General features: G+C 68.0%; 27 protein-coding genes and 1 tRNA gene (2 of these 28 running past the window's edge). 18 read left to right on the forward strand and 10 right to left on the reverse strand.

Annotated elements, in window-relative coordinates; translation table 11 throughout:
- The 8 genes from J7500_RS07335 to J7500_RS07370 all read left to right on the forward strand — a co-directional run.
- Positions 1-304, forward strand: the end of a protein-coding gene (locus tag J7500_RS07335; RefSeq protein ID WP_294060998.1) for a rhamnogalacturonan lyase. 1,586 nt of this gene lie to the left of the window's left edge; the window shows 304 of its 1,890 coding nt (coding positions 1,587-1,890); its start codon lies off the left edge, out of view; its stop codon occupies positions 302-304.
- 169 nt (positions 305-473) lie between these two features.
- Positions 474-1,646: a rhamnogalacturonan acetylesterase gene (locus J7500_RS07340; RefSeq protein WP_294060999.1), complete on the forward strand. Its 1,173-nt coding sequence runs from the start codon at positions 474-476 to the stop codon at positions 1,644-1,646.
- A gap of 112 nt (positions 1,647-1,758) precedes the next feature.
- A complete protein-coding gene (locus J7500_RS07345; RefSeq protein WP_294061000.1) occupies positions 1,759-3,213 on the forward strand; it encodes a glycoside hydrolase family 28 protein in 1,455 nt (484 codons plus the stop codon).
- Between the two features lie 74 nt (positions 3,214-3,287).
- Positions 3,288-3,605 (forward strand): L-rhamnose mutarotase, encoded by a 318-nt coding sequence (locus tag J7500_RS07350; RefSeq protein ID WP_294061001.1) that lies wholly within the window; start codon positions 3,288-3,290, stop codon positions 3,603-3,605.
- Positions 3,602-6,589 carry a beta-galactosidase gene (locus tag J7500_RS07355; protein ID WP_294061002.1) on the forward strand — a complete coding sequence of 996 codons (2,988 nt, stop codon included), beginning with the start codon at positions 3,602-3,604 and terminating at the stop codon, positions 6,587-6,589. Before J7500_RS07350 ends, J7500_RS07355 begins: the two co-directional genes overlap by 4 nt.
- Positions 6,586-7,536, forward strand: a complete 951-nt coding sequence (locus J7500_RS07360) for an alpha/beta hydrolase (RefSeq protein ID WP_294061003.1) — start codon at positions 6,586-6,588, stop codon at positions 7,534-7,536. The genes J7500_RS07355 and J7500_RS07360 overlap by 4 nt, the downstream gene beginning before the upstream one ends.
- Positions 7,537-7,568: 32 nt before the next feature.
- Positions 7,569-8,684, forward strand: coding sequence for a glycoside hydrolase family 88 protein (locus J7500_RS07365; RefSeq protein WP_294061004.1), 1,116 nt, complete (start codon positions 7,569-7,571; stop codon positions 8,682-8,684).
- Between the two features lie 155 nt (positions 8,685-8,839).
- A complete protein-coding gene (locus J7500_RS07370; protein ID WP_294061005.1) occupies positions 8,840-11,191 on the forward strand; it encodes a glycosyl hydrolase 115 family protein in 2,352 nt (783 codons plus the stop codon).
- A 137-nt stretch (positions 11,192-11,328) separates the two neighbouring features.
- On the opposite strand, the gene J7500_RS07375 is transcribed toward J7500_RS07370, so the two are convergent.
- A complete protein-coding gene (locus J7500_RS07375; RefSeq protein WP_294061006.1) occupies positions 11,329-13,695 on the reverse strand; it encodes a glycoside hydrolase family 2 TIM barrel-domain containing protein in 2,367 nt (788 codons plus the stop codon).
- Positions 13,692-15,005 carry an oligogalacturonate lyase family protein gene (locus J7500_RS07380; RefSeq protein WP_294061007.1) on the reverse strand — a complete coding sequence of 438 codons (1,314 nt, stop codon included), beginning with the start codon at positions 15,003-15,005 and terminating at the stop codon, positions 13,692-13,694. The genes J7500_RS07375 and J7500_RS07380 overlap by 4 nt, the downstream gene beginning before the upstream one ends.
- Before the next feature lie 104 nt (positions 15,006-15,109).
- Here J7500_RS07380 and J7500_RS07385 point away from each other — a divergent pair, with 104 nt between their 5' ends.
- From J7500_RS07385 to J7500_RS07400, 4 genes are read left to right on the forward strand one after another with little or no spacing between them, the layout of a single operon-like run.
- Complete coding sequence (locus J7500_RS07385) at positions 15,110-16,744, forward strand: MFS transporter (protein WP_294061009.1); 1,635 nt, start codon at positions 15,110-15,112, stop codon at positions 16,742-16,744.
- Positions 16,744-17,715 carry a glycoside hydrolase family 43 gene (locus J7500_RS07390; RefSeq protein ID WP_294061010.1) on the forward strand — a complete coding sequence of 324 codons (972 nt, stop codon included), beginning with the start codon at positions 16,744-16,746 and terminating at the stop codon, positions 17,713-17,715. Before J7500_RS07385 ends, J7500_RS07390 begins: the two co-directional genes overlap by 1 nt.
- A gap of 18 nt (positions 17,716-17,733) precedes the next feature.
- A complete protein-coding gene (gene galA / locus J7500_RS07395; protein WP_294061011.1) occupies positions 17,734-20,634 on the forward strand; it encodes a beta-galactosidase GalA in 2,901 nt (966 codons plus the stop codon).
- Positions 20,635-20,689: 55 nt separating this feature from the next.
- On the forward strand, positions 20,690-21,985 hold the full coding sequence (locus J7500_RS07400; RefSeq protein WP_294061125.1) for a sugar MFS transporter: 1,296 nt from the start codon (positions 20,690-20,692) through the stop codon (positions 21,983-21,985).
- Positions 21,986-21,988: 3 nt separating this feature from the next.
- Here the strand turns inward: J7500_RS07400 and J7500_RS07405 are convergent, their stop codons facing one another.
- The gene (locus tag J7500_RS07405; RefSeq protein WP_294061013.1) at positions 21,989-24,691 is read right to left on the reverse strand and encodes a Tat pathway signal sequence domain protein; all 2,703 of its coding nucleotides are present in this window, start codon (positions 24,689-24,691) and stop codon (positions 21,989-21,991) included.
- 14 nt (positions 24,692-24,705) lie between these two features.
- Entirely contained in the window at positions 24,706-25,362 is a 657-nt protein-coding gene (locus J7500_RS07410) for a DUF6250 domain-containing protein (protein WP_294061015.1), read from the reverse strand.
- Between the two features lie 134 nt (positions 25,363-25,496).
- Here J7500_RS07410 and J7500_RS07415 point away from each other — a divergent pair, with 134 nt between their 5' ends.
- Both J7500_RS07415 and J7500_RS07420 read left to right on the forward strand, forming a co-directional pair.
- Positions 25,497-26,861, forward strand: coding sequence for a glycoside hydrolase family 88 protein (locus J7500_RS07415; RefSeq protein WP_294061016.1), 1,365 nt, complete (start codon positions 25,497-25,499; stop codon positions 26,859-26,861).
- A gap of 70 nt (positions 26,862-26,931) precedes the next feature.
- Positions 26,932-27,543 carry an invasion associated locus B family protein gene (locus J7500_RS07420; RefSeq protein WP_294061017.1) on the forward strand — a complete coding sequence of 204 codons (612 nt, stop codon included), beginning with the start codon at positions 26,932-26,934 and terminating at the stop codon, positions 27,541-27,543.
- 66 nt (positions 27,544-27,609) lie between these two features.
- Here J7500_RS07420 and J7500_RS07425 read toward each other — a convergent pair whose 3' ends face one another.
- The 6 genes from J7500_RS07425 to J7500_RS07450 all read right to left on the reverse strand — a co-directional run bounded on the left by J7500_RS07425 (position 27,610) and on the right by J7500_RS07450 (position 53,602).
- On the reverse strand, positions 27,610-49,434 hold the full coding sequence (locus J7500_RS07425; protein WP_294061018.1) for a right-handed parallel beta-helix repeat-containing protein: 21,825 nt from the start codon (positions 49,432-49,434) through the stop codon (positions 27,610-27,612).
- Positions 49,435-50,147: 713 nt separating this feature from the next.
- The gene (locus J7500_RS07430; RefSeq protein ID WP_294061019.1) at positions 50,148-52,106 is read right to left on the reverse strand and encodes an ATP-binding protein; all 1,959 of its coding nucleotides are present in this window, start codon (positions 52,104-52,106) and stop codon (positions 50,148-50,150) included.
- Complete coding sequence (locus tag J7500_RS07435) at positions 52,081-52,392, reverse strand: hypothetical protein (protein WP_294061020.1); 312 nt, start codon at positions 52,390-52,392, stop codon at positions 52,081-52,083. The genes J7500_RS07430 and J7500_RS07435 overlap by 26 nt, the downstream gene beginning before the upstream one ends.
- Before the next feature lie 47 nt (positions 52,393-52,439).
- Entirely contained in the window at positions 52,440-53,033 is a 594-nt protein-coding gene (locus J7500_RS07440) for a DUF6538 domain-containing protein (RefSeq protein ID WP_294061021.1), read from the reverse strand.
- 91 nt (positions 53,034-53,124) lie between these two features.
- A tRNA-Ala gene (locus J7500_RS07445) sits at positions 53,125-53,200 on the reverse strand.
- 78 nt (positions 53,201-53,278) lie between these two features.
- Positions 53,279-53,602 carry a TIGR02300 family protein gene (locus J7500_RS07450; RefSeq protein WP_294061022.1) on the reverse strand — a complete coding sequence of 108 codons (324 nt, stop codon included), beginning with the start codon at positions 53,600-53,602 and terminating at the stop codon, positions 53,279-53,281.
- A 101-nt stretch (positions 53,603-53,703) separates the two neighbouring features.
- Here J7500_RS07450 and aroA point away from each other — a divergent pair, with 101 nt between their 5' ends.
- The 4 genes from aroA to rpsA form a co-directional block, all read left to right on the forward strand.
- The gene (gene aroA / locus J7500_RS07455) at positions 53,704-55,047 is read left to right on the forward strand and encodes a 3-phosphoshikimate 1-carboxyvinyltransferase (RefSeq protein WP_294061023.1); all 1,344 of its coding nucleotides are present in this window, start codon (positions 53,704-53,706) and stop codon (positions 55,045-55,047) included.
- Positions 55,044-55,700 carry a d(CMP) kinase gene (locus J7500_RS07460; protein ID WP_294061024.1) on the forward strand — a complete coding sequence of 219 codons (657 nt, stop codon included), beginning with the start codon at positions 55,044-55,046 and terminating at the stop codon, positions 55,698-55,700. The genes aroA and J7500_RS07460 overlap by 4 nt, the downstream gene beginning before the upstream one ends.
- Before the next feature lie 413 nt (positions 55,701-56,113).
- Positions 56,114-56,428, forward strand: a complete 315-nt coding sequence (locus J7500_RS07465) for a hypothetical protein (protein WP_294061026.1) — start codon at positions 56,114-56,116, stop codon at positions 56,426-56,428.
- Positions 56,429-56,748: 320 nt separating this feature from the next.
- Positions 56,749-57,671: the 5' portion of a 30S ribosomal protein S1 gene (gene rpsA, locus J7500_RS07470; RefSeq protein WP_294061027.1), read on the forward strand. 787 nt of this gene lie beyond the right edge of the window; 923 of the gene's 1,710 nt are visible here — the first part of the coding sequence; its start codon is at positions 56,749-56,751; its stop codon lies off the right edge, out of view.

Consider the following 57,671-nt stretch of genomic DNA (forward strand, 5'->3'; position numbering starts at 1 on the left):
GATCACCAAATGGGACTGGACCACGAGCACCGAGAAGCCGCTGCTCGATCCCGAGGGCGTGGTCTCCAACAACGGCACCAAGCAGAACCCCTCGCTCTCGGCCGATCTGCTCGGCGACTGGCGCGAGGAGCTGGTGGTGCCGACCGCCGACAGCCGCGAGTTGCGCATCTACGCCACGCCGATCCCGACGCAGGAGCGCATCGTCACGCTGATGCACGATCCCGTCTATCGGCTCGGCATCGCCTGGCAGAACACCGCGTACAACCAGCCGCCGCACACTTCCTATTTCCTGGGGGCGCGATGAACCGCTCAGCCACCACTCGCACCCATTTCGTCATCCCCGCGAAGGCGGGGACCCAGGAATCGCAAGCGACCCCCTTCGCGGCTCTGGGTCCCCGCCTTCGGGGGGATGACGGACACGTCCGGATGACCGAAGGTGATCGGCAATGCTGCTAGTCGCGTTGCAGATGGCGATGGCCCAGCCCCTTCACTTCGATCTGGCCCCGGACGCGAAGTCCGCTCCCGGCCGAATCGCGGTTCCGGCCGACAAGCCCTACGCGCCCGGCGGTTTCGGCTATGAGCCCGAGCGCCGCGGCGGCGAATTCCTCTTCTCCGCCACAGTGCCCGAGGGCAATTACCGCGTGACCGTGCGCCTGAGTGGGCGCACCACGATCAAAGCAGAATCCCGCCGGCTGATGCTCGCGGACGTCGCGACCCGCCCGGGCAAATATGTCACCGCGAGCTTCATCGTGAACGTGCGCACCGCTGCGCTCGCGCCGCCGCCGGCGAATGCACCGGGCGGCGTGGCCGTGCAGCTCAAGTCGCGCGAGGCGGGCAGCTACACCTGGGACGACAAGCTCACGCTCGAGTTCCTCGGCGATCCGCACGTCGCCTCGATCGACATCGAGCCCGTGGAGGTGCCGACCGTCTACCTCGCCGGCGATTCGACCGTGACCGACCAGCGCGCCGAGCCGGCGGCGAGCTGGGGGCAGATGCTCCCCGCCTTCTTCGCCTCCGATGTGGCAGTGGCGAACCATGCGGAATCGGGCGAGACGCTCAAGTCGTTCGTCACTGCGCATCGGCTCGACAAGCTGCTCTCGGGCATGAAGGCCGGCGACTGGCTGCTCATCCAGTTCGGGCACAACGACCAGAAGGAGCAGTGGCCGCAGACCTATTCGGACCCGAAGTTCGCCTACCCCGCCTGGCTGCGCGCCTTCATCGCCGAGGCGCGGCGGCGCGGCGCGCACCCGGTGCTCGTCACCAGCCCCGAGCGCCGCAACTTCGACCAGGGCCGCATCCGCCACACGCTCGCCGACTATGCCGAGGCGATGCGCAAGGTGGCGCGCGAGGATCGGGTGCCGCTGATCGACCTGCAGACCGACACGATCGCGCTTTACGAAGCGCTCGGCCCCGAGCGTTCGCCTTTGCTGTTCAACGACGGCGGCGCGGACAAGACGCACCACAACAACCCCGGCGCCTGGCTGCTCGCACGCGCGGTCGCGGCGGGGATCGCGGCGCAGGTGCCCGAGCTGGGGGCGCATCTGAAGCCGGAGTTCCGCAGCTTCGATCCCGCGCGTCCGGCGCTGGAGTCGCTTCATATCGCGCCCAGCATCGCTGCCAGCGACGTGCGGCCGGCGGGGAATTGATGGCCTTACCCCACTGCCGCGATCCCCGCGAAGGCGGGGACCCAAAGTTGCGAAGGACGCCGCGCGCGACCCTGAGTCCCCGCCTTTGCGGGGATGACCTAGGGGGCGTTTGATGCGCACCGGCAAGGTCTTCGACGTCCGCGATCACGGTGCCAGGGGCGACGGCGCCGCGCTCGATTCCCCCGCGATCAACGCCGCGATCCGTGCTGCAGAGGCTGCGGGCGGCGGCGTGGTGGTGCTGCCGCCGGGCCGCTATCTGAGCTTCTCGCTCCAGCTCCGCAGCAAGGTCACGCTCGCGGTCGAGGCCGGCGCCACGCTGGTCGCCGCGGAAAAGGGTCCTTTGGGCGCCTATGACCTGCCCGAGGAGCGCGGGCCCCAGCTCTACCAGGATTTCGGCCACAGCCATTGGCACAACAGCCTGATCTGGGCCGACGGCGCCGAGGATATTGCGATCATCGGCAAGGGCCGGATCGATGGACTGGGCCTGACGCGCAACGGCCCGGGCACGCCGTGGAGCAAGCAGGCGGGCGAGCGTCCGCTGTCGATGGCGGCGATGCCCGCGCACGACGTCGCGAAGCTCGAGCAGAGCCGCCAGGCGATGCTGGGCATGGGCAACAAGGCGATCGCACTCGCGCATTGCCGCCGCATCCGGATCGAGGGGCTGACGATCTTCAAGGGCGGCCATTTCGCGGTGCTCGCCAGCGAAGTCGACGATCTCGACCTGTTCGACCTGGTGATCGACACCAACCGCGATGGGCTCGACCTCGACTGCGTCCGCCGGGCGCGGGTCGAGCGCTGCCGCGTCAATTCGCCCAACGACGACGCGATCGTGCTCAAGACCAGCCTCGCGCTCGGCCGCCGCGCGGCGTGCGAGGATATCGAAGTGCGCGGCTGCATCGTCACCGGCTACGATCTCGGCACGATGCTCGACGGCACGCGCCAGCGCACCCAGCAGCTCGCCCCCGATCGCGACCGCGTCACCGGGCGGATCAAGCTGGGCACCGAGAGCAACGGCGACTTCCGCCGCCTCCGCATCTCCGATTGCCGCTTCGAGCGCAGCCGCGGGCTGGCGATCGAGAGTGTCGACGGCGGCACGATCGAGGATGTGCTGGCCGAGAATATTGTCATGGAGGAAGTGACCACTGCGCCGCTGTTCCTCCGCCTCGGCGCCCGGCTGCGTGGGCCCGAGGGCACAGGGGTGGGCGCGATCCGGGGCGTGGAGGTGCGCAGCCTGGTCGCGCGCGGGATCGATCCGCGCTTCGGCGCGATCCTCGCCGGATTGCCGGGCAAGCCGATCGAGGAGGTGCGGCTGCGCGACATAGACCTGGGCTTCGATGGCGGCTTCTCCGAACCCGTCCCCGCCGCACCCGCCGAGCTGGCCGATGCCTATCCCGAGCCGAGCATGTTCGGCCCCACGCCTGCCTGGGGCTTCTGGGCGCGGCACGTGGCGGGGCTCGAGGTCAACGGGCTGCGGCTGCGCCGCGAAACCCACGATCCCCGCCCGCCGGTGCTGCTCGACGATACGCGGGTGGCGCATGCCGAGCGCGCGGATTATTGGCCCGCTTAGGTTTGACGCGCCGCCCGCATTATACTACCAGATAGTGCATGATTATCCCATAAATTGGGACAATGGAGAGGGGCATGACGACCACCCACGCTTTCCGCATGCAGCTCAAGCCGGGCGTGATCGACGAGTACCGGGCCCGCCACGACGCGATCTGGCCCGAGCTCGCCGCGCTGCTGCACGACAGCGGCATCCGCGACTATTCGATCTTCCTCGATCCCGAGACGCTGTCGCTGTTCGCGGTGCTCAAGCTCACCGACGACAATGAGCGCGACGCGCTGCCCGGCCATCCGATCATGCGCAAATGGTGGGATTACATGGCGCCGCTGATGGAAGTGGAGCCCGACAACAAGCCGCGCGAATGGCCGCTCGAGCCTTTGTTCCACCTCGCATGATCCGCACCGCCCTCCTCGCCGCGACCATGCTGGTCGCCGCCCCCGCGCTCGCGCAGGAAGCCCGCCCGACGGCGAACTTCGACGCGCCGGTGAAGCACTTCGGCCGTGTCTCGTACGACTCGCGCTCGCTGATGATAGACGGCAAGCGCATGATCATCTGGTCGAGCGAGATGCACGCCTTCCGCCTGCCCTCGCCCGACCTGTGGCGCGACGTGCTGCAGAAGATGAAGGCGAGCGGGTTCAACACCGTCGCCTTCTATTTCGACTGGGGATTCCACAGCCCGAAGCGCGGCGTCTATGATTTCAGCGGCATCCGCGACATCGATCGGCTGCTGACGATGGCGGAGGAGGAAGGCCTTTACGTCATCACCCGCGCCGGGCCCTATGTGAACGCCGAGCTGACGCGCGGCGGCTTTCCGGGCTGGCTGGTCAACCAGCGCGTCCGCGCGCGCACCGACGATCCCGAATATCTCGCGGCCGCCGACGAATGGCTGACCCAGGTCAACGCGATCATTGCGCGCCACCAGATCAACGGGGACGGCAAGGGCCACAAGGGCAACGTCATCCTCCACCAGATCGAGAACGAGCTGTCGCTGACCACCCCGGCGCAGCGCCGGTACATGGATCACCTCTACGCCAAGGCGGGGGCGGACGGCATCAACGTGCCGATCTTCCACAACGACCAGGGGCGCAACGGCTATTGGGTGCCCAAGGGCGCGAACGTCGAGAAGACGGTCGAGGGCCCGAACGACCTCTACGCCTTCGACGGCTACCCCGGCGGGACCTGCACCGTGCAGGGCCAGCCCACCCGCGGGAGCGCGGCGCCCGACTGGGGCTATTACGGCCCCGGCGGCGCGCGCGGCGGCGCCTCGGCCTCGCCGAACACGCCGGGCTTCCTGGCCGAGTTCGGCGGCGGCTGGTTCGACTATTGGGGCTCGAACGGCGGATACGAGTGCAACGCGATCCAGCGCGGCCGCCGCTTCCAGCGGGTGTTCTACGGCACCAACCTCGCCAACGGCATCGGCATCCAGAGCTTCTACATGGGCTTCGGCGGCACGAGCTGGGGCTGGCTGCCGGCGCCGGTGGTGTTCACCAGCTATGATTACGGCGCCGCCTTCTCCGAGACGCGCGAGGTGCGCCCCAAGGCGGAGGAGCTCAAGCAACTCGCCGGGCTGATCCAGAGCGTCCCCGACCTTGCGGGCATGATCCCCGCGGGGCAGGTGCAGATCTCGACCGACAAGATCCAAGTCTATCACAACAAGAGCCCCGAGACCGGCGCGCGCTTCCTGCTCGTCACCCACAAGCCCTCGAACGGCCAGTCGAACGAGCGCTTCAGCGTCACCGCCGACCTGCCCGACGGCCGCTACACGCTGCCGCTCGAGCTCAACGGCTTCGACGCCAAGTGGCTCGTCGCGGGCGTCAACCTGGGCGGGCAGCGGCTGGTCTATTCGACTTCCGAGCTCCAGGCCGCGCTCCAGCAGGACGGGCGGGACCTGATGCTGGTCTATGGCCGCACGGGCGAGGCGGGAGAGACGGTGCTGCGCTACGCCAGCGAGCCCAAGGTGACCGTGCTCGAAGGCCACGTGACCTCCACCTTCAGCACCGTCGGCGACCTCAAGCTCAGCTACGCCCACAACGGCCTCGCCCGCGTCCATATCAGCGGTGGCGGGCGGCCCGACCTGCTGCTGCTAATCGGCGACGAGGACGAGGGCGCGAAGTTCTGGCGCATGGGCGACACGCTCGTCCGCGGCCCCGCGCTGGTGCGCAGCGCCACCGCCAAGGGGGGCACGCTCGCGCTCACCGGCGACACCCGCGCTGCCGAGCCGCTCGAGGCGTGGACCGGCGCGCGCAGCTTGACCTGGAACGGCGCCAGGGTCGCCGCGACGCGCAGCGCCAGCGGCAGCCTCGTGGCAAGCAAACCGCTCGCCGGCCCCGCCGAGGTGACGCTCCCCGCGCTCACCGGCTGGCGCATGGCCGAGGGCTCGCCCGAAGCCGCGCCCGCCTTCGACGACAGCGCCTGGCAGGCGATCGACAACCGCCCCTATGCCAGCATCACCGCGCGCGCCGACGGCCAGCCCAACATGCTGATGGACGCCTATGGCTTCCATGAAGGCGACGTCTGGTACCGCGGCCGCTTCACCGGCACGCCCGACGCGCAGCGCATCCGGCTGCATTACGGCGCGGGCGGATCGGGGATGATCCAGGTCTTCCTCGACGGTAAGCTCGTCGGCGAGCACGAGCTGCTCGGCGGGCTGCCGCGCCCGATCACCACTGCAGCCGCCGCGCTCGACCTGCCCGACGCCGCGCGCACCCCCGGCGAGCACGTCGTCTCGGTGATGCTGCGCAACAACGGCCACAATTGGGACCTCGACGCCGATGACTTCCACAAGGAGGCCCGTGGGCTCGTCTCAGTCTCGATCGAGCCGGTCGTCGGCCCCAGCTTCTCGGTTCCGATCGCGTGGAAGATCCAGGGCCGGGCCGGCGGCGAGGACATCGCCGATCCGGTGCGCGGCGTCGCCAACAACGGCGGCCAGTTCGGCGAGCGCCAGGGCTGGTATCTGCCGGGCTTCGACGATCGCGGCTGGAAACCGGCGAGCCTCCCCGCCAGCCAGGCGGCGCCGGGGACGAGCTGGTACCGCACCAGCTTTGACCTCGACGTGCCCAAGGGACAGGACGCGACGATCGGCCTCGCGTTCGGCGACACTGCCAAGCCGCGGTCGCCGGGCGCCTATCGCGTGCTGATCTTCGTCAACGGCTGGAACATGGGCCAGTTCATCGCCCATATCGGCCCGCAGCGCGTCTTCCCGATCCCCGAGGGGATCCTCAACCATCGCGGGCGCAACAGCATCGCGCTCGCCGTCACCTCGGACGGCGCGCCTGGCAATGGGCTGGAGGACGTGAGGCTCGTCACGCTGCGCAACGTCAAGGGCGGCCTGCCGGTGCACATGGTCCCGGCACCCGCGACGCCGGCGGAGCTCAAGTGACGATCAGCCGTCGCACCCTGCTGGCGGGATCGGTCGCCGCGGCAGTCGCAGCCCCGCTGCCGCTTCGCGCCCAGCCGATCGTCACCGAACGCCTGCCGCTCTGGCCGGGCCGAGCGCCGGGCGGCGAAGGCCTCGCCGTGCGCGACGAAGTGGTCAAACGCTCGCCCACCGGCCCGGCCGACGACATCGCGTGGCCGCATATCGCCACGCCGATGCTCAACGTCGTCCCCGCGGCGAGCCCCAACGGCGGCGCGATCCTGATGATCCCCGGCGGCGGCTATGCCCGTGTCGCGCTCGGGCGCGAGGGATCGTCGATCTCGCGCGCTTTCACCGCGCGCGGCTACACCGTGTTCGAGCTGCTCTATCGCCTTCCGCACGACGGCTGGGCCGCCGGCCCCGACGCGCCGCTGCAGGATGCGCAGCGCGCGATGCGGCTGATCCGCGCCGGCGCGACGAAGTGGAAGATCGATCCGACGCGCGTCGCTGCGATCGGCTTCTCCGCGGGCGGGCACCTCGCCGCGCGGCTGGCCAGCCGCTTCGCGCTCGACACTTACAAGCCCGTCGACGCCGCCGACCGGCAATCGCCGCGCCCCGTCGTCGCCGGCCTGTTCTTCCCGGTCATCACGATGCGCGACCCGCACGCGCACGGCCAGTCGCGCCGCGAGCTGCTGGGCAAGGATATGAGCGCCGAGCGGATCGCGCGCTTCTCCGCCGAAAGCGCCCTGCCCGCCGACATGCCGCCCAGCTTCGTCGCGCACGCCGCCGACGATCCGGTGGTGCCACCGGCGAACAGCCTCACCATGTTCGTCGCGCTCCAGGCGGCGAAGATCCCGTCCGAGCTGCACATCTTCGAGAAGGGCGGCCATGGCCTGCCGATGCAGGAAGATGGCGAGGAACACCCCTGGCCCACCCTGTTCGAGCGCTTCGCGCGCCGGCATGGGCTATAGACTTTCAACGACACATTCACGGAGTTCAGACCTTGGCCGCCCTCACCCACGACGTGCCCCGCAGCGAGATCACTTCGAAGATCGACCTGCTCATGGACAATCTCGTCAACATCAAGGACGAGACCGGCGAGTTCCTCCTCCATCTCGAGGACGGCCGCATCATCGACACCAAGGGCTGGGCCGGCTGGGAATGGACCCACGGCGTCGGGCTGTTCGGCATGTGGCGCTATTACGAGCAGACCGGCGACGACAAGGCGCTGCACATCATCAAGCAGTGGTTCGAGGATCGCTTCGCCGAGGGCACGCCGACCAAGAACATCAACACCGTCGCGCCGTTCATCACGCTTGCCTATCTCTACGAGCAGGAGCCGGACCCGCGCTACATCCCCTATCTCGACACCTGGTGCGAGTGGCTGATGGCCCCCGACGGCCTGCCCAAGACCGAGGAAGGCGGCTTCCAGCACATCGTCTACAATGACGAGAATCCCGGCGAGCTGTGGGACGACACCCTCATGATGTCGGTGCTGCCGCTCGCCAAGATCGGGCTGCTGTTGGGCCGCCCGCATTATGTCGAGGAGGCCAAGCGCCAGTTCCTCGTCCACATCAAGTATCTGTTCGACAAGAAGACCGGCCTCTGGTTCCACGGCTGGGACTTCAACGGCCGGCACAATTTCGCCGAGGCTTTGTGGGCGCGCGGCAATTGCTGGGTGACGATCGCGATCCCCGAGATCATCGAGATCCTCGACCTGCCGCAGGGCGATGCCTTCCGCACCTTCCTGATCGACACGCTCGCCGCGCAGGTGAAGACGCTCGCCGAGACGCAGGACCCTGAGACCGGGCTGTGGCACACGCTGATCGTCGATCCGACCTCGTACCTCGAGGCTTCGGCCACCGCGGGCTTCGCCTATGGCATCCTCAAAGCGGTGCGGAAGGGCTACCTCCCGCGCCATTACGAGCAGGTCGGAATCAAGGCAGTGAAGGGCGTTCTCGCCAACATCGACGAGACCGGCGAGCTCCAGCAGGTCAGCTTCGGCACCGCGATGGGCGACACGCTCCAGTTCTACAAGGACATCCGCCTGACCTCGATGCCCTATGGCCAGAGCCTCGCGATCTGCGCGCTCGGCGAGTTCCTGCGGACGTACATCTGATGCTGCGGGCGGCGCTGCTCCTCGGGCTCGCCGCCCTCTTGCTGGCGCCGGCTACCGCCTTTCCCCGTCATCCCCGCGAAGGCGGGGACCCAGAGCCCCGAGCGAATTCCTCCACAACTCTGGGTCCCCGCCTTCGCGGGGATGACGGAGGTTGGGTGGCCGACTGGATCGATACCAGTCCCTCTGCCTCTGGCCTCTCGCTCGCCGGGGCCAGCGTCGTCACCGCACCCGACGACCATCCGGTGGTCGGTATCGCCGCTGCGGACCTGCGCCGCGATCTCCAGACGGTCACCGACAAAACGAGCGGCGGAGACCCCATCTGGGCCGGCACGCTGGGCAAGAACCCCGCGATCGACCGCCTCGTGGCGTCGGGCAAGCTCGACGCCCGCAAGCTGAAGGGCGCGTGGGAAAGCTTCGTCATCGCCACGATCGAGCGGCCCACGCCGGGGGTGCCGCGCGCGCTGGTGATCGCCGGCAGCGACCGACGCGGCACCGCCTATGGCATCTACGAGCTCAGCCGCGCGATCGGCGTTTCGCCCTGGCATTGGTGGGCCGACGTCACGCCGCTCCGGCACCCCGCGCTCCACGTCCGCCCCGGCACGCACCGCTTCGGCCCGCCCTCGGTCAAATATCGCGGGATCTTCATCAACGACGAGGATTGGGGGCTCACCCCCTGGTCGGCCACCGTGTTCGAGGGCGGACGCGGCATGGGCCCCAAGACCTATGCCAAGGTGTTCGAGCTGCTGCTCCGGCTCAAGGCCAACACGCTGTGGCCGGCGATGCACAAGATCAGCCCGGCCTTCAACGCAGACCCCGAAAATGCCCGGCTGGCGGACCGCTACGCCATCGTCATGGGCTCCTCGCACGCCGAGCCGATGCTGCGGAACAATGTCGGCGAATGGACCGCCGACCCGCACGACTATGATTACGGCAAGAACCCGGAGGGCGTGCGCGCCTATTGGGAGGAACGTGCGCGCACCAACGGTAAGTACGAGAGCATCTGGACGCTCGGCATGCGCGGCATCCACGACAGCGGGATGCAGGGCGCCGGCGACATGCCGACGCGCAAGCGCTTCCTCGAGCGCATCTTCGCCGACCAGCGCGCGATGCTGGCGCGGCATATGTCGCCGCAGGTCGAGCGCGTGCCGCAGGTGTTCACGCCTTACAAGGAAGTGCTCGACATCTACCGCGCCGGGCTCGCCGTTCCGGATGACGTCACGCTCATGTGGCCCGACGACAATTTCGGCTACATCCGCCGCTTCCCCACGCCCGAGGAACGCAAGCGCGGCGGCGGCTCGGGCATCTATTACCACCTCTCCTATCTCGGCGCGCCGCTATCCTATCTGTGGCTTTCCACCACGCCGCCCGCGCTGGTGGGCGAGGAGATGGGTCGCGCCTGGGACCTGGGCGCGCGGCGAATGTGGATCGCCAATGTCGGCGACATCAAGCCCGCCGAGCTCGACATCGACTATTTCCTGTCGCTCGCCTGGGACGTGCCCGGCATCCGCGCGCTGGGCGTCGAGGGCTTCACGCGGCGCTGGGCCGCGGAGAATGTCGACGCCGCGCAGGCGGACGCGATCGCTGCGGTGCTCGCTGAACACCACCGGCTCAATTTCATCCGCCGGCCCGAGCATCTCCAATGGTGGCTGCCGGGGCAGAAGGCAAAGCAGAGCCCCTGGTCGATCGCCGAAGCCGACGCCCGGCTGGCCGAATTCGACCGCAACCTCGCTCGCCTCCGCGCGATCGCCGGACAGGTCCCGCAGGAACGCCGCGACGCCTTCTTCGAGCTGCTCGGCTATCCGGTCGAGGCTGCGGCCGAGGCCAATCGCCGCTTCTTCGCCGCCGAGGCGCACGACAAGCTGCGCGACGCCGATCTCCCCCGCGCACTCGCCCGCGGCGCCGAAGCCCGCGGCGCCGACGCGCGGATCGCGACGCTCACGCGCGACTATGACGCACTCGCGGGCGGCAAGTGGCGCGGCTTCATCGCCGTCGAGCCCGCCGACGGCCAGTGGAAGAGCTTCCGCCTGACACCGCCGATCCTCCCCGCCCCCGCGGCCACCCCGCCGGTCACCCCCGTCCTGACCGAGCCCGTCGCCGCGCCCGACGTGCTGCTCGACCTCGGCAAGGTCACGGGCAATTGGCGCAGGGTCACCGGCCTCGGCCGCAACGGCTTCGCGCTGGGTTCGCGCATCGACCGCCCGGTCGCCGGCGCGGCGACGCTCCCCCTGCCCGCCGGCAAGTGGCGTGCGATCGCCGACCTGATTCCCACCTATGCCGATTCCGACGGCGCGCCGCTGCGGCTCACGCTCGGCATCGACGGCAAGGCGTATCCGCTCTCGATTCCCCGCGAGACCGGCGACGCCGCCTGGGCACAAGCCGTGCTGGACAACCGGGTGTCGGCCGAGGTCCCTGCGACGCTAGCGGCAGGAACCCACCGCATCGAGCTGCGCGCGGAAACCGGCGGCGTGCTGGTCGAGGCGGTGCGCTTCGAGCCCGTCGCTCCCTAGCCTGACCGTCACCCCGGCCTTGTGCCGGGGCCCACCGGGACGCAAGTCATGGACAAGAGGCTCGAGCTTCTCCGGGGGCGCGCGGTGGGCCCCGGCACAAGGCCGGGGTGACGAAGGTAGCGTCAGGCCTTCCCCGTCTACCGCGCCACCACCGTCGCCGTGCCCGCCTTGAGCCCCGGCGCCGTCGCCCGCACGCGCACGGTGCCCGCCCCGCTCCCGCGCAGCATTACCAGCGCATGGCCGCCGTACACGGGCCGCTCGGGCTCACCGAACATGGTGTGTTCGGTCGGCGAGCCATTGTCATAGGCGGCGAGCTTCGCCGGCCCCTCGATCGCTATGCGGACGCGATCGGCGGCGCTGGGCACCACCACGCCCTTGGCGTCCACCACTTCGACCCGGACGAAGCCGAGATCGTCGAAGCCGCTGCCCATCGCGGGGGCCTCCGGGATCAGCCGGATCGCCGCCGGGGCACCCGCGGTACGCAGCTCGTCGCTGGCCAAGACCTTGCCCGCGGCATCCCGCGCCACCGCGCGGATCATGCCGGGCTCGAACGGCACGTCCCACCGCCGCGCACTATCGTCCGCGGGCCGCGGCTTGCTGCCCAGCGAGCGCCCGTTGAGCAGCAGCTCGACGCTGGCGGCGTTGCTGTAGACCTCGACTTTCTCGTCATGCGGCGCGCGGTTCTCGGGCGACCAGTCGCGCAGCGCGCCGGGGCCCTTCGGCTGGGGCATCGCCACCCCGACCATCGTCGGCAGCGCGCTGGTATCGACCTGCTCGTTGATCCGCCGCGCGATCTTGACCACCGGCGTCTCGGCCCACCAGCTCGCCCGCTCCCAGCCGATCGGCTTGACGAAATCGGTGCGGTCGACGAGCCCCGACGGATTGCCGATCACCGGCCACCCGGCGCGATCCGCCTCGCCGAGATAATCTACCCCGGTCCACAGGAACATGCCCGCATAGGCCGGATCGTCGCGGACGATCAGCCAGCTGTCGCGGTTCTTGCTGTTCTCGGTGCCGAGGATCTTGCGGGACGGCTTGTCGGCATGCGCCTTGGCCAGCTCCTTCTCGCGGTAATTCTGCCCGACCACGTCGAGCATGTCCGCCAGCCCGTTCTGGTAATCGCCGGTGGTGTTCGGCCGGAACAGGGCCATCGTCACGGGCCGTGTCGGATCCTCGGCGTGGAAGATCTTGGTCAGCCGCTCGATGATCGACTTGGCGACGAGCGGGTAGGGCGTGTCGTGGATCTCGTTGCCGATCGACCAGATCACCACGCTCGGATGATTGCGGTCGCGCCGGGCGAAGTCGCGCGCGTCGATCGACGACCAGTCGGTGAAGAACAGGTGATAGTCGTAGGGGTTCTTGGCGACCGTCCATTGATCGAACGCCTCGTCCATCACGATCAGGCCGAGCCGGTCGCACAGGTCGAGGAATTCGGGCGAGAAGGGATGATGCGCGGTGCGCACGGCGTTGACGCCAAGCTTCATCAGCCCGCGCAGCCGCCGCTCATACATCGCCAGCGGCACGGCCATGCCGAACGCGCCGCCATCGGCGTGGATCGCGACGCCCTTCAGCTTGATGTTGCGCCCGTTGAGCCAGAAGCCGCTCGCCGCCTCGAAGCGCGCGTCGCGAATGCCGAAGCGCTCGGTCTGGCGGTCGAGCACGGTGCCATCGGCGCCGGTGAGCGTCACTTCGGCGGTGTAGAGCGCCGGATCGCGCGGGTCCCAGAGCCGCGGGTTGACTACATGGAGGTCCGCCCGCAGTTCGGTCGTGTGCGTGCCGTCGAGCGCCGCCTCGCTGCCTTCGCCGCGTGCCACCACGCTGCCGTCGGGCGCGCGGATGACCACGGCGAGCTTGCCGCGGCCGGTGGCATCGGCCGCGTTGCGCACGCTGGCGACGATCGCGACTTCGGCGCCTGCGCGGCGGCTGGTCAGCGACGACCGGACCGCCACGCCCCAAGGCTCGAAATATTGATTGCCGCTGATCGCCAGCCGGGCATGGCGATAGATGCCACCGCCGGCATACCAGCGCGACGCCGGCTGCGCCGAAGTGTCGGCGCGCACCGCCAGCACATTGTCGCCCTCGGCCTTGAGGAACGGCGTCAGCTCGTAGCGCACGCTCGAATAGCCGTACGGCCGGTACCCGACATGCTGGCCGTTGATCCACACCCCGCCGCGATCCATCACCCCGTCGAGCTCGACGAACACGCGGCGCCCGCGCGCGTTCTCGGGCAGGCGGAAATGCTTGCGGTACCAGGCGACGCCAGTCGGCAGCCAGCCGCCCGATCCGGTCGCGCGCGCCTTCTCGTCGAATGGCCCGGCGATCGCCCAGTCGTGCGGCACGTCGACCTGCTTCCAGCCGCTGTCGTCGAGCCCCGGCGCCATCGCGTCGACCTGGTCGCCGACCAGCAGCCGCCAGTCCTTGTCGATCGACACGCGTTCGGTCGGCTGGGCCAGCGCCGGGAGCGCCCAGCAGGCGAGCGCGAGCGCCGCGGCGGCGCGGATCACTTGCCCGCTGCCCTGGCCAGTTCGACCGCGTAGATGTGGTTCTCACCCTCGAAGTTCGCGCGGAAGACGATCCACTTGCCGTCGGGCGTGAAGGTCATGTTGGGCTCGAGCCGATAGTCCTGCTTGCGCATGTCGACCAGCTTCTCGGCGTCGAAGCTGCCCGGCGCGATCAGGTTCTCCGCACCCGGCGCATGGATGCCTGCGACATCCGGGATGTCCTTGGGGTGGAACAGGTAGAGGTACTTCCCGTCGGGCGCGTGCGCGACCATCTCGCTGTCGCCGCCATCCCCCGAGAACAGCTTGAGGTCCGGCGACTGGTTATAGTGCACCGACCATTGGTTGCGCTCGACATTGTACCAGCGGCGCTTGCCCGTCGTCAGGTCGTAGCCGGCGAGCCAGAACACCTGTCCGCGCGGGGTCTGGAGGTCGTACCAGATCGTCTTGCCGTCGGGCGAGAAGAACTCGTGCCCCGCGATCTCCATGTTCATCGTGCGGCTGTGGATCAGCTTCTTTCCGGTCCCGTCGGCACGGATCGTCCAGATCCGGTCGACCTTGTGCCACGGCCCCTCGTGGCAATACATGATCTGCTGCGGGTCGGTCGGCGAGAACTGGATATGGTTGAGCCAGTCGGTCGAGGCGGTCACCACCTTGCGCGTGCCGGTCTTCACGTCGATCGTGAAGATCTCCATCGGAATCTTCGCCTCGAGCCGCTCGTTGAGCCGCACTTCCTTGGCGTCGGCGTAGGTCATCGGGCGGCCGTCGGGCCAGTTGGCGGCATATTGCGCCTGGCCGAACTTTGCATTGTCGGCGGGCTTGGCCCCCGGCTGGAGCGGCTTGTCGGTCTCCGCCCATTGGCCGAGCAGCAGCGTCTCGTCGGCATTGATCGAGCCGATGAAGCCTTCCTTGATCTCGGCGATGCGGCGCGACTTGCCGGTGTCGATATCGGCGGCGAAGATCGTCCAGGGCGCGCCCTCGCCCGCGCGCGTCTGGTAATAGGCCGTCCGCGTCTTGCGGCCGGTGAACAGCAGCACCAGCCCCTTGCCCTTGATCAGCGGCTTGACGTCCCACGTCTTGAGGTCGACCACCGAGATGCCGTCGGGGACCGAGATGACCATCTTGTCGCCCTGCGGCGTGTAGCTGTTCTGGTGGAAATAGAGGCTGGCCGAGCCGGGCTCGCGGCTGATCCGCACCACCTTGTGCCCGGTCAGCGGGTCGATCCACTCGGCCGCCGGCTCGGCACAAGCCGCCCCGGCGAACGCCAGCAACGCCGCAGTCGCAACTCCTTGGCAAAACGCGCGTGCCAGCCGCATCCTCTCTCTCCCGCCGACTTGATGTCGTTCCACATATCATGATAGCGGTTCAAAATATGGAGTAAAGAACAGGCCGAAGGCCTGTCGCCCCCGAGAGGAACCTTATGGCCGCCAGCGCCGCCGCGCCTGCCACCACCACGCATCGTGAGCCGCGCTGGTACAATTATTGGGGCTGGGGCTCCGGCGACATGCTGGGGGCCGGCGCGCAGGCCGTCGTCACCGGCTGGCTGCTCTATTTCTTCACCACCTTCTGCAACCTGTCGGCCGCGGAGGCGGGGCTGATCCTCGGCCTGCCCCGGCTGCTCGAGGCAATCACCTGCCCGCTGATCGGCTATGTGTCGGACAATCTGCGGCACACCTGGATCGGGCGGCGCATCGGGCGGCGCAAGGTCTTCCTGATCGCCACGATACCGCTGCTCCCCAGCTTCGCGCTGATCTTCGTCGCGGGCCAGACCTTCACTTATTATCTGCTGACCTTCATCTTCTTCGAGTTCGTCTACACGATGTTCCTCATCCCGTGGGAGACGCTCCCTGCGGAGATGACCAACGACTATCGCAAGAAGGCGCGGTTCGCCGGCGCGCGGATGATCGTCGCGCAGAGCTCCGCCATCCTCGCATCCTATCTGCCGACGCTGATCATCGCCACGCTGGGCGGCAAGGACTCGCCCAGCACCTTCCTGATCATGGGCGCGATCTTCGGCGCGATCTTCAGCCTGGTCGTGCTGCTGGTGACGATCTTCACCTGGGAACGCCCCTATACCGAAGCCGAAATGGAGATCTGCCCGGCGCCGCTCGACCTCAGGACCGCGCTGCTGATTCCGGTCGCGATGTTCCGCGATCTGTTCTCGACGCTGCGCATCCGCGCCTTCCGCCAGCATCTGTCGATCTATCTCGGCGGCTATATCTCGCAGGACATCTTCAACACCGCCTTCCCGATCTTCGTCGTCACGGTGATGATGGGCGCGACGCTGATCATCTCGCAGCTGCTGACGACCATGTACGTGGCGCAGCTCATCTCGGTGATGATCGCGATCAACATCGTGATCCGCACGGGGCCCGTCATCGCCTATCGCATCGCGATCAGCTTCTTCGGCGCCGGGCTGCTGCTGTTCCTCGCCTTCTATTTTCTCAGGCCGGCGGCCTTTGCCGCGGACTTGGGCGCGCTCCAGGGCAATATGCTTTCGGCGCTCAATCCCGCGTCCGCCAGTTTCAGTCCGGCGCTGATCTTCTGGCTGTTCGTGCCGATCCTGCTCGCCGGGCTCGGCCGCGGCACGCTCAATTTCGTGCCCTGGTCGATCTACAACTACCTGCCCGACGTCGACGAGGCCGTCACGGCCCAGCGGCGCGAGGGCATCTTTGCCGGAGTCATGACGCTGGTGCGCAAGCTCGCGCAGTCCGCGGCGATCATCTTGACGGGCTGGATCATCGACCTCGGCGGCTATGTCTCGCCCAAGGGAGGGCCCGCCGGCGCGGTGCAACAGACGCCGGAGGCGATCGCCACCATCACCTGGCTGCTCATCCTCGGCCCGATCCTGGTCATGCTCGCCGGCCTGATCGCTTCGTGGCGCTTCCGCCTCAACGCCCAGACGCACGACGTGCTGATGGCCGAGATCGATCATTTGCGCGCCGGAGGTACTGAGCCGACTTCGCCCGAAGCGCGCAGGGTCGTCGAGGACCTGTCGGGATGGAAGTACGACCAGCTCTGGGGCAACAACCCGGTGACCGGAGCCGCCCGCTGATGCTGCTCGCCGCGCTGGCGCTGCTCGCCCAGCCGGCCGTCGCCGATCCGGTCGCGCCGGTGCCGCTGTTCCGCGACCCGGTGCACGACGGCGCGGCGGACCCGTCGATCGTCCATGATCCGCAGCGCGGCGAATGGGTGATGTTCTACACCAATCGCCGCGCCGACCTGAAGCTGGCCGACCCCAGGGACGTCCGCTGGGTCCATGGCACCGCCATCGGCGTCGCGCGGTCCGGGGACGGCGCGCACTGGCGCTACTCGGGCACGGCCGCGATCCCCGAAAGCTGCACCGGCGCGACGCTCTGGGCGCCCGAGGTGCAACGCTTCGGCGACACCTGGCACATGTGGATCACCGTGGTGCCGGGCGTCTTCGCCGATTGGAACGCCCCGCGCTTCCTCGTCCACCTCACCAGCAGGGACCTCGAGCGCTGGGATTGCGGCGAGCGGCTCGATCTCGGATCGGACCGCGTCATCGACGCCAGCGTCGCCGCGCTCCCCGGCGGCGGCTATCGGCTCTGGTTCAACGACGAGCGGGCGAACAAGGCGATCAAATACGCCGACAGCCCCGACCTAAAGCGCTGGACCGTCCGCGGCGCCGTCACCGACACGCCGGGCGAAGGCCCCAAGGCGTTCCGCTGGCGCGGACGCTGGTGGCTGATCAGCGACGCGTGGAAAGGCCTGCTCGTCCAGCGATCGGACGACGGCGAACATTGGGCCGCGCAGCCCGGCCATCTGCTCGGCGAGCCCGGCACGCGCCCCACTGATCGCGCCAAGGCGCAGCATCCCGACGTGATCGTCTCGGGCGAGCGCGCATGGCTCGTCTACTTCGTCCACCAGTCGGGCGAGTCCGAGGCAGCCAAGGACCCGGCCTGGGGGCGGCGCAGCGTGCTCCAGATCGCCGAGCTGCACGAAGAGGACGGGCTGATCTCGGTCGACCGCACGGCACCTGTCGCGCTACGACTGCACAAATAGAAGCGAAGGGGGAGGAAGATGGACCGTCGGGCGTTTCTCGCGACAACGGCGCTGACCGGCGCGATCCCGGCCTTGGCGGGTCGTGCCGAGGCGGCACCTGCCTATGACGGCTCGGACCTGCCGATGCCCCCGCCGCGCGATACGCTCGGCACGGCCTATCCTCCGCAGGAGCCCGGACGGCTGTCGCTCGACAAGGGCTGGCGCTTCCACTTGGGCGACATTCCCATGCCCGAGATCAAGGGCCACCAGGCGAGCTACGAGAACGCCAAGGCCGGCGCCTCGCACGGCGCCGCCGCGATGAGTTTCGACGACAGCGACTGGCGCGAAGTCGACCTGCCGCACGACTGGGCGATCGAGGCGCCGGTCGATCCCGATGCCAACCTCGCCCAGGGCTACCGCCGCCGCGGCGTCGGCTGGTACCGCCGCACGATCCGGCTCGATCCGGCGCTCCAGGGCAAGTTCCTCGAGATCGACTTCGGCGCGATCGCCACCCAGGCGACGATCTGGGTCAACGGCACGATCGTCGACCGCAACTGGAGCGGCTACAACGGTGTCCATGTCGACCTGACGCCCTTCGCGCGCTTCGGCGACGAGCTCAACACCATCGCCATCCGAGTCGACGCCGATCCGATGGAGGGCTGGTGGTACGAAGGCGCGGGCATCTATCGCCACGTCTGGCTGGCGATCCGCGAGCCGGTGCACATCGTCACCGACGGCGTACATTGCGATCCGCGGCGCGCGGCTGATGGCAGCTGGACGGTGCCGGTCGAAGTCACCCTCAACAACATCGCGACCGAAAATCGCAACGTAATCGTCAAAACCGCGCTCGCCCGGCCGGAGGGCACGCGCGTCGTCGAGGAGAGCGCCGCGGTGGAAATCCGCCCGCTCGTCCCCGCCACCGCGCGCATGACGCTGTCGGTCCCCGATCCGCAGCTCTGGTCTCCCGATTCCCCGACGCTCTACCCGCTGTTCGTCCGGGTGTTCGACGGCGACAGGCTGCTCGACGAACGCCGCATCGACATCGGCTTCCGCTGGTTCCGTTTCGACGGCAAGACCGGCTTCCACCTCAACGGCCAGCCGCTCAAGATCAAGGGCACCTGCAACCACCAGGACCATGCCGGCGTCGGCACCGCCATCCCCGATGCGCTGTGGGACTGGCGCGTGCGGCGGCTCAAGGCGCTGGGCTCCAACGCGATCCGCATGTCGCACAACGCGCCGCCGGTCGAACTGCTCGACGCCTGCGACCGCCACGGCCTGCTGGTGATGGACGAGAACCGCCAGTTCAATCCCAGCCCCGATTACATGGAGCAGCTGACCTGGATGGTGCGGCGCGACCGCAACCGCCCGTCGGTCATCCTGTGGTCGGTGTTCAACGAAGAGCCGATGCAGGGCTCGCCCCAGGGCTATGAGATGGTCCGCCGCATGGCCGCGGCGGTGAAGGCGCTCGACGAGAGCCGCCCGGTCACCGCGGCGATGAACAACGGCATGTTCTCGCCGTCGAACGTCAGCCACGCCGTCGACGTGGTCGGCTTCAACTACCAGATCCCCCAGTACGACAAATATCACGCGGCCTTCCCCGACAAGCCGCTCACCAGCTCGGAAGACACCAGCGCCTTCTCGACCCGCGGCGAATGGGCGACCGACAAGAGCCGCAACATCATGACCAGCTACGACGACGAGGGCGCGCCCTGGGGCGCCACCCACGGCGACGCGTGGCGCGCGATCGCCGAACGGCCGTTCCTCGCCGGCGGGTTCGTCTGGACCGGCTTCGACTATCATGGCGAGCCGACGCCGTTCGAATGGCCGTCGACGTCCAGCTTCTTCGGCATCATGGACATCTGCGGCTTCCCCAAGCTCGCCTTCCACCAGCACCGCGCGCAATGGATCGACGACGCACCGGTGCTCGCGCTCCAGCCGCACTGGAACTGGGCGGGCAAGGAATGCCAGCCGATCCGCGTGGTGGCGCTCACCAATGCCGAGCGCGTGGTGCTGCTGCTGAATGGGAAGAAGGTCGGCGAGAGCGCGGTCGACCGGCTCCGGCAACCCGAATTTCAGGTGCCCTATGCGCCGGGCAAGCTCGAGGCGATCGCCTATCGCGGCGGGCGCGAAGTGGCGCGGGCGCAGGTCGAGACGACCGGGCCGGCGGTGGCGCTGCGGCTCACCCCCGATCGCCGCGTGATGCGGGGTGACGGCGAGGATGCGCAGCCCGTCACGTTGGACGCCGTCGACTCGAAGGGACGCCACGTTCCCACCGTCAACCTGCCCGCCAGCTTCGCAATCGAAGGCGGCGAGATCATCGGCCTCGGCAACGGCAACCCCAACGACCACGACCCCGAAAAGGGCAATGCCCGGAAACTGTTCAACGGGCTGGCGCAGGTGATCGTCCGCGCCGCGCCCGGACGCGGCAAGCTGCGGCTGCGCGCGACGGCGCCGGGGCTCAAGCCCGCCGCGCTGTCGGTCGACCGCGTCGCCGCCGAGCCTCGCGCGGCGGTCGCCAACACCCGGCCCGAGATGCTGCTGAGCTTCTGGGAACGCGCACCCTTCACCGCGGCGCGTCCGGATCCCAATGCACCGATCGCCGCCGGCGACCGCTATGCCACGATGCGCGGCCAGTCGGGCAGGCTCGAGGGGCCGTCCGATGCCGGCCGCTGGAACGCCTATCGGATGACCTTCACGCCCCAGGCGCGCGTGCGCCAGCGCGGCGGCGCCCTGGTCTTCACCGAGCTGGTCGGCAGCGCGGAGGTCTGGCTCGACGGCCGCAAGGTCGCCGAGAAGCGCGATCCCGCCCCCGCGCCGCTCGAAGTGCCACTGCCCGCCGGGAACGCCGAACGCACGCTCGTGGTGCTCGTCGAGGCCGAGCCGGGCAAGGCATCGGGCTTCGGCAAGCTCGTCGCCGTGCGGGAGGTGACGGCGCGATGATTTTCGGGCAGCGGTGGCGCGACCAGGGAGAGGACAAGACGTGGCGCTGACACCCATATCCACCGACGACGCGCTCGCCGTGGCGGCCCCCCGACCGGGCGCCGACTATCGCCCCGCGCTCGCGCTGCTCGCCACCCTCTTCTTCATGTGGGGGTTCATCACCGTCATCAACAACACGCTCCTCCCGCACCTGAAGAGCGTGTTCGAGCTCAACTATCTCCAGACGACGCTGATCGAATCGACCTGGTTCGTCGGCTATCTCGTCGCCTCGATCCCCGCGGCCAAGCTGATCGAGCGGATCGGCTATCAGAAGGCGCTGTCCGTCGGCCTCGCGGTGATGACCGCGGGCTCGCTGGGCATGATCCTCGCGGCGGCGCTGCCCTCCTATGGCGTGACGCTCGCGTCGCTCTTCACAGTCTCGTGCGGGATCGCGCTGCTCCAGGTCGCGGCGAACCCCTATGTCGCGGTGATCGGCCCGCCCAACACGGCCGAAGCGCGGCTGACGCTGGTCCAGGCGTTCAACACCACCGGCGATGTCCTCGCGATCGTCTTCGGCCGCTATCTGATCCTCGCGCGCACCACTGCCGGCACTTCGGCCGAGGGCACGCAGCTCACGCACGCCCAGCGCATGGCCGACGCGCAGGCGACGCAGCTTCCCTATCTGATCGTCGCGATCGTGCTGTTGGTGCTGACGGTGGTGATCGCGCGCGCCAAGCTGCCCGCGCTCGGCGCCGCCACGCGCCGCGCCGCCGCCGAGGAGCGCAAGCATCTGTCGCTGTGGCGCCACCGCAACCTGGTGCTCGGCTGCGTCGCCATCTTCCTCTACGTGCTCGCCGAGATCGGCGTGGGCAATCTGTTCATCAACTTCGCCTCCCAGAAGGACGTCGCCAACATCACGCACGAGGAGGCTGCCTTCTACCTTACCTTCGTGTGGGGCGGGATGATGGTGGGCCGCTTCGCCGGCGCCTGGATCATGCGCTATTTCGCGCCCGAGAAGGTGCTCGCGATCTTCGCGCTGGGCGCGCTCGTCTCCGCACTCGCCGCCACCTTCGTCTCCGGCCCCGCCGCAATGTACGCGCTGATCTTCGTCGGCCTCTTCCACTCGATCATGTTCCCCACGATCTTCGCCCTCGCGATCCGCGGGCTGGGGCCGCTGACCGAAGAGGGATCGGGCCTGCTGATCATGTCGATCGCGGGCGGTGCGCTGGTGTTCATCCAGGGACAGATCGCCGACGTCTTCGGCCTGCAATGGGCCTTCATCGTCACGGCGATCTGCGAGCTCTATGTGCTCTATTACGCGATCTGGGGCGCGAGGGTGCCGGTCGCCTTCACACAGCAGCCGACGGGCTAAGCACTATTCTTCGCCACCCCGGCGCCGGCGCGCCGGGGGCCGGGCGACGCTGTCGAGCGCCTCGGGGATGAGCGCCAGGTTCTGGATCGCGGCGAGCCCCCATTGCGCCGTGGCATTGGTCGACACGCCGGGCCATTCGACTCCGCCGCCGGGCAGCGGCACGCGCGGATCGCCGTCGGCCATCGCCAGGCCCGCGTCGCCCGAATAGAATTCCTCCGCCGCGCGTCGGGCCAGTGCCTCGTCCTTGTCGTGATAGGCGGCGAAGGCCGTCAGCCGCGAATGCCCCTGCCTCAGGTTGCGCGGGCCGAAGGGTTCGCCCCATTTGGCGACGAACTCCTCGCGCGGCGCATTGTACCAGCGGCAATAGTCGAGCCAGGCAGCACGGTAGCGCGGCACGTCGAGCAGGCTCAGCAGCTCCGAATTGACTTCGACTGCGCCGAACACTGCATTCAGATGCGACATCTCGCGGCGGGGTCCCGGATCGAGGAAACGCCCGCTCGCCAGGTCATAGGGCGCGCTGCCGGTGAGCCAGCCGTTCGGCAGGCGCCCGATGCTGTCCATCCCGGCGACGATGCGGTCGCGCCACTTCTTGTCGCCCGTGCGCTCCCATTCGGTGAGCCATGCCCCGGCGAGCACTGCCCAGGTGGTGCCGAAAGTCATCTCGATCACGCCCGCGGGCAGCGGCTTGTGCTCGTTGCTCGGCACCTTGCGGCCGATCTCGACCGTGCGCAGTGCCTCGTGCGAATTCACCAGCGCGCGCAGCAGGTCGCCCGCGCGCTCGTCGGCGGTGAGGTAATAGAAGATTCGCCGATAGGCGGCGTTGCTCACGCGTGGCTGCTTCGAGCTGTCGCTGAAATGCTGGACGCCGTGGCGCGTACCGAGCCCGGCGAAGCGGCCCATGTGATAGACGTCGACTTCGCCCGTGTGCCGGGTCATCGCCTCTGCGAAGCGGAAGGTCTTGCCGTCGCCCGAGCGCAGCGCTGCGTACCAGAGCCATAGGTCAGTCGAGAGCTCGCTGTTGTCCCATGCGAAGCCGCCGATGTCGTAGCGCCACTGGTGCCGGTCGGCGTCGTAGGTGTGCATCACGTCGCCGTGGTTCCAGAAACCGTACCAGCTGCGCCGATCGACTTCGCCCGCGTAGAAATCGACCAGGTTGGCGAGCTGGTCCTCGATCGCGGCGCGCTTGGGCGTCGAGCGGTCGGGCAGGCCCCAGTCGCCGAACACGCCCGCGGCGTGGACGCGCGCGGGATCGACCATCAGCTGCGGCGGCGTTGCGCTCGCCTGCGCCAGCGCCTGGAGCCGGGGCGTCTCGGGTGTGGCGTCGAACGCCCAGAGCGTCAGCTCGCTGGTCCGCGCGATGCCGGTCGCGCTGTCCCAGCCGGGCTCATAATCCTCATAGGTGATGTCGAGGCCCTGGTTCTGGGCGTCATAGCCCTCCATCCCCATCGTGTCGTGATAGGGGCGAAGGTCCATCGGCTTGGCGTCGGGCGACCAGAGCCACGCGGTCAGCGTCGCCTTGTCGGAAGCGGCACCGCGGATGTCGAGCTGGGTCGGGTGGCGCTGCCAGAAATAGCGCATCCCGATCGCGCCGCCGCCCTGTGGCGATCCGACATAGGCGAGGCCCGGCGCCCGCCGCCCCTCGCCCGCGTCGATCCAGGCCTGCCCCTCGTGCGTGCGCTTGGCGAGGGTGAAGCCATTGGCGGAAAGCTGCGCCAGACTGAAGTCCGACCAGGCAGCAATGCGCTCGAGCAATTGCCCCACCGGCGCGCGCATCTCGGCAATCGGCCCGACCGCGCGGCCGGCGATCTGTGCGTCCCGCACTGCCTTGCCGGGATCGCGCCTGAGCCCGGTGAGCGGGCGCACCGCCTCGACGAACATCGCGTCCTCGCCGGTGGCGAGGCGGATGTGCCGGTCGTGCAACTCGCCGCGCATCGGCACGCCCAGCGCGATGCCGAGACCGGAGACATAAAGCTCCGCCGGGTTGAGGTCATAGACGAAGCTGTGGACCAGCCGCAGCCCTTCCGACCCCGCATAGGCATAGAGGCGGATGCTGAAGGGCAGCACCGCACGCGTGCCGGCCAGGTGCCAGCCCTCGACGCGCACTACCGCGCGGACGGGGCCGCGCTGCTCGACCACCACGCGATCGATGCGGCAGCCGAGCGGCTGGCGCTCGCCGTCGGGCCCGCCGGCGCGCACTTCGCCGACCAGCGTGGCGTTCTCGACCAGCACCCGGTCGCCGCTCGTCGCGCGGCGCACCAGCGCGGCGCCGCTGCGGCCGATCTCCCAGCTGCGCGCACCCGAGCGGATCACCACGGCGTCGGGTCGCTCCTCGACCGACACCGGGCTCTGCGGCGCCGCCTCGCGACCGGGAGCCACCACCAGCGGTCCGGTCCTGCCCGCATCGGCAGGGATCGCATGCGCGGTCCATTTGATCGAGCCGTCGGGCCACCAGGCCATCGGCCAGCTCTGCGAAGGCACCGCCGCATCGCCTGCGCGCACGGCCAGCCGCTGGCGCTTCGGCAGCGCCCCCTTGGGCCAGGCCACGCCGAAGGTCTGGCCGTCGTGAGCGGCCGGGGCGGCGCCGTCGATCCAGCGGATGGGCGCTTCGTTCAGCCGGGGTGCGGCTTCGGCAGGACGCAGGGTAATCGGGCCCGCCGCCGCGGTCAGCAGCGTGCCTTGCATCAGCGTCCGCCGAGTGAAGCGCATGGGTCTGGTCCTCTTCAGGGTCGGCCGATGCGCACGTCGCGCACCCGCAAATGGCTCTTGGTGGTCCGCAGCGCGAACCAGCCGCGCGTGTAGGGTTCGGCGTCATCGAGCGCGAAGATCCGCCGTCCATCGCGCTCCACGGCAATGCGACGGCCGTCGGCGATCAGCCGGATGCGCGTCCAGCGATTGGGCACCAACATATTCTCCGCGCCCTTCAGGTCGTGCTCGGGAAGCAGCGGACGGTTGCCGGGCTGGCCGATATAGCGGCGGAAGCGCGTCGTCGTGTTCCGGTTGCCGCCGATGCCGACGTAATAGGTTTTTAGGTCGTCATATTGCGCGAAGGCGCCCGAGCGCGGGCGGGCGAACACCGATCCCTTCGACGCGGCGGGGTCGGTCGCCATCCAGAAGGCATTGAGGTCGCTCACCTGGTCGTTGGGACCGCCTTCGGACACGGCCATTGCCTCGAACTCGATCGCGACGGGGCCGGACAGCGGCTTGGCGTACCAGAGCGACAGGCCCGCGGGCGTGTCGATGTCGACCACGCCGCCGGTGAACGACACATGCGAGGGCTGCTCGGCCTCGACACGCCATGCGTCTGACGCGGGCCGGACCGCTCCGGCAGCGCAGCCGGACAGGGCAAAGGCAGCGACCACGACCCGAAGCAACGCCATTCCCCTCCCTCTCGCGGTGGTCCGGATATCGGCCCCGCGTTGCCGCACGATATCAGCAATTGAAGCGGGTTCGCAATATATGTAGCATCATGCCACAATATGGAACTAGCCGTCGTGCGGCAGGGGGAGAGGACATGACACGCACGCTTGCCTGGGCGCTTGCCGCCCTGCCGATCGCCACCGCGTTACCTGCCGCGGCCCAACCCGCCACGTTCCCGACCACCAGCTTCGAGCGTCCGCAGCTCCCGCCGCGGCCCGACACGCGCTTCGATCCGGCAGCTCTTCCCGATCCGCCGCGCGTGCTGGCGCTGCTCGACTATACCGCGCTCGCCCAGATCGACGCGCTCGCCACCCAGCCGCTCAGGCTCCGCAACAACGCGATCCGCGAGCCGAGTGCCAATTGGGTCGCCGCCGCCTTCTACACCGGCGCGGCCCGGCTCGCGCGCAGCTCGAAGCGGCCGGAGATCCTCGCCTTTCTCCGCGCGGTGGCCGACCATTACAACTACGGCTTCCGCGGCACGACGCCGCGCGCGATGATCAATGCCGACGACCAGGCGATCGGCGAACTCTATCTCGAGCTCCATGCCCGCATCGGCCAGCCGGGAATGCTCCTGCCGCTCAGGCAGCGGATGGACTACACCTTGCCCTCGCTGACGAAGGAGCCCGCGCCCGCGCAGCTCACCTGGTGGTGGTGCGACGCGCTCTACATGGCCCCGCCGGTGCTCGCGCGCCTCTCGGCGGTGACAGGCGACCCGGCCTATCTCCGCGCAATGGATGTGCAGTGGTGGCGCACTTACGATCGGCTGTGGGATCCCGCGGAAAAGCTTTATTTCCGCGACGAGCGCTTCGTCACGCGCCGCTCGGCGACCGGCAAGAAGATCTTCTGGTCGCGCGGGATGGGCTGGGTCGCGGGCGGCTATGCGCGCGTGCTCGAATCGATGCCCGCGGACTTCCCCTCGCGCCCGCGCTATATCGAGGCCTTCCGCACGATGATGACGCGGCTGCTCCCGCTCCAGCGCGATGACGGCATGTGGAGCGCCAGCCTGCTCGATCCCGAAGCGCTGCCTGGGCCCGAGGCGTCAGGATCGGCTTTCATCACCTATGCCATGGCCTGGGGCATCAACCACGGCATCCTCGATCGCAAGACCTTCCTCCCGCACGTGCTGCGCGGCTGGGCCGGGCTGACCAATGTGGTCCAGCCGAACGGGCTGCTCGGCCATGTCCAGCGCACCGGCGACCAGCCCGTCCCCACTGCGCCCGGCGATACCGGGCTCTACGGCACCGGCGCGCTGATTCTCGCCGGGCTCGAAGTCGCACGGCTGGGCGCCGCGCCCACGCCGCTGCCGCTCGCCGAGCCGACACGCGATCTGGCCGAGCCCGACCGGCCGCCGCTCCCGCCGCTCGCCGCCGACGCCACGCCCGAGCAGCGCCGCTGGTACGAGGAGCGGCAGGCGATGCGCGACCTCGCCTATGATCCCGCCGCGGTACCCGCTCCCTGATCGACCGCCGGCCATTGCGGGTATAGAATACCGACCCTAGGCTGGCGCCTGCGAATTTGGGGAGGTTCGAATGGAAATGATCGCGGCGATGCTCATGGCAGGAGCAAGCTGGATGGGGCTGGACGCGAAGCAGGGCCGACCTGCGCAGCCCGCGCCTGCGCCGGCCCCCGCGGCAGCGGCCTCGGGTGCAGCTTGGCAGCTCGTCTGCCCTCCCGCGCCGACGCCCTCTCCCACGCCTGCCCCCGCGCAGGCCTGCAGCCTGGTGCAAAATCTGGTCGCGGGCGAGCAGAAGCAGCGGCTGCTGACCGTGGTGCTCCAGCGCACAGCGCAGTCAGGGCACAATATGACGATCGCGCTGCCGCACGGCGTCTATTTTCCCGCTGGCGTCAGCCTGCAGGTCGATGACGGTGCGCAGAAGCCGCTGGCGGTACAGACCAGCGATCAGAACGGCGCCTATACCGGCACAGCCATCGACGCGACGCTGCTCGCGGCGATGCGCGCGGGCAAGACGTTCAAGATCGGCTTCACCGCGGGCAACGGACAGCGGATCATCGTGCCGGTGACGCTGCAGGATTTCCCCGCCGGCCTGACCGCACTGGACAAGACCCCGCTGCCGCCCGCGCCGCCGGCGGCTCCGGCTGCGCCGTCGACTGCACCCACGCCCCCCGCACCCAAGCGCTGAGTCCATCCTTTCGCGTAGCGCCGCGCGCCCGACCTCGGTGCCGGGCGACGCGACGCCTCGCCGGGCTTAGAAGGGCACGGTTCCGCTCAGATACTGGTCGCCGGAGACCGACAGCACTCGACTGGGCGTCGCGCCGTCGTTGCCGGTGCCCAGCAGGCTCAGCGGGTTCTGTCCGCTGACATAGGCTTCGACCTGCGCATGCGTTGCCGGAGAGGTCGCGAGCCCTTCGATGTAGAACTCGTTCACCCCGCTGACGCTGCCTTGCTTGCGCAGGCTGATGCCCGGCATGTTCGCACCGATCGAGCCGCTCGTGTTGCCCGATATCTCCAGATAGACCGTCGCGTCGCCGACCGAACTGCCCGACTCGACGCGGATGCCCGAACGGACCGCCCCTGCGGTCGGCGAGCCGACCGTGTTGTTGATAATCTTGAAGTAGCCGATGTTGTACGAATTGGTGATGCCGGCAAGGATGCCGACGCCCTCCATTCCGCTGACGTTGTTGTTCGAGATGATCGCCCGGACCGTACCGGTCTGGGTCGTATCCGCACCGCCGAGCTGGCTCCCGACCGCGATGCCCGACGAGCCGGCGATATTGTCGATGGCGTCGACGGTGTTGGCGTCGACCAGGAAGCTGACATTGGCCTTGTTGCCCCCGAAGCCCGAGATGCCGATACCCTGGAAGTGCGCAACTTCGTTGCCGGTGATCGAGAAATTCCCCTGCCCCGTCCCGGTGACGCCCACCGAAATGCCGTTGGTGCCCAGCGGCGTGCCCGCGCTGGCCAGGCCGATGTCGTTGTTGGCAATCTGGATGATCGTGCCCGTGCCGGGGGTGGTCTGGTAGGTGCCGAGCGTTGCCGCCGCCGCTTGCGAGCCGTTGCCGCCCTGGAACTGGATGCCTGCGCCGCTGACGAATTTGTTGATGACGTTGTTGTTGATCGTGCCGGCGAGCACCGCGGCCGCGCCTCCGGCCGATCCGTTGATGTCGATCTGAACGCCCGAGCCCTTCGAAGTGGCGGTGCTTCCGCTCGCCGTCATCGTGTTGTTCGAGATGTTGATGTTCGAGATCGTCCCCGACTCGTTATAGATCTGGATGCCGCTGTTATAGGCATTGGTCAGCGTGCTGCCGGTGACGGTCACCGTGCCGTCCAGATTGTTGATGCCCGTGCTGACGTCGTTGAACGCGATGTTGCTCGTGCCCGCAGTCGAGGTCGAGATTCCCGAATTGTTGATCGTGCCGTTGGTGAAGGCGAAGTTGGTGACGTCGGTGCCGTCGATGCCGCTCAGCCCGGTGTTCTGGATGTTGAGCTGGTCGAACGAGACGTTGGTCACCCCGGTGAGCTTGACGCCGTCCCCCGTCATGTTCTGGATCGTGCCGCCCGAGGAATTGTTGGTCGTGCCGGCATCCCCGCCGACGGTCAGGCCGCCCTGCGTGCCCGTGTTGTTGAGCACGATGCCGTTGACGCCGCCATTGGCGGAGATGCTGACGAAGTTCAGCCCCGTCGCGCTGATCGTCGTGTTCTGGACGTTGAGCGCCGTACCGCCGGCAGCGGCGATGGTGTTGTCCGTGCCCGCCACCGAGATGATGCCGCCGCCGGTGGCAGTGAAGCCGGCTCCGGTGGTCGTGACGATGTCGAGGCCGGTCCCGCCGCCCGCGAAGTTGATCGTGGCGCCCGTGTTGTTGGTGAGTGTCACCGCCGCGTTGGCCTGCGTCGACAGGTTGACGGCGTTGAAGGTGATCGTACCCCCGTTGCTGTTCTGCACCAGGATGCCGGCCGCGGCAGCGCCGCTGCCCGAGATCACGCCGTTCGCCGCGAAGGTGATCGTGCCCGCGTCATGCTCGTTGATCGAGACGGCGCGGCCGTTGTTGTCGGTGATCGTGCCGCCGAAGCTGATCGAAGCGTCGCTGCTATCCACCGTGAATGCGTTGCCTGCGCCGGCGTGGGTGATGATGGTGTTCGTGATGAAGGCGAAGCTGCCCGTCGAGCCGTTCGTCGCGTCGGAGCCGGCCAGGATGTCGATACCGGCATCCCCGCCGTTGAGCGTGTTGGCGCTGCTGATCGTGTAGTTGCCGTCGGCGTTGTTGAACTGGAAGCCCGTGCCGTTGGTCACGTTGAAGCTGCCAGTCGTCTGGAACATCAGCGTACCGCCCGAGTGGTTGGTCACCGCCAGCGCCGCGGCGTTGTTCGCCTGGACGACATCGCCGCTGAAGTTGAGGTTCGCGGTGCTGTCGCTGACGGTGATCGCCGCGCCGGTGGGGCTGGTGATCGAAGTATTGTCGCCGAAAGCGAAGCTCCCGCTCGAGCCGTTGATGATGTCGATCCCGGCATCGCCGCCGTTGAGCGTGGTCGTGCCGGTGAAGTTGTAGGCGCCATCAGCGTTGGTGAACAGCAGACCGGTGCCGTTGGTGGCCGTGATGGTGCCGGTGAAGGTCACCGTGCCCGTCTGGTGCCCGTCGATTTCCACCGCGGCGCCCGCGCTCGTCTTGTTGACCGAGGCCGCGACGCTGACCGAGCCGGTGCCGCCGATGATATAGATGCCGCGGCCGGCAGGATCGTCGGTGGCGCCGATCGCGCCGCCGTTGATGTTCACGGTATTGGTGCTGCCGTTGATCTCGACGCCGTTGCCGGCGCTGCCATTGATCGTGACGCTGTTGAAGGTCACGACCCCGTTTCCGGAGCCGTTGACTTCGATGCCTTCGTCGCCCGTGGCACCGATCGTCGTGGCGCCGAAGCTGACCGCCGATGAACCGCCGCCGCCGATGAAGATGCCGTCCGAGGCGACACCGGTGCCGGCGATGCTGGTCGTGCCGGTAACGGCGAAGGCGCCGCCGTCGACATTATTCAGGTTCACCGCAGTCGCTGCGGTGGTCCCGGTGCTCTGCAGCGTCGCGAAGGTCACGCCCGCGGCACCGACGGTCAGGCCATCGAGGCCGAGGATCTGCCCCGTCTGGGTCGTGACCGAATTGCCCGCGCCCTGAATCGTTAGGATGCCGCCCCCACTCGCGACGATGCCCCGGCCCGAGCTGGTGGTGACGTCGAGCCCGTTGCCGCCGCCCGCCATGGCGAAGTTGATCGTCGCGCCCGCGTTGTTGGTGAGCGTGATCGCGTCGCTCCCGCCGGTCGAGAGCGCGATGCTCTGGCCGGTGAAGTTGAGCGTGCCACCCGTGTTGCTGGCGATCAGGATGCCCGTGGCGTTGTCCTGGATATTCCCCGACAGCGTCACCGTGCCGCCGGAGCGGCTGCTCGCTTCGAAAGACCGGCCGGCAGTGGCGGTGATCGTGCCGCCGTAGCTCAGGTCGAGCGCGTCGCCCGCCAGCGCGATGCCGCGGGTCGTGGCGGTGATCGCACCGCTCGCGATCGTGGTCGTGCCGTTGAGCGTGCCCGCCGTCCGCTGGACGAAGATGCCGTTCGTTCCGCCGCTGTTGTTGACGGAGGCGAAAGTCAGATTGGCGGTAGTCGTGGTGGCACCGGTGTTGGTGATGTTGAGCAGCGTGCCCGTCGTGGTGGTGATCGAATTGCCGCTGCCCAGCACATTCACCGTGCCGCCGCCGCTTATGTTCATCCCGGTGCCGGCGTTGCTCGCGATGTCGAGCCCGGTGCCGCCGGCATTGAACGTGATCGTGCCGCCATCGTTGCTCGACAGATTCACCACCGTCGTCGCGCTGGCGATATTCATCTGGCCGTTGAAGACGATTGCGCCGCCGTTGCTGTTGATGACCGAGACCGCCGTGCTGGCGTTGCCGATCGCGCTGCTGATCGCGCCGTTGAAGGTGGCGGTGCCCGCATCGTGCCCGTCGATCTCCACGGCGCGGCCGTTATTGTCGGTGATCGCGCCGTCGAAGGTCACATTGGCGCTGCTGAGCAGCGAGAAGGCGCTGTTGGCATCGGCGTTGTGGATGAGCGTGGTGCCCGCTCCGAAAGCGAAGGTGCCGGTCGCGCCATTGTAGATGTCGATGCCGGCATTGCCGCCGTTGAGCGTCGTGGTGCCGGTGAAATTGTAGATGCCGTCGGCATCGCTGAACTGCATGCCGGCGCCCGTGGTCGCGTCGATCGTGCCGGCATAGGCGAAGGTGCCCAGCGTGTGATTGCCGGTGAAGTTCACCACATTGCCGCCAGTGGCCTGGGTGATCGAGCTGGCCGCGTCGAAGTTGAAGCTCGCGGTACCGCCGGCGATGGCGAGCGCCACGCTCGATGCACCGGAGATGTCCACATTGGTGGCGTTGATCATGCCGCCGGGCGTGGTGAACGACAGGCCGGTCGCGCCGCCGGTGATGCTGACGTTGGTCAGCGTCGTCGTGCCGGTCGCGTTGTTGAGCGTGATCGAAGTGCCGGTCGCGCCGGTGCTCGTCACATTGGTGAGCGTGCTGCCGGCCGCATTGAGCAGAATGTCGTTGGCGTTGTTCTGGAAGGTGACGTGGTCGATCGTGGTGTTGGTCGAAGGCGTGATCTCGATGCCATAGGCGCCCCCGGCGCCGAAGTTGCGGATCGTCATGTCGCTGACGATCGTGCCGGTCGCGCCGCCATTGTCGACGATGCCGTGCAGCGCGCCGCCGGTGCCGTCGAGGATGAAGCCCGAGATGCGGTTGCCGCTCGCGCCCAGCGTGATCGCGTCCGCGCCCGACGAAGTGGTGAGCGTCGCCGCGCCGTTGCCGTTCGGGTTGGTGATCGTCAGCGTGCTGCTGGCGAGCTGGATCGTCGAAGGCACGGTGAGCGCCAGAACAACCGGACCATTGCCGAAGCCGCGCACCTGGTTGTTGGCCAGCAGGTTGAGCGTGTTGTTGGCGTTGGTGCCCGCCGCGCTGATCGCCGAGCCGTTGTTCACCAGCAGGATCACGTCACCCGCAGCGAGCGCAGCCTCGGCCGCGGCGAGCGTCATCGGGTTGGCGCCGTCCGCGCCCGATCCATTGCCGCCGCCGGCTGCGCCGTCCGAATCGACGAACAGCGTCTTGCCGATGCCGAAGCCCAGACCGGGGCTGGCGGTGAAGTTGACGTCGCGGAAGTCGTAGCTGCCTGCCGCCGGTGCCGCCGACGCGTTGATCGGCGTCCCCGCAGAGATGCTGGAGCCCGTGTCACCCGCGGCCTCACCGTCGCCGAAGGTGAAGGACAGGTTGGTGGCGGCATCGAGCCACACGCCCGTGTTGACGCCCGAGATCGAGGCGGATGCGCCGGCCGCGGCATTGTCGCCCAGCCGGACGGCCTGTCCACCGAAGCTGCCGCGGAGATCGACTGCGATCGTGCTGCCCGCTGCCGAGCTGGTCACGTCGAAATCGCCGACGGTGACCGCGGCGAGCAGGTCCGCGCCGTTCAGGTCGAGCGCGACGGCGCTGCCGCCGGTCAGGCCGATATCGAGATCGGCGATCGAGAGCGCCGCGCCCAGCGTACCGCCGATGTCGATGCCTCTGCTGGCGATATTCTGCAGATTGACCGTGCCGAGCGTGATCGCGCCGCCGGCTGTGCCGACGTTGGTGAGCAGGACCCCGCCACCGCCGGACATGGTCACGCTGGCGAATTCGATGCCCGCGCTGCCGACCGTGGTACCGCTCAAGCTCACAGTGCCGCCGCCGATCGTGTTGCCCAGGCCGGTGATGTTCAGCGTGCCGGCGTTCGTGGCGAGTAGGCTGTTGCCGGCTCCCGTGGTCGTGATGCCCAGCCCGCCGCCGGTGAAGTTGATCGTCGAAGTCGCGTTGTTGAGCAGCTCTACGCCGTTGGTGCCCACGAGATTGAAGGTCTTCGAGGCGCCCGAGAAGGTGATGGTGGTGCCGCCGATGTTGTTCGACGCGAGAACGCCGCCCGCCACGCCGGTTGCTTGCAGATTCCCACCGAAGGCCAGGTTGCCGCCGGTGCGGTTGCGAACCTCCACCGTGCGGCCGGCGCTGGCCTTGGTGACAGCAGCATTGATCGTAACCGCGCCGTTCCCGCCATCCACGGTCACGCCATTGCCTGCAGGGCTACCGGTGCCGCCGATCGCCCCGCCGCCGATCGTGACCGATCCGGTGGCGCCGGTGATGAGCACGCCGTCGCCCAGGACATTGTCGATCGTGACGCTCGAGAAGCTGATCGCGCCGTTGCCCGCGCCGTTGATCTCGATGCCCTCGTCGCCCCCGGCGCCGGAGATCGTCGCGTTGCCGAAGCTGACCGAGGAAGCAGAGCCGCCGCCGACCCAGATGCCGTCGCTGCCACCACTCAGGCCCGTGATGACGGTGTTGCCGCCGCTGAACGCGCCGCCGTCCAGATTGTTGACGCGGATCGCCGCGGGCGCGGTCGATGTGGAGCCACCCAGCGTGGCAAAATTGATTCCACTCGCGCCTGCAGTCACGCCGTCGAGATCGACGATGCGGCCGGTGCCGGTCTGGATGGCGTTGCCGGAGCCGGCAAAGCTGATCGTGCCGCCGGTCGACGCGACGAGCCCCGCGCCGCTGGCGGTGTTCACGTTCAAGCCGCCGCCCAGGAAGCTGATCGTCGCGCCGCCATTGTTGGTGAACGACAGGCCGGCGCCCGTGGTGGTGTTGATCGTCACCACGCCATTGAACGTCGCGTCGAGCGGGTCGATCTGGCCGGTGTTGTCCTGAATCGCGATGCCGGCGGTCGATGCGTTGGTGACGGTCACCGCGCCGGTGACGGTGAAGCTGCCTTCGACCTGGTCGAGCAGGATGCCATAGGCACCCCCGCTCGACGTGACGCTCGAAGCGGTGATGTTCACGCTCAGCGGATCGAGGTTGATCGCCGTGCCGCCAGTCGTGTCGACCGAGCCGTCGAGCGTGGTCAGCAGGAAGCCGTTCGCCTTGGAATTGGCGACCAGCAGGCCGGTGCCGCCGGTGTTGGCGATGTCGAGATCGCTGAAAGTCAGCGCGCCCGAGACGTTGGTGAGGCTCAAACCATCGCCCTGGACCCGCGCGCCGGCAGTGCCGATCGTCAGCGCGCCGGCATTGACTGTCTGGATGCCCGCGGTCGCGGTGTTGCTGTCGAAGGTGACGGTGTTGAAGACCAGACCCGCGGTTTCACCACCCGCGGTGCCGATGGTCAGCCCCGACATGCCGGTGAGCGTCAGCGTGCCGCCGGTGCCGTTGAGGTTGAGCAGCGCGCCCGGCTGGTTGCCCGCGTTGGCGAGCGCGAGGTTCTGCAGGTTCACGATGCGCGCCGCAGCGCCCGAACGGATGTCGATGCCCGCGCCGCCACCCGAGATCGTGCTGTTGCGGATCGTCGCGGTGCCGGCGGTGCCGCTGGCGTAGACGCCCGCGCCGGTGCCGGTATTCGATATAACCGCCCCGTCGATCACGCCGGTGCCGCCGAGCTGCACGGTGCCGGTCGCGTCCGCCGAAGTCAGCAGCGGTGCGCCCGAACCGGTCAGCGGATTGACAATGAAGCCCGTCGTAATGCCGTGCACGGTCACGTTGGCGGGGGCGCCACCGCCGACATTGAACGAATCGACGTCGCGGAAGCTGAGCAGCGTCTGCCCATCGGCCAGCGACAGGGTGCCCGTGATCGTGTCGAACGCGCCCGCGCCCGCCTGGCCGTCGAGCAGGACGATAAAGGGCGCCGTCGACGCGTCCGCGCCGGCGATGCTGCCCGGGTCAGCCAGTGTGCCCACGCCTGTGGCACCCGCCCGAACGAAATAGGCGTTGACCGATAGCTGGGTGGTGTCGCCGACCAGGTTCACGTCGGCGAAATTATAGGTGCCGCTGACATTCAGTCCGGTGATGACGATCGGCGTGGTGGCGTTGATCGTCGAGAACACGTCGATCGTGTCTTCGCCGTCGCCATATTGGAAGGCGCCGGTACGCGCCGCGTTGGTGAGGTCCACGCCCACGCCCACGCCCACGATCGCGCTGCTGTTCGTGACAAGAATGTCGCCCGCGCCGGTGTTGCCGGTAAGGTCGATGCCCTTGGTGCCCGTGGCCGAAGCGCCGGCCACGTCGAGCGTGTCGAAAGTGACGTCGCCCAGCGCGCCGGTCAGGTCGACCGCGGTCAGGCCGGCAGTGAGGCCCGCGATGTCCACGTCACCGAAGGTGAAGCTGCCCGCAGACCCGCTGGTGATCGCAATCCGCGCGCCGCCCGAGAGCGTCAGGTCGCCGAAGGTGTAGGTACCGTCGGCATCCGCCGCGAGGAGCCCGATGCCGCCCGTGGCCGAGACGCTGGCGCCGGTGAATTCGGCATTGCTCAAATCGCCGCCGATGATCACCATCAGCGGCTGGCCCGCCGCCGACTGGGCGATGCTGCCCGAATAGGCGATCGTCGCCGACGAGCCGGCCAGCAGGATCGAAGGTCCGGCCGAATCGACGATGCTCGTGCCCGAGCCGAAAGTGAGGCTGCCCGCCGAGCCGGCGACGATGCCGATCCCGACGCCGTTCAGCGCGGTCGTGCCGGTGAAGCTGTAGCTGCCGTCGGCATTGGCGAAGCTCAGTCCGCTCCCCCCGCTGGTCGCAAGGCTGCCGGTGAAGCTCGCGGCGGTATTGTCGCCGCCGACCGAGATCAGCGCGCCGGCGGTGATGCCCGAGATGGCGCCGTCATACGCGAAGGTCGCCCCGCCGCTGCTCGTGAGGTTGATCGCGGCGCTCGTCGTGCCGACGATGCTCGAGCCGCTGCCGAAGCTGTAATCGCCCGAGCTCGGGCCCGTGAGCTGGATGCCGTAGCCCGCGCCCGCCGCAACGGTGAGCGCGTCGATGCTGACCGCACGGCCGCCGGTGCCCGCTCCACGCACATTGGCCAGCAGGACGCCTACGCCGGTGCCCGAATAGGCGACGCTGGTCAGCGCCACGTCCGCATCGACGCCGTTCAGCGCGAGCGCCGAGGATCCGCCGCCGCCCAGGATCGTGTCGATGTCGCCCGTCGCCGAGAAGGCGAATCCGCCCGGCGCCGCGAAGACATAGGCGCCGAAGCCGCCGGTGTTGGCCAATCCAAGGTCGAGCGACAGCCCGCCGCCGACCTGGTCGAGGCCGAACGCGTCGCCCCCGACGCGCTGGGCGGCGGTGCCGATCTGCAGCGTACCGGACACGGTCTGGGTGCCCGCCGCCATCAGGTCTGCGTCGAAGGTCACGCCCTGGGCGTAGAAGCCACCGCCCTCGCCGTTGCCGCCGGCGATCGTCACGCCGTCCAGCGCAGAAATCGTGAACGTGCCGCCGGTGCTGGCGAACGACGCCACGATGCCGCTGGTCGACGAGAGCTGCAGGTGGTTCAGCGCGACGCTCGCGCTGGTGCCACCGTCGTCCAGGTCGATCGCGCCGATCGCACCCGAGATGATGCTGTTGCGCAGGCTCGCACGGAGCGCGCCGCTGCCGGCGACGCCGACCCCCATGTTGCCGCTGGCGATCACCACGCCGTCGATCAGCGTGTTGGAAGCGAGCTGGACTGTCGGTGCGCCGGCGGTTGCCGTGGTGAGCACCGGCGCACCCGATCCCGCGAACGGATTGGTCACTGCACCGCCGCTGATGCCGAACAGCAGCACATTGCCCGGCGCGCCGCCGCCCAGGCTGATCGTGTCGCCATTGAGGAAGCTGAGCAGCTTCTGGCCCGCGTCGAGCGCGAAGGTGCCGTCGCCGCCGACGGTGATCGTGTCGGACAGGCCGGCGCCCGCCTGCGTGTCGATCAGGATGATCGCGTTCGCGCCCGAAGCCTCGGCGTCGGCGATGCTGCCCGGATCGCTGCGCGTGCCCGCGCCCGTGGCGCCCGCCTGAACCCAGAACATCGTGGTCGAGGTCTGGAGCGTGCTGGTGTCGCCGGTCAACGCGACGTCGCTGAAGTCATAGGTGCCGGTGACGCCGTTGAGGCCGGCGATGACGATCGGCGTGGTCGCGCTGATCGACGAGGCGGCGCCGTCTAGGTCGGTGCTCGAGCCGTCGCCGTAGCGGAAGTTGCCCGTGATCGCCGCATTGGTCAGGTCGACGCCCACGCCGAGTCCGGTCATCGCGCTGCTCTCGCTGACGATGATGTTCGCCGCCGTGGTCGATCCGCTGAGGTCGATACCCTTGGTGCCCGTGGCCGAGGCGGCGCTGATGTCGAGCGTATGGAAGCTGACATTGCCCGTCGCGCCGGTGGCGTCGAGCGCGGTGCGGCCCGCGGTCAGCCCGGCGACGTCGACGTCGCCGAAGGTGAAGCCACCCGCCGATCCGGCGGTGATCGCGATCCCAGCTCCGCCCGAAAGCCCGAACGAGCCGAATTGATAGGTGCCGTCGGAATTGGCGAAGGCGAGCCCGGTGCCGCCCGTCACGCTGAAGCTGGCCGACTGGAAGTTCAGCGTGCCGCCGGCGTGGTTGACGACAGAGATCGCCGCATTGCCCGCGCTCGAATGGGTGATGCTGCCCGCATAGCTGAGGCTCGCGGTCGAATCGGCGATGCTGATCGCAGTGCCGCTCGGATTGGTGATCGAGGTGCCGGCGTTGAACGAGAAGCTGCCGGCCGAGCCGTTGACGATATCGATGCCTGCATCGCCGCCGTTGAGCGTGGCCGAGCCGGCGAAGATATAGCTGCCGTCGGCATTGTCGAACTGCAGGCCGGTCCCGCCGGTCGCGCTGAGGGTGCCGGTGAAGTTCGCGGAGCCCGAATGGCCGTCGCTCACCTTGACCAGCGCGCCGCTGGTGATGCCGGTGATGCTGCCGAGATAGCTGAAGCTGCTGGCGCCGCCGTTGGCGAGTTCGACACCCATCGAGGTGGTGCCGGCGATCGCCGAGCTGCTGCCGAAGCTATAGACGCCGGTGCTCGTCCCGCGGATCGAGATGCCCTTGACCGCACCTGCCGCCACGCTGAGCTGCGCCACGTCGACTGCGCGGCCGCCCGTGCCGATGCCGGTCACGTCGATCGCCTGGAGGCCGTAGCCAAGCCCCGAATACACCAGGCTCGTCAGCTGGACGTCGGCCGAGAGGCTGGACAGCACCAGCCCGGTGCCGCTGCCGGCCGCCGGGCCGGTGTCGATGCTGCCGGCGAGCGTGAAGTCGAAGCCGCCCGCGCCGCCCGCTGCATGAATGCCGTCGCCGGTGGCGTTGAACACGCTGGCGGTCAGGTCGAGCGCGCCCGTGGCGCCGTTGATCGTCAGGCCGGTTCCGCCGACGCGGCTGCCCGCGCTGCCGATGCTGAGCGTGGCCACCACTTCCTCGATGCCGGCAGTCGCGCGGTTGGCATCGAAGATCGCGCCGTCGCTGTACAGGCCCCCGCCGGTGGTGCCGCCCTGGATGGTCAGGTTGGCAAGCTGGGTCACGTAGAGCTGGCCGCCGCCATTGCCGAGCAGCGAGACGACATTGCCGGTACCGCTCGAGAGCAGAAGGTTGCTGAGCGCGACTTCGGAGGTGCTGCCGTTGTCGATCACCTCAAGCGCGGTCGCGCCGCCGTGGATCGTGCTGTTGCGGATCGTGACGCCGGTCACGCCCGCCCCGAGGACGGCCGTCGCGTCGAGGTTGCCGATGACGACGCCGTCGATCAGCACGCCCGAGGCGAGGTTGACCGTGGTCGCGCCGGCCGTGGCGGTGGTCAGCATCGGTGCGCCTGAGCCGGCATAGGGGTTGGTCACCACGCCGCCCGAGATGCCGTACAGCAGCAGGTTCGCCGGGGCGCCGCCGCCCACGTTCAGCGTGTCGGCGTTGCGGAAGCTCACCAGGCTCTGGTTGGCTGCGAGATCGAGTTCGCCGCCTGCGCCCGCGGCGTCGATCACGTCCTGGCCCACGCCCTGGGTGTCGAGCAGCACGATCACGTCGGCGCCCGAGGCTTCGGCGTCCGCAAGGCTGCCCGGATCGCTGCGCGTGCCGGCGCCCGTGGCGCCCGCCTGCACCCAATAGACGCTCTTGCTGGTCTGCAGCCCGGTGGTGTCGCCGGTCAGCGCGACGTCGGCGAAGTCGTAGGTGCCGGTGAGGCCGCTCATGCCGCCAATGAGCAGCGGCGTGGTCGCGGTGATCGAAGAGGCCGCGCCGTCGGCATCGGTGTTCGATCCATCGCCGTAGCGGAAGGTGCCGGTGATCGCAGCCCCGCTGAGGTCGACACCCACGTCGACGCCGGTGATCGTGCTGCTCTCGCTGACGATGATGTTCGCCGCGGTGGTCGAACCGCTCAGGTCGATGCCCTTGCTGGCAGCGCCCGAGCCCGAAATGTCGAGCGTGTCGAAGCTTACGTTGCCCAGCGCGCCGGTCAGGTCGACGGCGATCTGGCCTGCGCCGATGCCGGTCACGTCGACGTCGCCGAAGCTCAGCGTGCCTGCCGAATCGGTTTGCACCGCGATGCCCGCGCCGCCCGAGAGCGCCACGTCGCCGAAGCGGTTGGTGCCGTCGGCGTCGATGAACAACATGCCCGTGCCCGCGGTGGCGGTGATCGTCGCCTGCGAGAAGTCGAGCGTGCCGCCGCTCTGGTTGAACGCGACGAAATTGTCGGTGGCGAGGCTCTGCGACAGGCTGCCGAGATAGGTGACGTTCGCGCTCGAATCCTGGAGCACGAAATTGGCCACCGCGCCATTGGTGACGCTGGTGCCCGCTCCGAACAGGAAGTCGCCCGACGAGTCGTTCGAAACGTTGATCCCGGCATCGCCGCCGTGAAGCGTGGTGGTTCCGGTGAAGCTGTAGGTGCCGTCGGCGTCGATGAACTGCAGACCGTCGCCTGCTGTGACGTCGATCGTGCCGTCGTGGAAGCTTGCGGCGCCGATGTGCGAAAAGGCTACGAGCGTCGCCGCTGCCGTGCCCGTGCTGGTGATATCGCCCGAATAGTCGACGTCCGTCGCGCCGCCGATCAGCATGCCGATGCTGTCGGAATGCGTGATCGAGGCGTTGTCGAACACCCAGGAACCGGCGCTGACGAGCACCACCGGCCCGTTGGTGAGGTTCAGCGCGCCCGTATGGAAGACGTCGCGCGTCGCATCGGCGGCAGTGGTGTTGAACGCGACGATGCCGGCATCGGTGCCGGCGACGCTGCCGAAGTCGAGCGCCAGCGCCGCATCCTGCGCGAACAGCGCCGCGCCGGTCGACGTATCGAGCGTGCCGGCGCGGACCGAGACGCCGAGATCCACGTTGCCGGTGATCGAGACGCCGATGCCGTTGCTGTTGGCGACGTCGAGCCGCGAGAGATCGAGGCTGCCGTCGCTGAGGCCGACGATGAAGCCGTCCCCGTCGACGCGGGCGGCCGAGGTGCCGATGGTGAGCGCGCCGCCCACTGCCTGCGCACCTGCCGTGACCAGGTCCGAATCGAACAATACGCCCGTGGCAAGGAAGCCCGCCGTCTCGCCGTTGCCCCCGGCGATGGTGAGGTTGTCGAGCGCGGTCACAGTCAGCGTGCCGCCACCCTGGCCGTCAAGATCGACCACCGCACCGCTGGTCGAGGCGAGCAGAAGGTCGCTGAGCGCGAGGTTCGCCGTCAGGCCATTGTCGATGAGGACGATCGCCCCCGCCTGGCCCGTGATCGCGCTGCCGCGGATCGCGATATTGGCGACACCCTCGCCATAGATGCCGGCGCCACCGCCGGCATTGTCGATGCGCACGCCCTCGATGCGGTTGCCCCCGCCGAGCACCAACGTGTTGAAGCCCGCGGCACTGGTGGTCAGCACCGGCGCGCCCGATCCGGCATAGGGGTTGGTCACCATGCCGCCCGAGATTCCGAACAGCAGCAGGTTCGCCGGGGCGCCGCCGCCGACATTGACCGTGTCGCCGTTGCGGAAAGCCAGCAGGCTCTGATTGGGGTCGAGGTCGAGCGCGCCGCCCACGCCCGCGGCATCGATCACGTCCTGGCCTGCACCCTGCGTATCGAGCAGTATGATCACGTCGGCGCCCGAGGCTTCGGCGCCGGCGAGACTGCCGGGATCCGCGCGCGTGCCGGCACCGGCAGCGCCGGCCTGGACCCAATAAACGGTCTTGTCGGTCTGGAGCGCAGTCGTGTCGCCCGTGAGCTTCACATCGGCGAAGTCATAGGTGCCCTTGGCGCCGTTCAGACCGGTGATGACCAGTGGCGTGACCGCGCTGATCGACGAAGCCGCGCCATCGGCGTCGGTGCTCGAACCGTCGCCATAGCGGAAGGCGCCTGCGATCGCGGCGTTGGTGAGGTCCACGCCCACGCCGAGCCCCGTCATCGTGCTGCTCTCGCTGACGATGATGTTCGCCGCGGTCGCCGAACCGGTCAGGTCGATGCCCTTGCTGCCAGCGGCGGACGTTGCAGTGATGTCGAGCGTGTGGAAGCTGACGTTGCCCAGCGCGCCGGTGAGGTCCACCGCGGTCTGGCCCGCGCCCACGCCATCGATGTCGACGTCGCCGAAGGTGAAGCTGCCCGCCGAGCCGCTGCGGATCGCGATCCGCGCCGACAGATCGGTCGCGCCGCTGAAGTCGTAGGTGCCGTCGGCGTTCTGGAACAGCAGCCCCAGCCCGCTGGCCGCGTCGATCGAGCCGGTGAAGTTCACGGTGCCGTTGTGGCCCGAGCCGGCACTGAACGCCGCGTCGGTACCCGCGTAATCGATCGAGCCGGCGAAGTTGAAGACGCTCGCGCCGCTGTTCTGCAGCGAGATTGCCGACAAACCGGTGGTGCCGATCGACGATGCCGCGCCGAAGCTGAAGCTGCCCGAGTCCGTGCCGGACATGGCGATCGCAGTGGATGCGCCGTTCGCCACGGTCAGGTTCGCGACATCGACTGCGGCGCCGCCCGCGCCCACTCCGGCCACGTCGATCAGCACCAGGCCCCCGCCCGTGCCGGAATAATGGATCGAGTCGAGCGCCACCGAGGCCGATACATTCGCCAGCGCGACCCCGAAGGTCGCACCGCCGGCGACGTCGATCGTGCCGCCGGTCGTGGCGAAGCGCAGCCCGCCGGTGCCACCGCCCGCATAAAGCCCGATGCCGGTGCTGGCGACATCGATGTCGAACGCCGCGTCGCCGCTGCTGTCGCCGAAATAGACGCCGATATCGCCCACACGCGCGGCAACGCTGCCCACGTCGAGCGTGCCGGTGACGGTCTGGATACCGGCCGCGGCCCCATCGGCGTCGAACACCACGCCTTGCGCCAGAATGCCCGCGCTCTCGCCATTGCCGCCCGCGACACGGATGCCGTCAAGCGCCCGGACCGTGAGCGTGCCCGTGTCGGTGCCGTCGAGGAGCAGCGCCGCGTCGTTCCGCGCGGAGAGATCGAGGTTGACGAGCGATGCGCTGGCGGCGGCGGTCCCGTCGTACAGCGCGATCCCGCCCTGCCCGCCCGTGATGCGGCTGTTGCGGATGACGACGCCCGAAACGCCGGTTCCGGTGACGCCGACGCCATTGGAGGCGTCGATGCGCACGCCGTCGATCACTGCGCCCGAGGCGAGATTGACGGTGTTGCCGGCGGCCGAATTGGTGAGGACCGGCGCGCCCGATCCGGCGAAGGGATTGGTGATCTGGCCCGGGGTCAGCCCGTAGAGGTGCAGATTGGCCGGGCCGCCGCCCGGCAGCGTGATCGTGTCGCCGTTCAGGAAGCCGAGCAGCGCCTGGCCGGTGGCAAGGTCGAAGCTCCCGCCTGCGCCCGCGGCGTCGAGAATGTCGGGGGTGCCAGTGGAGGTGTTGAGCAGGATGATGACCTGCGCGCCCGAGGTCTCCGCGCCGGCGAGACTGCCCGGATCGGCCATGGTGCCGGCGCCGCTGGCGCCCGCGGCGACGAAATAGGTGGTCGAGGACGTGACGAGCCGCGAAGTGTCGCCCACCAGCCGGACGTCGGAGAAGTCGTAGCTGCCGGTGGCGGCGTTCAGACCGGCAATCGCGATCGGGGTGGCCGCGTCGATCGTCGACGCCGCGCCGTCGGCGTCGGTGCTCGAACCATCGCCATAGCGGAAGGTACCGGTGATCGCGGCGTTGCTGAGGTCGACGCCGGTTCCGACGCCGGCAATCGTGCTGCTCTCGCTGACGATGATGTTGGCAGCGGTGGTCGAGCCGCTGAGATCGATACCCTTGCTGCCGGCTGTGGACGCACCTGTGATGTCGAGCGTCTGGAAGCTCACGTTGCCCGTCGCGCCGGTGAGGTCGACGGCGGTCTGGCCAGCGCCGACTCCGCTCACGTCGACATTGCCGAAGCTCAGCGAACCCGACGAGCCCGAGAGCACGGCGATCCCCGCTCCGCCCGAAAGCGTCACGTCGCCGAAGCTGTAGGTCCCGACGGCGTTCTGGAAGCGCAGCCCCGGCCCGCCCGCCGCGTCGATGACGCCGTCGTGGAAGCGCGCGGTGCCGCCGTGCCCGACGATCGAGATCGCCGGAACCGGCGCGCCGCTGGTGGTGATGTCACCCGCATAGTCGAGGTTGACCATGCCGCTGAGATCGATCGCTCCGGCGCCGTTGGTGTTGGTGATCGACGCATTGGCGAACACATAGTCGCCCGCGCCGCCGCTGAGCGACAGCCAGCCGCCGCTCGGCAGGTTCAGCGTGCCCACGTTGAGCACCGGGGCGCCCGCGGTGGCGGCTACGTTGCCGCTCATGCGGATGCCGCCGTCGGTGGCGGTGATGCTGCCGAAGTTCAGGCTCAGCGCGGCGTTCTGCGCGACCAGCGCCGCGGCGTCGATCGTGTCGAGCGCGCCCGAGCGGACGAACACCGTGAAGGGTGTATTGCCGAACAGGTCGACGCCATAGCTGTTGAAGTTGGTCACGTTCAGGCTGGTGAACTCCAGCCTTCCGTTGCCGGTGATCCGGGCGCCGACGCCCTCGAGGCGCGCGCTCGCGGAGCCGACGGTCATCGCGCCCGAGACGGTCTGCGTGCCCGCGGTCGCGAGATCGGCGTCGAAAGTCACGTCGGCGGCGACGAAGCCGCCCGTCTCGCCATTGCCGCCCTGGATGGTGATGCCATCGAGCGCGGTGACCGTCAGCGTGCCCGCGCCGGTTCCGTCGAGATCGACGACGTTGCCGCCGCTCGAGGCGAGCAGCAGGTTGTTGAGCGCGAGGTTCGCCGCCGCGCCATTGTCGATGAAGCGGATCGCGCCCGATTGGCCGGCGATGCTGCTGGCGCGGATCGAGACGTTGGCGACGCCCGCGCCGTAGATGCCCGCGCCACCACCGGCATTGTCGATGCGTACACCCTCGATGCGGTTGGACCCGCCGAGCACCAACGTATCGGCGCCCGCCGCGCTGGTCGTGAGTACCGGCGCTCCCGAACCCGCATAAGGATTGACGATCTGCCCCTGGGGCACGCCGTACAGCAGCACGTTGGCCGGGGCGCCGCCCGACAGGGTGAGCGTGTCGCCGCCGAGGAAGCTCAGCAGTGCCTTGCCGGTGGCGAGGTCGAACGAACCGCCCGCCGACGCTGCGTCGAGCAGGTCGTTGCCGCCGGTCGGATCGTTGAGCAGGATGATCGTGTCGGCCGCGGAGGCTTCGGCGCCGGCGAGGCTGCCCGGATCGGCCGCGGTGCCTGCGCCGCTCGCGCCGGCCTTGACGAAATAGACCGTGTGCGACGAGGTGAGCGCGCTCACGTCGCCCGTCAGCACCACGTCGCGGAAGTCGTAGCTGCCCGTCGCAATGGCCATGCCCGTGGCAACCACCGGGGTGACTGCGACGATCGACGACGCCGCACCGTCCGCATCCGTGCTCGATCCGTCGCCATAGCGGAAGCTGCCGGTGATCGCGGCATTGGTGAGATCCACGCCGATCCCGACGCCGGTAATGTGGCTGCTCTCGGTCGTGACGAAGTTGGCCGCAAAGGTGGCGCCGGTCAGGTCGATGCCGCGCGTGCCCGCGGCCGAGCTGCCGGCGATGTCCAGCGTATGGAAAGTGACGGCGCCCGAGGCGGCACGCGCGTCGACGCCCCGCGTACCCGCGCCTAGCCCGGTGATGTCGGTGTCGCCGAAAGTGATCGAGCCCGAGCTGCCGCCCCCGAAAGCGATGCCGGTCGCACCCGGATTGGTGATGCTGGTGGCGCCGAACAGCGCCGCGCCGTCGATGTTCGCGAGGCTGACGCCGGTGCCGGTTGCGCCGGCCACGCTCAGGCTGGCGATCGCGACCCCGGTGCCGGTCTGCACGCCGTCGATCGAAACGCCGGTGGAAGCGCCGCTGACAGCGGTGCTGCCGATGGTGACCGCCGCGCGCACGTCACTGATGTCGAGCCCGGTGCCCGCCACGCCGCCGGCGGTAACCCCGCCGATAAGAACCGCGCCATTGTTGCCGGCGATCACAACCGCATCGCCGCCGATCGCGGATGCGCTGACGCCCGCGATCCCGACTGCGCCGCCATTGCCGCTGATGCGCAGCGCATCGCCCGCCACGCCGTTGACCGATACGGCGCCGAGGCCGACCGCGGCCGAGTTGCCGGAGATCACCACGCCGTCGCCGGCCGCAGCCGTCACCGATACGCTGCCGATCCCCACCGGCAGCCCGGTCGCGCCTTGAATCGAGACAGCGTCGCCGGCCGCATTGGCGACCGAAACCGAGCCGATCGCGACGCCTGCGGCGTTGACTGTGTCGAGCGCCAGCCCCGCTGCCGTGCCCGTAGCGGCAATGTCCACGTCGGCCGCCGCAACGCCGAGCGTACCCGCGCCCGCGCCACTCAATGCCAGCACCGTCCCGCCGCTCGCGGAGAGATCGAGATTCGTGAGGGTCACCGATGCCGCAGCGCCACCGTCGTCGATCGCGATAGCGCCCGCCGCACCACCGATCTGCGAATTCGAGATCCGCACGCCGCTCGTGCCCGTGCCCGCGATCGCCACGCTGGTGGCATTGCTGACGACCAGCCCTTCGATCGCCGAATTGTCGGCGAGGTTGATCGTCGCTGCCCCGGCCGTGGTGCTCGTGAGCAGCGCCGCGCCCGAACCTGCGAACGGATTGGTGATCCCGGGCAGCCCGAGCCCGGTCACGATCAGATTCGCCGGCAGCCCGCCATGGCTGGTGGCGAAAAAGTCGCCCGCGAGGAAGCTGACCAGCGTCTGGCCGGCGGCGAGGTCGAACGAGCCGCCCGCGCTCGCCGCGTCGAGCACGTCCTGTCCGCCCGCGGCATTGTTGAGCAGGACGATGTACTGCGCGCCCGAAGCCTCGGCACCGGCGAGGCTGCCCGGATTGTTGCGCGTGCCGGTGCCGGTTGCCCCGGCGAGCACATAATAGGCAGTAAAGCCGTTGCCGGTCAGGTTGCTGGTGTCGCCCTGCAGGCCCGCGCCGCTGAAATTATAGCTGCCCTGGCCCTCGTTGAGCCCCGCGATCAGCAGCGGCGTCAGCGCCGAGATCACGCTTCCCGATCCGGCGCCCCCGCCGAAAGCGAAGATGCCACTCATGCTCGCGCCGGTCAGGTCGACGCCCGTGGCGACTCCCTGAATGCTGGCCAACCCGCCGATCAGCACGTTGCCGGCGTTGATCGAACCCGCGAGATTGATGCCGGTGCCCGTCCCGGTGCCGGTGATGGCGAGCGAGCCGAAGCCCAGGTTGCCGAGCGCCCCGCTGAGATCGAGGCCCGCCGCGTTGCCCAGCCCGCTGATCACGACCGAGCCGAAGCTCACGCCGCCCGGCACATTGCCGATCACGATCCCGTTGCCGCCCGGGTTGAGGATCGACAGCGGGCCCGAGAATGCGACCAACCCGGCCAGACCATCGAGCGCGACCGCAGTGCCGAGCGTGTCGGCGAGCGTCACCGCGCCGAAATTGACCGACGAGCCGGCGAGCGAATTCTGCACGACGATGCCGCCGCTGCCGCTGATCGCCCCCGTGAAGCCGATCGCCCCGCCGAAGTTGTACAGGCCGACCAGCGGCACCCCGCCCGCGGGATCGGTGATCGTGCCGGCGAAGCTCAGGCCCACCGTGCCGCCGCTGGCCGCCACGCCCGCCGTGCCGACGCGCACCGCGCTGCCGCCGCTGTTGGTGATCGAGCCGCCGAGCACGCGGATGAGCCCGGAGGACCCAAGCAGCACCAACCCGTCGCCGCCGCTGTCCGAGAGCGTGAGGTTGCCGATCGTAAGGGCGTTGCCGCCCGCGCCGCCGCCCTGGACCGAATCGAGGATCAGCCCCGGCCCGGCCGCGCCGACCGAGCGCACGCTGGCGAGATTGAGGTCGATCACCAGCGGATCGAGATCCATCGCGGTGCCGGCGAGCGTGTCGACCGTGCCGTCGAGCGTCGTCAGCGTGAAGGCATTGACCTTCGAATTGACCACCTGGACGCCCGTCGCGTTGCGGTTGGCGACGTCGAGGTCGGCGAAGCTCAGGCTCCCGGTCACGTCGGTGAGGAAGACGCCCGGTCCGTCGACACGCGCCGCCGTGGTGCCGACTTCCATCCGCCCGGCGTTGACCGCCTGGATGCCCGCAGTCGTCGTGCTCGCATCGAAGGTCGCCGAGCGCACGCTGAGCCCGCCGTCCTCCCCATGTCCGCCAGCGATGGTGATGCCGGAGAGTCCGGTGACGGTGACGGTCCCCGCGCCCGAACCGTCGATGTCGAGTACATTGCCCGCGGTCGCCGAGAGCGTGAGGTTCGACAGCGCGACCGACAGGTTCGCGTCGCCGTCGTCAATGTCGACCGCGCCTGCCCCGCCCGTGATGTTCGAATTGGTCACCGAGACGCTGCTGCCGCCGCTGACGCGCAGCCCCGCGCCGGCGCCGCCGCGGATCGTGAGGCCGCTCAGCGCGACCGAGCCCAGCGTGTTGGTGAGCGAGAGCCCCGCCCCGCCGGTGTTCTCGATGACGACCCGGTCGAGCGCGAATCCGCCGACGCCATTGGCCGCGATGCCGATGCCGGCGCCGCGCACGGTGACGTCGCGCACCACCGACCCCTGGCCGAGCGCGATCGTGGGCGTCGCCGCGCTGGTGCCCGCGATCGTGCCGTTGGTGCCGCCGAGCGCGAACGACGTGATCCTGCCGTTGCCCAGCCGCACGTCGACCGCGCCGGCACCGCCGAGCAGATATTGGTTGGTGGCGAGCGTGACGCCGCCGGTGTTGATCGTGCCTCCGTTGCCGAGCGCGACCACCACGCCGTTCGCCCCCGCGCGCGTGACGGCGTCGCCGAGCGTAGTCGGGCTGGCGAGCGTGCCGGCCGCCCCTGCCGCCGCGTTACCGCTGGCATAATAGAAGCCCCCGAACGCCTGCCCGGTGCGGGCGTCGATCGCGAAGCTGTCGCTGGTCAGGTCGGTGAAGCGGCTCCCCGAACGCGCGACCATGTCGCGGCGCACGCGGTCGCCCATCTGCCGGTCGAGCCCGGTCGGGGCCGCGCCGCGATCGCCGCGCGCGCCGCCCAGCGGGATCGAGAGCCGCACGGTCGCCCGCGCATCGGTGCCGTAGCGATTGTCGCGCTCGACGGTGCCGCCGAAGGTGAAGCGCGCGCCGCTGTCGGCGTCCTCGACGTCGAACTCCAGCCCGCCGCGGACGCCGCGGTGGTTCTCGTCGGCGCTATTGTCCCAATAGTCGAACCCGCCGATCGATGCGCGCAGGCTGGCGTTGCGGCCGACGGGCAGGCGCGCGCCCGCCTCGCCGTTGAACCCGTGCAGCGGAACATCCTCGAGCCGGAAGCCCGAGCGGCGCTCGATCAGCCGGTTGTTTTCCAGCGTCAGCTCGCCCGAAGGCGCCGCGGCGGGGTCGATATAGCTGATCGTCGCGGTCTTGGTGATCGGCATGCGATAGTTGACGCGCACGTCGAACACCGAGCTGAAGCCCTCGAGCCCCAGCGACACTGCAGCCTGGTCGCGCGGGCCGAGGTCGGAACGATGGAAGTCCATGCCGGCGTTCACGCCGATCGCGAAATCCTCGCCCACGCGCGCGCGCGCGCCGATGGTAGCCGAGCCGTTACGGTCGAATCGCTGGTCGTAGCCGATGCGGCCATCGACATAGACGAGGCTCGAGTCGTTCTGCGCTAGCGGCGCCCAGAGCGCGGTCGAGACACCAACGGACTTGCCCGCTTCGGCATCGATCTCCGCCCTGGGTTTCCACGTCGGGGTTTCGCTCGTCTGAGCCCATACCGGAGAGGCCGCGGCCAATACCGCGCCGGTGAGGCACGTTGAAAAAAGCCGTGCCCGGCTGCTCGACTTGCGCATGTGTTTCCCCGTTCGCAAGCTGCCGTCGCAGCCGCGTCTCGTTCAAGTACCTGGACTCTGACGACCCCCGAGGCGCGTATCGGAACTGCCCCCGTCACGCCTCTGCCGAACGCAGCTACCACAGCGCAAAACCCGCAACAAGCGACGCTTACGTAGAACTACGCAGATATGCAGGCGCTTTCACGCCGGGAGGGAACACGATCGCCTCATCCTGGCACATTGCGCAAAGGAGCATGCGCCGCGAGCGCGGCACGGCGGTTCGAATTGGGAAGCCGGCCGCCCCGCGGGCGTGCGCTGATGTTATCGAATGCCGGGAAAATCCGCGGGTTCGAATGGTGGAGCCGAGGGGGATCGAACTAAATCGGCCTAACCATTGGAAAATAAGGGATTTTTTCAGAGCACCTGTTACCGTTGGCACACCCGGATGTAACAGTTTTTGAGTTGCTGACAAGTCGCGTTCTTTACCTTCCCGGAACCCGCACGAAATCGAAGCGCCCCCAAGAGGTAGCGCCATACACACGCCCCCCTTGCGGTGTCTCAAAGCTCAAGCTCCCGTCCTCCCGGACCTCGACGCGGCTAGCTTCAAAGCTCTCTTGCGATGGCTGATGCTCGCCCTCATTCACCCGGTGAAGCGTTACAGTGTACAGCTTAGCTGTCATGTCATCCTCTCATCCATAACTTGCTTTGGTGCGGCTCCGCCCCTCTGGTGAGGATCATAGCTTTAGCCCAAGGCGCTCGAAAAATGCTTCGTTGCGTATGCGCGCATCGTGGAGAAGCTTGTGATAAGGCAGAACCTCCACGAAGGCGTTGTGGTCGGGAGAGTACCCAAAGTACCCCTCACCGTCCGCACTCTTGTGGTGGGCAGGCGAGACCCGCACGACGGCCTCCAGCTTCTCGCAGAAATCCGCCACAACAAAACAGATGAACCGAGTAGATTTCGGAATCGGCTTGATGTGCTTACCGGATTTGTCCGTCAACGAGCCGCCATTCCGAAATACATCCACATAGTTCAAAACCTGCACAACAGGGCTACTGTTGTAGTCATATTCTGTCCGGCCCGGACGCTTGAACTCGATAATTACAATCGGCTCATCGCGCCCCTCTCGATTGAACGCCAACGACCGGTCGAAGACAACGCCCACATCAGGCTCCTTCCTGTCGTCGCTATCGGAAAGGAACGTCTTAAACGGCCTGTCCGACTTGAAGTACGAGTAAAAGGCTAGCCTGTCATCAAGAATCCAAAGGTTATGATCTTCATAAGATAGATCGTCGCTACCTGTTCTGATGGGTATTATAAGATCATGGACCACCTCCTCCCGGAGGTACTTTCTGGTCTCCGGGTCGGAATAGGAAATCGCGTTACCGAGCAGGTTAAGTATTTCCTTACGCTTCACAACATACTCGGCGAGCGAACCCTTTTTGTCCGCGTTCAGCGCCTTCGCCACACGCTGTATGCGCTCATCTAGATTTTCCCCGGTCTCCGTCGATAGGCTTCTAATTTCACCGGTAGTTCGCCGCCTCTGTCGAAGCTTGGCTCGGCTAAGCTCGATATAAATCTCTTCCTCTGAGTGCACATTCAAAGTGAGATTATTCTCAACGAAATCCGATACGTCACTCGTGACAGATAGAAATTGAGGGTTCTCATTGATTACACGCAGCGCAGTCGCAGCTTGGCGCTTACGCACAATCTCAATGTAATCGGAGAGGTAAGTTTTAGCGGAGGCTATGGCCGCACCCTGCACTGCCTTAAGGCTGTCAGGCGTTAACGTGAAACTTGTTCGCTCTTGATTGACATGAAGATTGAGAAAAGGGCTGGCAACGATTCCAACATAAATCGCATCAGCGTCCGGCCCCACCAAGCCAAGGCCCAATTGGTTGTCGATCCGCTCTTCTTTGACCACACGGCCATCACCGACGTAGAACAGAAAATGCTTCTGCGTTTCGTGGAATCGTAATCCCTTTCGCAGAAGAACGTGATACACCTCAAGCTCTACGGGCTCCGCGCTCTCGGCGATCGATACCGTCAACTTGGCAGGAGTTTCTTCAACAACATTATCGCTAAAATAGTCTAGCAGGTGGATAACGCGACCTCGATCTACAAGATCGATGGCAGGAACTTCATAGGACGCAAAGTTCTTCAGGAAGTGACCCACTAGTCTGGACGCAATACCGTCCTGCGTCCTAGGGCATACCGCCTGATAGTCGCCCTCAAATGGCGCAAGCGTCACTTTAGTACCGGGCTTGCCGGCCTCGCTTAGCTCGCGCAACTCGTGATCCGTAATCGGGCCGTTCGCGCTCTTTAGGCTGAAAGTGAACCTGCGAAGGTATCCTTTGCCACCCTCATCAAACCTTGAGATGACCGCCACCGATTCGAAAACCTTGAGCCACGAAAGCCGTCCGACGCCCTTCCCGCCGCGCTTCAGCTTTGCCGACGTGTCCGCCGTGCGAAAGGACTTCCAGTTGTCCTTACCGAGCCCGATCCCGTTGTCCTCGACCGTAAATCCGGTGATCGGAGGATCCTCGTCATCGCTATCGGATCGGATTATCTCAATAGTCACCTTACCCTTGCTCGGCGCCTCGCGATCAAAGCGAGTCTCTATCGCGTGAAGCGCGTTGGACACCGCCTCGAAAAGTGGGAAGAGCGCGTTAAGCGCCGAAGGCGGGAAGCCCAAGTTGCGGATACGGCCACTGAGATCGTATTGCCGAACGTCGGACTCGCTTTGTGTACCAACCACCTACCGCATTAGCCAATGACGCCATGTCCTTACGGAACAGCGTTACTTCTCCGTAGAGGGACAAGGCAACGATCTTGGCCTCCGCAAGCCGCAGGCGATCGTCCCTTTTACGATTGAGATGTGCGTTGAAGAGCGCGCCTCCAAGGAGAGCAAGAAAGCCCAACAACGATCCGATGAGCGCCTGCCAGCCCTTAAGCTCGGAATAAATGTCCGCCCACGTCATTCCATTCCCCCCCTCCGTGAGCGGCCATGCTACGGCGACCTTAGCGCTCAGTCCGGCAATCGAAGCCCTGGCACCTTGTAGAGCTTCATGCCCTCCACAAGTTGATGCAAGCTGTACCCGCTGCCGTACTCATCGGCCACATCACCGGGGCTATGGCCCATGATTTGCCGCTGGACACCCTCAACGATGCCAGCATGGCGGGCATAGTCCTTGAACGTGTGGCGGAAGGAATGGAACACCAGCCGTTTGTCGGTGATGCCCACAGTCTTGCGCAGGTAGGGGCCAAACCACTCACCCCACTTGGCTGTCAGGCGTCCATAGATGTTCGGCTTGAGCAGCGGGAACAGCCGGGCTTGTTTGGCCTTCTTGGCTGCCTCTGCGAACTTCACGAAGCCAAGCCGCTCAAGCTCGGGATGCACCGGCACTAGCCGTTCACTCGTTGCGTTCTTGAGCTTAAGGTCATCCTCCGCATCCTCGCGGATGTGAATGAACCAAGCCGAGCGCTCCTCGCCATTTTCATCCGGGTAGCGCTCAAGCTGCACATCCATGGAGCGAAGCTGGCCTAGGGCCGAGCGCAATTCCACCGGGATGACACGGCGGAAATAGTAGGTCGATCCGCGCTTGGCGAGGTACGTACACATGGCTTCTGCGTCCTATTACAAATGTAACAGTCGCCTGTAAAAAGCCTAGGTTTTCCGTGGTTTTAGCAGCTTTTCAACTGCTTGGGGGGAATGGTGGAGCCGAGGGGGATCGAACCCCTGACCTTCGCAATGCCATTGCGACGCTCTCCCAGCTGAGCTACGGCCCCACACCCCGGGAAGGCGAGCCCATTAGAAGGGCCTCGCGGGCTTGGCAAGGGCGCTTTCGCACCCTTGCCAAAAATAATTCACTGCTCGTCGTCGTCGCTGCCGGTCTCGACGCCCAGGTCGTCGTCGCCGCCCAGATCGACGTCGTCGTCCGCCGAGGGTTCCTCGTCGTCGGCCACGATGTCCAGATCCTCGTCGCCCAGATCCGAATCCGCGGTCTCGGGCTTCTCGCCGTCAGCCTTGACCACCTCGAACGGCAGCGGCTGCTTGGACTTGAGAATCGGCTCCGGCTCCCACGAGAAGGAGCAGTTGATGCACGTGACCGGCTCGTCCTTCTGGAGGTCGTAGAAACGCGTTCCGCATTTCGGACACGCTCGCTTCGTGCCCCATTCCGGCTTCACCATGTGCCGCCTCTTGCCTTTCGATTATGTGGATTCCGGTATCAGACCCGGCAAAGTGGGGGGCGCCTTGCCATAGCGCAAGGCGGCTGTCAAAGCCGCGCGCGATGTCGCACGCTGCTACCCGCCCGCTCACCCTTTCCGCCCGCGGACCGCTCCGCGGCACCCTCACCGTTCCCGGCGACAAGTCGATCAGCCATCGCTCGCTGATGTTCTCGGCGCTCGCAGTCGGTGAAAGCCGGATCGAGGGACTGCTCGAGGGCGAGGACGTGCTTGCCACCGCCGCGGCCATGCGCGCCATGGGCGCGCAGGTGGAGCGGAGCGACGACGGCGTATGGCGCGTCCACGGCGTCGGCGTCGGCGGGCTGCTCCAGCCCGAACAGGCGCTCGACATGGGCAATTCGGGCACCTCGACCCGGCTGCTGATGGGGCTGGTCGCCAGCCACGCGATCACCGCGACCTTCGTCGGGGATGCCTCGCTCTCCAGCCGCCCGATGGGCCGGGTGATCGAGCCGCTCGCGCGCATGGGCGCCGAGATCACTGCCACCCCCGGCGGCAGGTTGCCGCTGATGGTGCGCGGGCTCTGCCCCGCGGTTCCGATCGAATACACGCTTCCCGTCGCCTCGGCGCAGGTGAAGTCGGCGGTGCTGCTCGCCGGACTCAATACGCCGGGGATCACGCGCGTGATCGAGCCGGTGCCGACGCGCGACCACAGCGAGCGGATGCTGCGCGGGTTCGGCGCCGAGCTGACCGTGGAGGAGGGGCCCGAAGGCAAGATCATCTCGATCCGCGGCGAGGCCGAGCTCCGGCCGCAGCAGATCGTGGTGCCGGGCGACCCTTCGTCTGCCGGCTTCTGGATGGTCGCGGCGTCGATCGTGCCCGACTCCGACGTGACGATTCGCAACGTATGCATGAACCCCACGCGCACCGGCCTGATCACCGCGCTGCGCATGATGGGCGCCTCGATCGAGGAAGTGGATGCGCGCGAAGTCGGCGGCGAACCGGTCGCGGACCTGCGCGTGCGCCACGCGCCGCTCTCGGCGATCGAAGTCCCGCCCGAGCTGGCGCCGAGCATGATCGACGAATATCCGATCCTCTTCGTCGCCGCCGCGCTGGCTTCGGGCCGCACCGTCGCGCGCGGCGCGCACGAGCTGCGCGTCAAGGAGTCGGATCGCATCGCGACGATGCGCGCCGCGCTCGAGGCCGCGGGCGTGCGGACCGAGGAATATGAGGACGGGCTAGCGATCAAGGGCAGCGGCGGCGATCCGCTGCCGGGCAACGCGCAGGTCGCATCGAAGCTCGACCATCGCATCGCGATGAGCATGGCCGTCGCAGCGCTCGCCGCGCGCGAACCCGTCACGATCGACGACGTGGCGCCGGTCGCGACCAGCTACCCTGCCTTCTTCGACACTCTTGACGCACTCACCAACGAGGCCAGTCTGCGTATATGATCATTGCCGTCGACGGACCCGCAGCGTCGGGCAAGGGCACCATCGCCCGCGCGCTCGCTCGCCATTTCGGCCTGCCGCACCTCGACACCGGCCTGCTCTATCGCGCGGTGGCGGCGACGCTGCTGCGCCAGGGCGGCGATCCCGCGAGCGAGGCCGAAGCCGTAGCCGCCTGCGCATTCGGGGACGCGCTGCTCGGCGACGAATGGCTGCGGACCGACGAAGTGGGCAAGGCGGCGTCGGTCGTGTCGGTGCACCCGCCGGTCCGCGCGGCACTGCTCGAGCGCCAGCGCAATTTCGCGCAGCAGCCCGGCGGTGCCGTGCTCGACGGACGCGACATCGGGACGGTGATCGCACCGGACGCGGACGCCAAGCTGTTCATCAAGGCGACGCCTACGATCCGTGCCCAGCGCCGCCATCTCGAGCTGCGCAAGGCCGGAATCCCGGTCAGCCTCGACAGAGTCCTCGCCGACATCCGCGCGCGCGACGACCGGGATGCCCGCCGCACCGAGGCGCCGATGAAGCCGGCAGACGATGCCGCGCTGCTCGATACCAGCTTCCTTTCGATCGACGCGGCCGTGCAGCGCGCGATCGCGCTGGTCGAGGCGCGGGCCGGAAACCGCACCGCGCCCGCCGATCAGCCGCCAGCGAAGTAGCTGAAAACAGCCAGGAAACCTTCCGATCGGTACGCAAGCTTGTCGTTACGTGCCAAGTTCATACCGAATAGCTTCGCGTATCGGCTCGAGTTGGTTTCAAACGTTACGCTACGTTATGCATTATCGTTCAGGTATTCTGCCAAATTGTTATTGGCCGAATTGGTGAAAAATGCTAATCCGGCGGGAACGAACTATGACGCCGGCTGTTTGCCGCGTCGGGCGCAAACATGACTCCAGGGTCGCGGAGCACTTGCGCAAGACAGGGTTCGGTTCAACGATACATAGGTCCTGACCGCCTGCTCGCAGGCGGTTTACGATTTGTTAAGCAAGGTCAATCAATGGTTAACCGCACCCGTAGCAGCGGGGCGGACAATTGAATGGGGGCGCGAATGTAGGAGACCAAAGGGGTTCACATGGCGTCCGATGAGTATCTGCATGCGCTCGAAAGCGCCGATGCGCGCGCGGCGCTCCAGTCGCTGCGCTCCAGCTGGCCCGCGGTCCTCACGCTGCGCCCGACGAGCATCGGGCTGCGTACCCCCTTCGAACATGGTCTCGACTTCGTCCGCGCGGTCCAGCGACTGAGCGATGCCGGCCTGATCGCCTATGAGGCGCTGGTCATCGGCCCCGACGGCCCTCGCTTCGTCGACGCCGTCCTCACCGCGCGCGGCCGCGCGCTCGTGCCCACCTGGCTGAGCACCGACGATGGCGTCCGGCAGCTTGCAGGCTGACTTGCCTGGCCTTCTTGCCACCCGCCGCCGATATCTACCGGACTGGCCGACGCGGTCGCGGGCGACCAGCCTGCACCTTGCCTCTATGAGCCTCTTCCGCTATGTGCGCGCCCGTCCAGCGGGCTGCAGCTCGCGGAGGCCGGCGCAGGGAGCACGTCTCCCTCGCGCCCTTTTCGCATTTCGGCGTCTAGGGTCCTCCGCTTGCAACGGTCCGCGCGGATGCCGCGACCGGCATGGGGCCGCCGCGGCGATTTCGGCCCTAAAGACCGCCGGATTCAACCGGCTGGCCGGAAAATACGTCAATTAGGAACTGCAACTCTATGGCCACTACGGCAAACCCCTCCCGCGACGATTTCGCGGCAATGCTCGAACAGACCCTCGGTCAGGCGGACGGCTTCGAAGGCCGCGTCGTGATCGGCACCGTCACCGGCATCGAGAATGACCTCGCCGTCATCGACGTCGGCCTCAAGTCCGAAGGCCGCGTGCCGCTGCGCGAATTCGCCGCGCCGGGCCAGAAGGCCGACCTCAAGGTGGGCGACGAAGTTGAGGTCTATGTTGACCGCGTAGAGAACGCCAACGGCGAAGCGATGCTCAGCCGCGACCGCGCCCGCCGCGAAGCCGCCTGGGACAAGCTCGAGGCCGAGTTCGCCAAGTCGGCCCGCGTCGAGGGTGTCATCTTCGGCCGCGTCAAGGGCGGCTTCACCGTCGACCTCTCGGGCGCGGTGGCCTTCCTCCCCGGCTCGCAGGTCGATATCCGTCCGGTGCGCGACGTCACCCCGCTGATGGACATCCCGCAGCCCTTCCAGATCCTCAAGATGGACCGCAAGCGCGGCAACATCGTCGTGTCGCGTCGCGCGGTGCTCGAGGAAACCCGCGCCGAGCAGCGTTCGGGCCTGATCCAGAGCCTGCACGAGGGCCAGGTGATCGACGGCGTCGTCAAGAACATCACCGATTACGGTGCGTTCGTCGACCTGGGCGGCATCGACGGCCTGCTGCACGTCACCGACCTCAGCTACAAGCGCGTCAATCACCCGAGCGAAGTGCTCAACATCGGTGACACCGTCCGCGTCCAGATCATCCGCATCAACCGCGAGACCCAGCGCATCAGCCTCGGCATGAAGCAGCTCGAGAGCGATCCGTGGGAAGGCGCCGCCGCCAAGTATCCGGTGGGCGCGAAGGTCTCGGGCCGCGTGACCAACATCACCGAGTACGGCGCGTTCGTCGAGCTCGAGCCGGGCATCGA

This window comes from Sphingomonas sp. (assembly GCF_017744835.1).
In the GTDB taxonomy this organism is placed as follows: Bacteria; Pseudomonadota; Alphaproteobacteria; order Sphingomonadales; family Sphingomonadaceae; genus Sphingomonas.

Bases quoted from the DNA above. Each gene is read 5' to 3' on its own strand.
- J7500_RS07385 (WP_294061009.1), top strand. From the start codon at position 15,110: ATGGCCGCCAGCGCCGCCGCGCCTGCCACCACCACGCATCGTGAGCCG.
- J7500_RS07390 (WP_294061010.1), top strand. From the start codon at position 16,744: ATGCTGCTCGCCGCGCTGGCGCTGCTCGCCCAGCCGGCCGTCGCCGAT.
- J7500_RS07340 (WP_294060999.1), top strand. From the start codon at position 474: ATGGCCCAGCCCCTTCACTTCGATCTGGCCCCGGACGCGAAGTCCGCT.
- galA (WP_294061011.1), top strand. From the start codon at position 17,734: ATGGACCGTCGGGCGTTTCTCGCGACAACGGCGCTGACCGGCGCGATC.
- J7500_RS07420 (WP_294061017.1), top strand. From the start codon at position 26,932: ATGGAAATGATCGCGGCGATGCTCATGGCAGGAGCAAGCTGGATGGGG.
- J7500_RS07440 (WP_294061021.1), bottom strand. From the start codon at position 53,033: ATGTGTACGTACCTCGCCAAGCGCGGATCGACCTACTATTTCCGCCGT.
- J7500_RS07380 (WP_294061007.1), bottom strand. From the start codon at position 15,005: ATGCGGCTGGCACGCGCGTTTTGCCAAGGAGTTGCGACTGCGGCGTTG.
- J7500_RS07345 (WP_294061000.1), top strand. From the start codon at position 1,759: ATGCGCACCGGCAAGGTCTTCGACGTCCGCGATCACGGTGCCAGGGGC.
- J7500_RS07350 (WP_294061001.1), top strand. From the start codon at position 3,288: ATGACGACCACCCACGCTTTCCGCATGCAGCTCAAGCCGGGCGTGATC.
- J7500_RS07450 (WP_294061022.1), bottom strand. From the start codon at position 53,602: ATGGTGAAGCCGGAATGGGGCACGAAGCGAGCGTGTCCGAAATGCGGA.
- aroA (WP_294061023.1), top strand. From the start codon at position 53,704: ATGTCGCACGCTGCTACCCGCCCGCTCACCCTTTCCGCCCGCGGACCG.
- J7500_RS07425 (WP_294061018.1), bottom strand. From the start codon at position 49,434: ATGCGCAAGTCGAGCAGCCGGGCACGGCTTTTTTCAACGTGCCTCACC.
- J7500_RS07410 (WP_294061015.1), bottom strand. From the start codon at position 25,362: ATGGCGTTGCTTCGGGTCGTGGTCGCTGCCTTTGCCCTGTCCGGCTGC.
- J7500_RS07355 (WP_294061002.1), top strand. From the start codon at position 3,602: ATGATCCGCACCGCCCTCCTCGCCGCGACCATGCTGGTCGCCGCCCCC.
- J7500_RS07460 (WP_294061024.1), top strand. From the start codon at position 55,044: ATGATCATTGCCGTCGACGGACCCGCAGCGTCGGGCAAGGGCACCATC.
- J7500_RS07405 (WP_294061013.1), bottom strand. From the start codon at position 24,691: ATGCGCTTCACTCGGCGGACGCTGATGCAAGGCACGCTGCTGACCGCG.
- J7500_RS07465 (WP_294061026.1), top strand. From the start codon at position 56,114: ATGGCGTCCGATGAGTATCTGCATGCGCTCGAAAGCGCCGATGCGCGC.
- J7500_RS07435 (WP_294061020.1), bottom strand. From the start codon at position 52,392: ATGACGTGGGCGGACATTTATTCCGAGCTTAAGGGCTGGCAGGCGCTC.
- J7500_RS07415 (WP_294061016.1), top strand. From the start codon at position 25,497: ATGACACGCACGCTTGCCTGGGCGCTTGCCGCCCTGCCGATCGCCACC.